Origin of the sequence: Bradyrhizobium sp. 31Argb, from assembly GCF_043638955.1 — a bacterium.
In the GTDB taxonomy this organism is placed as follows: Bacteria; Pseudomonadota; Alphaproteobacteria; order Rhizobiales; family Xanthobacteraceae; genus Bradyrhizobium.
The window spans coordinates 1-56,594 of the sequence record NZ_JBEGDB010000005.1; the positions used below are offsets into that span (position 1 = coordinate 1).

Genomic DNA, 56,594 nt, shown 5'->3' on the forward strand with positions numbered 1-56,594 from the left:
GTTCCCCGAAGCATCGAGATTCTCCTGCCACCCGAAAACTTGCCGATCCTCGAATGGCTCGGTATCAAAACGTCAAATCACTGTGATGAACCAGTAGTCGGACGACAGAATGTCGAGCAGGCCCTCGCGGGCGAGATCGACAGCGGCGATGTTGCCGGAATGCGAGCCGCCGCGCACCACGTTGGGCGCGCCCATCAGGATGTCGATGCCGGCCGCATGCAGGCCGCGCGCGGCCTCCATCGTGGTCGGGAATTCTGCGACCGAGACGCGGTCGCGCACGGCGTCGACCACGTTCTCTTCCGTGGTGTCGTCGTGGCTCGCCAGCGGGATATTGTATTCATGCGCGAGCGCGACGATGGCGCGCATGTTGGTGGCGGCATAGGCTTTCTGGTTGGCGAAGCGCCGGGCGAAGAGCTCGTCGAGCTGGGCGTCGGTCATGCCGCCACCCTTGCCGCGATAGTAGTCGCGCAGCTTCACCTCGTCGCGGAACTGGCGCTGGCCGGGGGTGTGATCCATCAGCGACATCAGGCGTACGTCGGGCCGATCGATCAGCTCCTTCGCCTCGGCCACCACATCGGGCATCGGAATTTCGCAGCGCAGGTGCAGGAAGTGATCGGCACGAAGCAGATTGCCCTCGCGGGCCGCCGAGATCGCCGCCGCCAGAATGCCGGCGCGGCCGTCGACCTCCTCGGCACCATCCTCGCGCCAGACCCGGAGCGAGTCGAGGACCGTGGTGATGCCCGAGGTCGCGAGCTGCGCGTCATAGGAGATGACGGAGGCGACCGGGTCCCAAAACACTTTCGGGCGCGGCACGTAATGGGCTTCGAGATGATCGGTGTGCAGCTCGATCATGCCGGGCATGATGAGATCGCCGCCGGCATCCTCACTGCCATCGGGCGCGCTCCCCTCACCGAATTCGGCAATGCGGCCGGAGGCCAAGGCGACCCAGCCGCGCTCGATGACGCGGTCGGCCAGCACGAGGCGGGCATTGCCGATGATGGTCTCTCTTGCAGTCATCTCACCCCTTCCCTCTCATGCCGCTGCCCTCTCACGCCGCTGCAGCGAATGACGTGACATCCACGATTCGGTCTGCAATCAGATGACGGATCTCATCGTCATGCACGATCGCGACCATCGCGACGCCGCGGCGTTTCTTCTCTCCGATCAGTTCCACCACCACGGCGCGATTGGCCGCATCGAGCGAGGCCGTCGGCTCGTCCAGGAGCAGGATCGGCAGATCGGACACGAAGCCGCGGGCGATGTTGACGCGCTGCTGCTCGCCGCCGGAGAAGGTCGAGGGCGGCAGCGCCCAGAGCCTCTCGGGGATGTTGAGCCGGCGCAGCAGTGCCTTGGCCTTGTCGCGCGCTTCCGCGCGCGGCGTGCCGTTGGCGACCAGCGGCTCGGCGACGACGTCGATGGTCGCCACCCGCGGCACCGCACGCAGGAACTGGCTGACATAGCCGACGCTGGCGCGGCGCACGCTCAGGACCTGCCGCGGCTCGGCGCTGGCGAGATCGATCACCTTGCCCTGGTGGCGGATGTCGATCCGCCCGGTGTCGCAACGGTAGTTGCCGAAGATCATCTTCAGGATCGACGACTTGCCGGCGCCCGATGGCCCGGACAGCACCACGCATTCGCCCGGCTCGACATGGAACGAGACGTTGCTCACGACAGGCAGTTCGGCCCCACCCTGCAGATGCATGGTGAAGGTCTTTGCCGCGTTGGAGATTTCAATCATCGCAGTCATCGGCGCCCTCATGGCGGCAGGATCGAGGAAACGAGCAGTTGGGTATAGGGCTCGCGCGGGTCGTCGAGCACCTGGTCGGTCAGGCCGGTCTCGATGACGCGGCCGCCTTTCATCACCATCACCCGGTGCGACAATAGGCGCGCCACCGCGAGGTCATGCGTGACGACGATGGCGGCGAGGTTGAGCTCGCTGACGAGGTTGCGCATCAGATCGAGCAGGCGGGCCTGCACGGAGACGTCGAGCCCGCCGGTCGGCTCGTCCATGAACACCAGGCGCGGCGCAGTGACGAGGTTGCGCGCGATCTGCAGGCGCTGCCGCATGCCGCCGGAATAGGTTTTCGGCGCATCGTCGATGCGACCGATGTCGATCTCGACGCGTTCGAGCCACGTCGTTGCGGTATCGCGGATGCGGCCATAGTGATTCCAGCCGATCGCCATCAGCCGCTCGCCGACATTGGCGCCGGCGGAGACCGCCATGCGCAGCCCCTGCGCGGGGTCCTGATGCACATAGCCCCAATCGGTGCGGAACAAAAAGCGCCGCTCGGCTTCGCCGAGCGAAGCCAGATCACGCAGCACGCCGTCGCGCATGCGATAGGACACGCGGCCCGCGCTCGGCGCGAGCTGCGCCGACAATAGTTGCAGCAAGGTCGACTTGCCCGAGCCGGATTCGCCGACGATCGCCAGCACCTCGCCGGGATGGAGCGAGAACGACACGTCGCGGCAGGCGGCGAGCCGGCCGTAATTCTTTGACAGGCCGTCCGCGATCAGCAGCGGCTCGTCATCGTCGGGCATGGTCACCGGCTCAGACATGCGCCCTCTCCTTGTGCGGCGCTGCGCTCTGGTGGCCGCGATGGCCTTCGGCCTGGCGCTGCTCGCAATAGTCGGTGTCGGAGCAGACGAACATCCGCCCGCCCTTGTCGTCGGTGACGATCTCGTCGAGGTAGGAGTTCTCCGCGGCGCAGAGCGCGCAAGGCGCATCGAAGCGATACGGCTTGAACGGATGGTCCTCGAAATCGAGCGAGACTACGGTGGTGTAGGGCGGGATCGCGTAGATGCGCTTCTCGCGGCCGGCGCCGAACAATTGCAACGCCGCGCAATTGTCCATCTTCGGATTGTCGAATTTCGGCGTCGGCGACGGGTCCATCACGTAGCGCGCGTTCACCTTCACCGGATAGGCGTAGGCCGTGGCGATATGGCCGAAGCGCGCGATGTCCTCGTAGAGCTTGACATGCATCAAGCCGTATTCAGCGAGCGCATGCATGCGCCGCGTCTCGGTCTCGCGCGGTTCGAGGAAGCGCAGCGGTTCGGGGATCGGCACCTGATAGACCAGCACCTGCCCTTCACGCAGCGGCGCCTCGGGAATGCGATGGCGGGTCTGGATCACGGTTGCGTCCGTCGTCGACGTCGTGGTCGCAACGCTTGCGGTCTTGCCGAAGAATTTGCGGATCGAGATCGCGTTGGTGGTGTCGTCCGAGCCCTGGTCGATCACCTTCAAGACGTCATCGGGGCCGAGGATCGCAGCGGTGACCTGCACGCCGCCGGTGCCCCAGCCATAGGGCATCGGCATCTCGCGGCTTGCGAACGGCACCTGGTAGCCGGGAATCGCGATCGCCTTCAGGATCGCGCGGCGGATCATCCGCTTGGTCTGCTCGTCGAGATAGGCGAAATTATAGGATGGCGCGTTCAATCGGCGGCCTCCTGCAGCGGCTCCGATGTATTGGCCTCAGTGAATTCCTTGCGCAGCCGGCGCAGCAGACCGAGCTCGGACTGGAAGTCGACATAATGCGGCAACTTGAGATGCTCGACGAAGCCGGTCGCCTGCACATTGTCGGAATGCGACATCACGAATTCCTCGTCCTGCGCCGGCGCACTGACCTCCTCGCCAAGTTCGCGCGCGCGAAGCGAGCGATCGACCAGCGCCATCGACATGGTCTTGCGCTCGCTCTGGCCGAAGGCGAGCCCATAACCGCGGGTGAAGCACGGCGCTTCCGTCGCCGAGCCCTTGAACTGGTTGACCATCTGGCACTCGGTGAGTTCGATTCTCCCGAGCGGAACGGCGAAGCCTGCGTCTTCGGCGAAGAATTCGACATCGACCTCGCCGAACCGTATCTCGCCGGCGAAGGGATGGTTGCGGCCATAGCCGCGCTGGGTGGAATAGCCGAGCGCGAGCAGGAAACCTTCGTCGGCGCGGGCGAGATTCTGCAGCCGTAGATCGCGGTCGGCCGGGAAGCTGAGCGGCTCGCGCGTGAGGTCGCCGACCGGCGCGTCCGCCTCTGCTTGCGGTGACGGTTCGATCAGACCGTCATGGGCGAGGATGTCGGTGACGCGCGGTGTCTCAGTGGACGAAGTTTCGCCGGTCGCAGGCGCCTCCGGCACAAAACCCTCGGCAAGCTGCGGGTCGAGAAGGCGGTGGGTGTAGTCGAAGGTGGGCCCGAGGATCTGGCCGCCGGGAATGTCCTTGAACGTCGCGGAGATGCGGCGGCGGATCTGCATGTTGCCGGTATCGACCGGCTCGGTGGCGCCGAAGCGCGGCAGCGTGGCGCGGAAGGCGCGAACCAGGAAGATCGCCTCGATCATGTCGCCGCGCGCCTGCTTGATCGCGAGCGCGGCGAGCTCGCGGTCATAGAGCGAGCCTTCCGCCATGACGCGATCGACGCCGAGCGCAAGCTGTTCGGAGATCTGCGCAAGCGTGAGCTCCGGCACCTCCCCGTCGCCGCGCCGTTCATGCGCGAGCAGGCGATGGGCGTTCTCTATGGCGCGTTCGCCGCCCTTGACCGCAACGTACATCGTCAGTCCTTCCCATGAGCGAGCCGCGTGGTGCGCGGGATCGCGACAATCTCTTCGCCCGCGACCAGCACGACGTCGATGCCGCGCGGGAACAGCGTGGCGTTGACGGCGAGCCGATCGAACAGATCGCGCGGCTCAATGCTCGCGGTCAGCACAGTCGAGCCGTCGATGCCGGGGCCGCGCAGTTCGTAGGCCACGCCGTGCGACAGGCTGCCAATCTGCAGGATCAGCGTGGTCGAGCTATCAGGGTATTCGCTGCTGCCGAGCGCGAAACAATCAAGCGCGGAAAGATTTTTGGGATCGCCGATCAGCGCAAAGCCCGCAATCGCGGGATCGCCGGTGATGGGCGCGCCGGTGTGGAACTTGAGCCATTTGGCGATGTCGGGGGTCGACATCGCGCCATCGAGCCAAATCGGCGTGTCATGATCGAACAGCATCAGCGCGATCGCGGCCGTGCCGTGCATCACGCCGGAAGGCGCGCCGGCCGATGCCGCGATTCGCTGCACCGTTCCCGGACGCGCCATCGCGTTCATTACGGAACGGAACGTCGCCTGCGCCGACAACACCTTGTCGGAGAAGCCCGGCGGCAGTTCGGCAACCGTCGTCATGTCCTTAGCCCTCGCCGCGCACCATGGTGTAGAAATCAACCCGCGTCGCCGCCGTCTCCGCGTCCGCCCGGCTTCGTTTCGCGATCATGGCCGTGCGCAGCGGCGCGATCACTTCCTGTTCGACCGCGTCGGCAAAGTCGTCCGATTGCGCCATGGCGTCGCACAACGCGATCAGCCGCGCCTTCTCGTGGTCGCGCCCGAGCGTGTAGCCGAAGCCGACCTGGCCGGTCGAAAGCAGCACCGCCGAGCGCGAGACGGTCGCCTCGCCGAGATTGAAGTGAGCGCCGTCGCCGCCGATCCGACCGCGCACCATCACGAGGCCGTTCTCCGGCTCGCGCAAAGTTTTGTGATCGGGCAGCGCCATCGCTCTGAGCCGGGCCGAAATTTCGGCGGCGTCCGACTGTGCGAGCACCGCCATTCCCGCTCTGCGCTGCGCCCGCCTGCTGTCTTGCTCGGTTTTCGTCATGTCGCGGAACCTTGCCTGACTGAAGTTGTCTATGATAATAGACAACTTGATAAGCAAACGCCATGACTGTTTCATGACAGAGCCATGATTTTCGACAGGACTGGGTTTCCGATATGAGCCTGCAGGACACCACCTCATCGGGCGTCGCGCTGTGGCGACTGGTCGCCGACGGCATCGAGCGCGGCATCGCCGAAGGCCGCTTTGCCGCCGGCGAGAAGCTGCCGGGCGAAATGGAGATCGCGGAGACCTACCGCGTGAACCGGCACACGGTGCGGCGCGCCCTGGCGGCGCTCGCCGAGCGCGGATTGGTGCGCGCCGAGCGCGGCAGCGGCACTTATGTCGAGGTGCAGAAAATCGCCTATCCGCTGCGCTCGCGCACGCGGTTCTCGGAGATCGTCGGCGCCGGCGGCCGTGAGCCGCGCGGGCAATTGATCGATGCGTCGGAAGACGTGGCGAGCCGGGACCTGGCGCGGGAACTCGGACTGAAGGTCGGCGCGCCATTAGTCCGGATCGAGTCGCTGCGGTTCGCCGACCGCGCACCGATCTGCATCTCCACCTCCTGGCTTTCAGCCGAGCGCTTTCCGGGCGCGGGAGAGGTGTTCGCCAGCGTCCGCTCGATGACGAAGCTGCTCGAACATTTTGGCATCCGCGACTATCGCCGCGCCTCGACGCGGATCACCGCCGGCATCGTCGACGCCACCGACGCGGCGCGGCTCGACCTCGCGCTCGGCCGCCCGATCCTGGTGGTCGACTCGACCGACGTCGATCCGGACGACAAGCCGCTGGTGACAAAGCGCTCGCGCTTCGCCGCCGAGCGCGTGGAGTTTTTGGTGGAGAACGGGTGAGATTTTGTAGGGTGGGCAAAGCGAAGCGTGCCCACCATTCCGAGCGGAGTGCTTGATGGTGGGCACGCTTCGCTTTGCCCACCCTACGGAACCGCGGTTAGGCTCACGCCACCGCGCGCTGGCCGATGATGGCGAAGCGGAGTTTTGTCGATATCCAGTCGATCACGGCGACCGCGACCAGGATCATCAAGATCAGGAACGAGACCTTCTGCCATTCCAGGACGCGGATCTGCTCGGCGAGCTGCAGCCCGATGCCGCCGGCGCCGACGATGCCGATGATGGTGGCCGAACGCGTGTTCGACTCGATGTAATAGAGCACCTGCCCCGCGATCACGGGCAGCACCTGCGGGATCAGGCCGAAGCGGATCTCGTGCAGCGCGCTGCCGCCGGAAGCTCTGATACCCTCGACCTGCTTCTTGTCGGCCTCCTCAATGGCCTCAGAGAACAATTTGCCGAAGGCGCCGAAGTCCGACACCGCGATGGCGAGCACGCCGGCAAACGGGCCGAGGCCGACGACATTAATCCACACCAAGGCCCAGATGAGCTGGTCGACGCCGCGGATCGAATCCAGGAAGCGCCGCACCGGAAAACGGAAGATGGCTGACGGCACGATGTTGCGCGCGGCGAGCAGGCTGACCGGCAGCGCCAGGAACGCGGCGATCGTGGTGCCGAGCAGCGCGATCGACAGCGTCTCGCCGAGCGCGGAGAGATAGGTCGGCGGCGATGAGCCGGGATCGGGCGGGATCATCATCAACGTGATCCAGCTGAGCTCGCGCAGGCCGCTCACCAGCTTGGTCGGCGAGAAGTCGAGATCGAACAGTCCGAAGACGAAGACCGCGAACGCCGCCAGCAGCATCAAGGGCGTGGCGAGGCGCGCCGAGGCCGGGCGCTCGAAAACATCTGGATATTTCGTCCGCAGCGCCAGCGAATCCGGCTTCGGCAATTGGCTCATGCCCGCGCCTCCTTGCCGAACAGTTTTGCGCGCAGCCAGCCGGTGGTGATGTCGATCACGAACACGGTGACGATGATGGTGACCAGGATGGCGCTGACGTCGGAATAGTAGAATTTGCGGATCGCGACCACGAGCTCCTGCCCGATGCCGCCGGCGCCGACAAAGCCCATCACCGACGCCTGGCGCACATTGATCTCGAAGCGCAACAGCGCATAGCTGGCATAGCCCGCTGAAACCTGAGGCAGCACCGCAAAGCGCATGCAGGAGAGCCAGCTCGCGCCGGTCGAGCGGATGCCTTCCACCGGCTTCATGTCGGCATTCTCGACGATCTCGGAGAACAATTTGCCGAGCGCGCCGGTCGAGTGCACGGCGATCGCCAGCACGCCCGCCATCGGCCCGAGGCCGAACGCGATCACGAACACCAACGCGAACACGATGCCGGGCACGGTGCGGGCGAATTCGAGCAGGCGGCGGACGACGAAGCGCAGCCACGGCCCGGGCGAGGTATTCTGCGCGGCGAAGAAGTTCAGCGCGAACGCAAAGACGGCGCCGGTCAGCGTGCCGACATAGCTGATCAAAATGGTCTCGGCGAGCAGCTTCAGCCATTGCTTCCAGCCCCAGAACCATTCGCCGAAATCGGTCCAGACCCGCTGGCCGTTATCGAGCGTGAGGATGCGGTCGAAATAGGAGACGAAGTTGCCGAAATAGGTGAAAAGCGTGCGCAGGTTCACTTCGGCGCCGATGCCAGCGACGACGAGCGCCGCGATAAACACCGCCGCCGCCAGCATCATCTTCAGCCGCTTGCGCGCGACCGCCTTGCGATAGGCCTCGTTCAGCGCCGCGAGCTGCTGAGCGGGAAGGATGGATACGGCGGTGGTCATCGGATCTGCTGCTTGCCCTCAATGGAAACAGGCCGGGTCGCAATCGACCCGGCCTGCGTAGTTCGTGTCAACCGATCAGGACGCCTTCTTCTTGCGCAGGGTGTCGACGAACTTGATCAGCTCGATCGTGCCGTCCCAATCCTTGGTGGTCGCGGGGTGGAAGCCCTTCTTCTGGCCGTCCGAGAGCTTGTCGAACATCACCTTGTCCTTGGCCGGCGCCTCGAAGAAGGCCTTTGCGATCGCGGCCTTCAGATCGTCGGGAAGATCGGTGTTATAGGCATAGGGTCCGTTGATGATCTCGGCCGACTTGTTGATGATGCGGAAATCTTCCTTCTTCATCGGCGAGCCGTCGGCATTCTTCAGCATGCCCTTGTGCAGCATCTGGGCGAGCGTGGAGTCGTCGTCGCTGGTCCACTGGTTGGCGGCGACGTCGACGGTGCCTTGCGAAAGCGCGAGGACCGCGTTCTCGTGGCTGCCGGTGAAGACGACCTTGCTGAAATAGGCTTCGGCGTCCGGAATGCCCTTCTTGTTCAGCTCGAAGCGCGGCACGTTGTTGCCCGAGGTTGAGTTCGGATCGACGAGGCCGAGGTTCTTGCCCTTCACGTCCTCGACGGTCTTGTACGGGCTGGTCGCCTTGACGAAGAACACCGAGTAGTAGCCGGTCGAGCCGTCGGCATTGATGTCGTTTGCGAAGGCGTCGGTCTTGACGCCGGTCAGCCGCGCGCGGGCAAAGGAGGCCGAACCGTAGCTGGCGATCTGGATGTTGCCGGAGCGCTGGCCCTCGATCACCGCAGCATAATCGTTGGCGATGCGCAGCGTGACCTTCACGCCGAGTTCCTTGGAGAGATAGTTGACGAACGGCGTCCAGCGCTCGGTGACGCCGGACGCGTTTTCAGCCGGCACGACCGCGAAGGTCAGCTCCGGATATTTGGCCTTCCAGTCTTGCGCCGACGCGGACGCGGTGAGCGCGAGCGCGGCAGCGCCGGCGAGAACGATGCGACGAGTGATCATGTTTACCCCTGCTGTTATGGTAGCGCTTGGAACATGATCTTTTCGGATCATGCTCTAGAGGCCGACTGCACCTGCAGCGGCTTTCCCTGGATCAAGGTTGCGACGTTCAGGCCGCGGCTGCGGTGCCGAGCGCCGGAGCTGTTGCGGCATCGGGCGCAGGCATTGGCGCCCCGCCGATGACATCATTGGCCTCGAGATCGTAGAGCTCGCGGGCGACGTGATCGGTCAGCATCGACGGCTGACCATCGAACACCACGCGGCCTGCCGCCATGCCGATCAGGCGGTCGCAATAGCTGCGCGCCAGATCGAGCGAATGCAGGTTGCAGAGCACGGTGATGCCGAAATGCTTGTTGATGCGCAGCAGCGCGTCCATCACGATCTTGGTATTGCGCGGATCGAGCGAGGCGATCGGCTCGTCTGCGAGGATGATATCGGGCTCCTGCACCAGCGCGCGGGCGATCGCGACGCGCTGTTGCTGGCCGCCGGAGAGCTGGTCGGCGCGCTGAGCGGCGAACTGCGCGATGTCGAACTGCTCGAGCGCCGACATCGCGAGCGCCCTGTCTTGCTCGGGCCAAAGCTGGGTCAGCGAGCGCCAGGCCGGGATTTCGGCAAGGCGGCCCATCAGCACATTGGTCAGCACGTCGAGCCGGCCGACCAGATTGAACTGCTGAAAGATCATCGCCGAACGCGCGCGCCACTGCCGCAGCGCCTTGCCGCGCAGTGCGGTGACGTCGACACCTTCGAACAGGATGCGGCCTTCGGTCGGATCGGCGAGACGGTTGACCATCCGCAACAATGTCGACTTGCCAGCGCCCGAGCGGCCGATCACGCCGACGAAACTACCGGGCTGAACCGAGAACGAAGCATTGTCCACCGCGGCTTTTGTGCCGAAACGGCACGTCAAACCTTCCACCACCAGCATGCAGTGCTCCGAACCCGTCACGTCGCGTAACGGCTAACGCCGCTGAATTACAGTTGTGTGACAAACGCGCTGCAGTGCGGCGATCCTCCACACCGTCGGCAATGTCACCCATCTGTCACGCTAATGTTATGAAGCGCATCGAAGACGTGCCCTCCCCGCAACCGTTCGAGAGGCGAAGATGGCCGGCAAGATGCTTTCCGTTGTACCGACCATTGATCCCACCGCATCGGTGCGGGACAGCCAGCTTGGCGCCTATACCGAGGTCGGAGCGCGAACCATCCTGCTCGGAGTCACGATGAGCGACTATTCGTATGTCGTGAACGACGCGCAGCTCACTTACACCACGATTGGTAAATTCTGCTCGATCGCGGCGATGACACGGATCAATCCCGGCAATCATCCGATGCATCGTGCGTCGCAGGCGCATTTCACCTATCGCGCCAGCGCATACTTCCCGGGCGAACATGACGAGGCCGAATTCTTCGAATGGCGCCGAGAGCACCGCGTGCATATCGGCCATGACGTCTGGATCGGACATGGCGCGATCATCCTGCCCGGACGCTCGATCGGAACCGGCGCGGTGGTCGCGGCTGGCGCGATCGTGACCAAGGATGTTCCCGCCTATACCATCGTCGCCGGCAATCCGGCGCGGCCGCTCCACAAGCGCTTTCCCGACGACATCACCAGCCGCCTTGCGGCGCTCGCCTGGTGGGACTGGGATCACGAAATGTTGCGCCAAGCGCTGCCGGATTTCCGCAAGCTGGTTGTCGAGGACTTCCTCGCAAAGTATGAAGCGTTGAACACGCCAACAGCCCGCCGGAGTGCCATCTCGTGACCGACATTATTATCGAACGCGGCAAGGCGCTCGTTGACGGCGAACTTGTCGAAACGCGGCTGCGGACCGCGGGCCTGGACATCGCAGCCCTCGGCGGAGATGGAGACGGTCGCGATGCGCTCGGCATCGACGCGCGTGATCTCTTGGTGCTGCCCGGCATCGTCGACCTGCATGGCGACGCTTTCGAGCGGCAGATGATGCCGCGCGCCGGCGTCGATTTCCCGATCGACGTGGCGCTCGCCGACAGCGACCGGCAGGCGATCTCAAACGGAATCACGACGGTGTTCCACGCCACGACCTGGTCGTGGGAGCCGGGTCTGCGCAGCGCCGACAATGCGCGCAGACTGCTGGAGGCGATCGAGCAGATGCGCCCGCACCTTGCAGCCGACACGCGCTTCCATCTGCGCCACGAGACCTACAATCTCGACGCCGAAGCAGAGATCATCGGCTGGCTCGCGGAGGGCCGCGTCGACCTGTTCGCGTTCAACGACCACATGGATGGGACGATCGGGGACCTGGCAAGGCCGCGGAAGCGCAACCGGATGGTGGAGCGCACCGGACTTTCGGCCGAGGACTTCGACCAGTTGGTCACACGCGTGGTGTCGCGCGCGCACGAGGTGCCGGCCTCAGTCTCCCGCCTCGCGGGCGCGGCGCGTTCGGCCAATGTCCGCATGCTCTCGCATGACGACAACAGCCCCGAGATGCGCAAAGGCTTTCGCGACCAGGGCGTCGGCATCGCCGAATTCCCTGTCAACGAAGAGACCGCGCGCGAGGCGGCGGCCGCCGGCGATCACATCGTGTACGGCGCGCCGAATGTCGTGCGCGGCGGCAGCCATACCGGCTGGACCAAAGCGTCCGACATGATCGCCAAGGGTCTCTGCTCGGTACTGGCCTCGGACTATTACTATCCGGCGCAATTGCTGGCGGCCTTCCGCCTTGCCGCGGATGGCATTCTGCCGCTGGAAAAGGCGTGGGACCTGATCTCGGCAGCGCCGGCGCGCGCCGCCGGGCTCGACGACCGCGGCGTGCTCGCCGAAGGTCGCCGCGCCGACATGATCATCGTCGACGACAAGGTTCCGCTGCGGCCTCGCATTGTCGCGGTGATATCAGCGGGACGTCTCGTGCATCTGGCCGACGCCAGCCGGCTCACCTATTCAACAGCACCGCGCAAAGCGGTTGCTGCCGCTTGACGCTCCCAGGTCTTACGACGATGGCCAACTTTCCGCGTTACGCCCTCTACTATGCGCCGGCACCAGCCAGTGCGCTCGATCGTTTCGGCGCCAAGATGCTCGGCTACGATGCCTATCATGGCAGCGACCTGCCTTTTCCCGAGGGCTTGCCGCCGGACTGGCGCGAGGTCACGCAGGACCCTCGCAAATACGGCTTTCATGCCACGCTGAAAGCGCCGATTGCGCTGGCGGAAGGAAAGACCGAAGCCGATTTGATTGGCGCATGCGAGGCTTTCGCCGATACGCCGCGGCCAATTCCCGTGATCGAATCCATCATCGATTCGATCAGCGGCTTCATCGCGATGATCCCGGCAAAGCCGTCGGCGGAGTTGCAGCAGCTCGCGGCCGACGTGACGCGCGACTTCGACTCATTCCGCGCGCCGCTGACGCCTCAGGATCGCGCAAGGCGAAATCCCGAGCGATTGACGCCGCGGCAGGTCGAATATCTCGACCGCTGGGGCTACCCTTACGTGATGGAAGAATTCCGCTTCCACATGACGCTCACCGGACGGTTGGAAGCCGAGCGCCGTGAAGTCGTGGTACCGATGCTGCGAGAGCGCTTTGCCTCTGTGCGGCTCGCAACGCTCGCGATCGACCGGCTCGCGTTGTTTCGCCAGGACGATGCCGCATCGCGCTTCCGCATCATCGCACATTGGCCGCTTACGCCGTCGTCCCGGGCTTGACCCGTAGCCCGGGTGGGGCGGAACGCGTAACCCGGGGTCTCTGCCTCAGCGTCTACCAGCGGTCCCGGGTTGCGCTGCGCTTCACCCGGGCTACGACTTACTCGTCCGTTTCTTCCGGTCTTGTGCGGGCAATGATTTCGGCGGCGCCCTTGTCGAGCAACTCCAGTCCGACGGCGCGGCCGAGTTCGCGGGGGTGGTCGGCGGGGCCGGTGCGCGATGCCTCGATGAAGCGGTCGCCGGTTTCATCCAGCACCGAGGCGCGCAAAATCAACTCGCCGCCGGCAAGCGTCGCATGGCCGGCGATCGGCGAATTGCAGTGGCCGTTCAGGATCCACAGCACCTCGCGCTCGGCTTCGGCAGCAAGGCGCGATGACCCATTCTCGATCTTGGCAAGACGGGCGCGCGTCGCAAAATCGTTCGCCGCGCATTCGACGGCGACGATGCCCTGCCCGACTGCCGGCAGCATCTCGTCGACCGGGAAGTCATAGGCGATGCGCTCTGCACGCCCGATGCGCTCGAGCCCCGAGCGCGCCATCACCAGCGCATCCGCCGGGCCGACCTCGCCGCCATCGGGCAGGCGCTGCTTGTCGCCACGATCGAGCTTGGCAATGCGGGTGTCGGCGGCGCCGCGAAAATGGATCACGCTTGCTTCAGGAAACAGCCTGCGCAAGTAAGCCGCGCGGCGCACCGCGTTGGTGCCGATCTTGAAACCCTTGCCGCGGCTTGCACGAAAGCTTTCCAGCGAAAGACCGGGACGCAGCACCAGGCAGTCGGTTGCGGCGTCGCGCGGCAGGGTGGCGCCGATCACGAGGCCCGGCGTTTCCTCATTGCCGGGCACATCCTTCAGCGAATGCATCGCGGCCTGCAGCTCGCCCGCGCGCATCGCCTCGCGGATCTCGGCGACGAAAGCGCCGCCCTTGCCGCCATGGCGCAGCAACTTGCTGGTCTGGTCCTGATCGCCGCGGGTTTCGAACCTGACAATCTCGACGGTCAAGTCGGAAGCCGACGCACGCAATAGGCGCGCGACCTCCTCGGTCTGCGCCATCGCCATGGCCGTCTTGCGCGTGCCGATGCGTAAGGTCTGTCCCGCCACGATGTCTCCGTTCGAGCCGCCGATAAAGCCGAGGGATTAGAGCAAAAGCCCAATCAAAACAACGCTTTTCGCCGCGTTTTCCGGGAAGGAATGGGCCGGTGAAGGAAGCGCGTCAATCCAGGTCGCTCACGACCTGAACGCCGGCCGCCGCCATTGCCGCATGCGCAGCCGCAAGCGAGCCGGAAAGATCGATCGCCCGGCAGCCGGATTCCACGACCACGGTTTCGAAGCCGAGGCGGCGCGCATCCAGCGCGGAATAATGGACGCAATAGTCGGTGGCGAGCCCGGCCATGAAGATCCGCTTCAGTCCGCGCTCGCGCAAATAGCCGGCAAGGCCGGTCGGCGTGGTGCGGTCGTTCTCGTGGAAGGCGGAATAGGAATCGATTGCGGAGCGAAAGCCTTTTCGGATCACAAGCTCCGCTTTGTCGGTCGAAAGCTGCGGGTGGAACGCGGCGCCCGCCGTGCCCTGCACGCAATGCTCCGGCCACAGCGTCTGCGGACCGTAGGGCATGGTGATGGTTTCGAACGGCGCGGAGCCCTGGTGTGAGGTCGCAAAGGAGCTGTGGCCTCGCGGATGCCAATCCTGTGTCAGCACCACATGATCGAACCGCCCAGCGAGCCGGTTGACGACAGGCACCACCGCATCGCCGTCGGCTACGGCCAGCGCGCCGCCGGGGCAGAAATCATTCTGCACGTCGATGATGAGGAGCAGGTCGTCGGGGTGAATTCGCATGGGCAGCTCGGCTCTATCTGTTGGCCTAGCTTAGCTGAAAAGTCGCGGCCCCGCAGCAGACAACCGCGCCCGTCAGGTCCCGATGCGCAGCGAGGCGCGCTGCTTGCGCAGGCAGGCGATCACGGACAGCGCGGTGATGCGGCCGGTGCGCGGGTTTTCCGACGGGACGTTCTCGATCGTCATCGAGAAGCGCGCCGAATCGGAGTCCACCTCGATGCGGTGGGTGTTGCGCGTCACGGCCGGGTCGGCCCAGATTTCCACCCGGGTGCGGTCGGGGCCGATACCGGCAAGCGACAGCGCCACGGCGACGTTCAGGTTGGCCGGAAAGCCCTTCGCCGCCTCGCGCGCGGTTCCTTCGAAAATCCGCAGCGGCTCGGCGAGCCCTTCAACGCTGATGTCGTTCTCGACCAGATAAGGCGCGCCGACGAGCCCCAGCGGCGGCTTCCGCGTCACCAGCCGGACCGAATGGATGGTGCCCTCCGCCGCGGCAGTCACGGCGTCGAGCCCGATCAGGGCGCCGGTCGGCACCACGATCTGGCCGCCGTTCTTCCGCGCAAGCGCGATCAGGTCTTCGTTCTGGAGCAGTGCGCCGACGCTGAGCACGACCGCGGTCTTGCCGCGCTCGACCACCGGCGCCACGATCGAACGCACCAGCCTGCTCGGCGCGCATTCGACCACGATGTCGGCGGCATCGGCGAGTTCCTCGATCGGCAGGACCTTTGGCGGAGTTGTCAGGTCATTGAGCCAGGCCTGGTGCTTGGCGACGTTCTGCGCGGAGACCGCGCTGAGCGCCAATCCCTCGATGCCGCGATCCAGTTCCTTCACCACGCTCGCGCCGATCGCACCGAGGCCTGCCACGGCCACGCGTGCCCCGGGTCGCGTGCTGTTCGAGTCCACCATCCGACTGCTCCAAGGACAGATGGCTGTCCTGTCCCGCACTGGCGGCCGGGTGTCAATTGCCGATTGGATGGATCAGGCAATCACCGGCCATCGTCAGGCGAGCTTGGGATAGGTTGCCTTGTCGAAGAAGCTTGCGCCGGCAACATATTTGCGGCCCGGCGACATGTCAGGCTTTTCTTCGCCCTCGCCGCCGCACTCGAAGGTCAGTTCGAGCTGCACGCCGCTGGGGTCATAGACGAACAACTGCCAGAGCGTGGTGCCGGGCACGATGAATTCGCGCCAGTCGAGCCCCGCCGCCTTGAAGCGCGAGACGAAGGAGCGATAGCCGGAGCAGGACAGCGAGACATGGTCGATCGCCGCCGTTCCCGCCGGCGCCTTGCCTTCGGGGCCGAGCGCGGGACCGCCGGCATAGATGTGCATGATCGCGAGCCCGCCGGGCTGCGGGCAACCGAGCCAGGCGCCGGGATAGCCGAAATCGGGACGTGCGAATTCGCGAAGCCCGATGATCTCGGTGTAGAATTTCCGCGTTGCCGCCAAATTCTCGGTCTTGATGGCGATGTGATAGAGCCCGTGCACGGTTGCGATCGGCAGCGTCGGTTCGGCTCTGGTCATGACGTTGATCTCCTCAAATCCTTGGCCGCTCATTCCACGGCGTGATGACGTTTCTTCACCTCGCCCCGCTTGCGGGGAGAGGTCGAAATTCAAGCGCAGCTTGAATTTCGGGTGAGGGGGAGCCTCCACAAATACAGCTCTCACCGTGTTCGCGGAGGAAGCCCCTCACCCCGCCCCTCTCCCCGCAAGAGCGGGGAGAGGGAGAAGTCCGACGTCGCAATAGAGCGACTTCAACTTGTTCAGGAACGGCGCTTCGTTCTTGTGCAGGGTTCCAGCGACGGGATCGGCGCCTGCCAGCATCGTGTCGGTGGCGGCAAGCGAGAACTCCATCACGAAACGCATGCGGTCCTTGCGCAGGGCTTCGAACTCGGTGAGCCAGCTTGCGACATCACGGCTTCCGGCGTTGTAGCGCTGCGTGATCAGCGCGGCCGCATTGGCGGCATCCTCCAGCGCCTGGGTCGCGCCCTGCCCCAATGTCGGCACCATGCCGTGGGCGGAATCGCCGAGATAGAGCACGCTGCAATCGGCGGCACGGTAGAGCACTTCGTGCTCCTGCATCCGCGCCCAATGGGTGTCGGCGACGTTGTTGCAGACGGTGTCGATCAGCCAGCGCGCCTGGTCGCTAAGCGGCGCGGCGCGCGGCGTGTAGGCGGCGCGCAGGACCTCGGGCGTCTTCTGGCTTTCGGAGATCTGCGCCTCGGGATCGATCGGGAAAGTGCCGGCGACATAGATGTGGTCCGGCGGCACGCGGAACGACAACAGACGGTTCGGTCCATTGAACCATTGTTCGTAGTCGTCGATCAGGCCGCGCGAAGTGTCCGGCACCAGCACGCGGAAGATGGCCACTCCCGTCGGCATGATGCGCGGCTCGCCGGAGATCACGCGGCGCACCTCGGAGTAGCGGCCATCGCCGGCAATCAAGAGATCGATGTTGTCGAGCCGATGCGTTGTGCCATCCTGCGTCCAACTGACAAAAGTCTTGCGTGGATCGACGCTGTCACGGCCGACCTCGACGATCTCGCAGCCATAGGAGACCGTGTCCCCTGCGGCCTCGCGCAGCACGCGGTAAAGCTCCGACCAGCGGATGCGCCAGCCCGGTCCGTCCGCGACCTCCTGCAGCGGCAGGTCGAACAGCACGGTGCCGTCGGTGAGCGAGATCCGCCAATTTTTCCAGAGAAAGCCCGCCGCGGTGATGCGCTCGGCCAGTTCCGGATCGATCAGCTTCATCGCTTTGACGGCGTTCGGCCCGACATTGAGCCCGGTGCCGGCTTCGGAATGATCGTCGCGCGAGACCCGCTCGAGGCAGGTTACCTCCACGCCGTCCAATGGCGCGAGCCTGCGCGCCATCACGCATCCCGCGACGCCTGCGCCGATGATGACAATGCGCATCAGGCCAAACCTTCCTCTTGCGAAGCGATGACGGCAATCAGGCCGCCGCCATCAGGGCCCTGATGCTCGGCGCCGCCGGAGACGAAGATCCTGCCGTCGCCGATCACGCCGGCAACGAGGCCGGCGACCGCGCCGCGGATGTGGCGCTGGGCGTTGATATCGGTGTCGTCGAGCATGGTGTGCCTGTTGCCGCGAATTCTTCCGCGCCGGTCGGGCTCGCATTTGACCAGCACGGTCGCGATCCGCGCGGCGTCGGTAGCCGAGACTTGCGGATTGGCCGCGATGCCGAGATCGGCGAGCACATCGACGACCGCACCGATGTCGAGCGCGTCCGCCATCGGACGGTGCGAAATCTGCAGCGGGCCAGTCCAGCGCGGGCTGTTGCCGAGCACGACGACCTCGTTGCTTTCCACTTCAACGCCGGAGGAAATGCTGGCGCGCGGTGACTGGATCGAGAAGTCGCTGAGCAGCGACGCGTCGGTGAAGGCGGATAGCGCCAGTTCGTCGAGCGCAACGGCCACGCCGAATGCGCCGGCGGCACGGGCAAAAGCCATCGACTTGTTAGGATCGTTGGTGAGCGGGGTCTTGCCGGCCGCGAGCGCGGCGGCAGCGCGGGCGACCGTCACGCAGGGGCACTTCACCTGCACGAAGTGGACGTCCTGCAATCGCTCGATCCCGGCATTGGCAATCGCGGTGCGCACGGCGTTGGCGACGCTATCGACATGGGCGCGGCGGCCGACTTCCTCCGCCGGGACCGGATCGCTGAACGCGGTGCCGATCGCGAGCGACGATCCAGCCTCTGGCGCCGGTTCGGTCTCGCTGATGCAGAACACGCTGTAATGCGGGCTCATCACGCCTTCGGTGCCGCCCGAGAGCACGCAGGGGATTTCACGGATCAACTGCGCCGCCGGCTTGTCCAGATACTTCGACAGCAGCAGCATCAAGGTCTGGGTGAAGTAGCCGCGGGTGAAATCGTTGACGCCGCCATTGCCCTCGGTCTTGCCGATGATCGCGACGATATCGGCGGCGCGGACCGTGCCGCCGGCGATCAGGCGATCGAGCTCGGACAGATCGCCGGGATGCGCCATCGAAAGCCGGAAAATCCGCGCCGTCCTCATGGCTCGCTCGCCTTGATCAGCTCAAAAATCCGACTCGGGCTCAAGGGAATCTCCAGAAGTTCAACGTTCTTTTCCTTGAGCTGCAGCGCGTCCTCGATCGCCTGCGCGAACAGCGGGCCAACGGGAATCGCGCCCGCTTCGCCGGCACCCTTGATGCCCATCGGGTTGAGCGGCGACGGCGTTACGGTGTGGCCGAGCTTCATGCGCGGCACCTCAAGCGCGGTCGGCAACAGATAGTCGGCGAGCGAGGCGTTCAGGAGCTGGCCCTGGTCGTCGAACACCAGCTTTTCGTAGAAGGCGTTGCCGATGCCCTGCGCGACGCCGCCATGGATCTGCCCTTCAAGGATCGGCGGGTTGATCACCGTGCCGCAATCGTGGACGACGACGTATTTGAGAATCTTGAGGTCGAACGTATCAGGGTCAACCTCGACGATCATGGCATGCACGCCATTGGCGGTCGCGCCGCTCGGCGGCCCGAAATATTGCGTCGATTCCAATCCCGGTTCGGTGCCTGGCTTCACCGCGCCGCGCATCGGATTGGCACGCCGCGCGAGTTCGCCGAGGCTCAAGAATTTTTCGGGAATGCCGACGATCGAGATCTTGCCGTCGGCAAGCACCAGATCCTCTTCGGCGCATTCGAAGGCGTCGCTGGCGAGCTTCAGCGCCTTCTGCCGTACCGCGCGGGAGGCTTCGTTGACTGCATTGCCCGCCACCACCGCGCCGCGGCTCGCAAACGTGCCGGCACCCCAATAGAACTGGTCGGTGTCGCCGGTGACGATGTCGACATCGGTGACGTCGACGCCGAGCTGATCGGCGACGATCTGGGCAAAGCTCGTGAAATGCCCCTGCCCCTGCGTGCCGATGCCGGTCGCGACGCTGACCTTGCCGTTGGCCTGCACCTGCACTCTCGCGCCCTCATAGGGTCCGATGCCGGTGCCTTCGACATAGCAGGCGATGCCGATGCCGACGTGACGGCCCTGCGCGCGCAGCTTCTCTTGCTCCTGCTTGAACTCGGCATAGCCGATCACCTGCAGCGCCTGGTCGAGCACCGGCTCGTAATTGCCGCTGTCATATTCGAGCTGGGAAAAGTCCTGGTAGATAATCCCGTTCTTGTACGGGAACGCATCGGCCGGGATGAGGTTGCGCCGCCGGATCTCGGCGGGATCAATGTTCAGCTCATGCGCGGCGAGATCGAGCAATCGCTCCATCACGAACACGCCATGCTGCCGACCGGCGCCGCGATAGGGCGTCACGATCGGCAGATTGGTGAAAACGGCGGTGAAGGTGGAGTCGTAGGACGGCACCACGTAGGGACCAAGCAGAGTGCATTGGCTGTTGATCGGCACTGTCAATCCGTAAGGATCATAGGCGCCGCCGTCGTGCAGGAACACGTCCTTGACGCCGAGGATGCGGCCGTCGCGCGTAACCGCGATCTCGGCATCGTGGATCTGACCACGCTCATGCGTGGTGGCAAAGAAATGCTCCAGCCGATCCTCGATCCATTTCACCGGACGGTTGAGCCGCATCGAGATCCAGGGCAGCGCCACCTCTTCCGGGTAGAACATCATGATCTTCGGCCCGAAGCCGCCGCCGACGAAGGGCGCGATCACCCGCACCTGCCGCTCGCCGAGGCCGAGCACGGCGGCGAGACCGTTGCGCACGAACACCGGCGCCTGGGTCGTGTCCCAGATCGTCATGTGCTGGCTGCGCGCCTCCCAATGCGCGACGACGCCGCGCGTCTCGATGGTCGAGGCGATGCCGTGCTCGTAGGCAAGGCGGCGCTTGATGACCAGATGCGCCTTGGCGGCGGCGGCGCGATAGTCGCCCTTGCTCTGATGCACATGCGCGGAGACGTTGGAGCCGAGGTCGTCATGCACCAGGACCGAGCCGGGGCGCAGCGCGGTTTCAAGATCGATCACCGCCGGCAGCGGCTCAAGATCGACCTCAATATCGTCGAGCGCATCCTCGGCGATGTAGCGGCTTTCGGCCACGACGACGGCCAAGGGCTCGCCGACATGCCGGACCTTATCCTTGGCGAGCGGCACTTGCGTGCGCTGGTTGAAGACGCTTCCCGGGATCGGCGGCGGTGGCACCAACAATGGACCGGGCTGCCAGTAGGCGCCGTAATCGTCGGCAGTGTAGATCGCCACAACGCCCGGGCGCTGCAGCGCCCGGGAAACATCGATGCGCTTGATGCGCGCGTGCGCGGCATGGCTGCGCAGGAACGCCACATGCAGCATGTCCGGCAGCTCGACATCGTCGACAAATAGCGCCTGCCCGGTGAGGAGCTTGCGATCTTCATTGCGCTTGACGGGGGCGCCGAAGAACCGTGTCGTCATGGCGCGGCCGCTCGCATCGCCTGCGCCGCGGCCATCATGGCATCGACGATGTGCTGATAGCCGGTGCAACGGCAAAGATTGCCTGACAGCGCCTCGCGCACCTGCTCTTCCGACGGTGACGGGTTCTGCTTCAGGAACGCCGTCATGGTCATCAGGATGCCCGGCGTGCAATAGCCGCATTGCAGGCCGTGATGCTCGTGCATCGCCTTCTGCACCGGGCGGAGTTCGCCGCTGTCAGAGGCGAGGCCTTCGATGGTCGAAAGCTCGTGTCCATTGGCCTGCACTGCCAGCATAAGGCAGGAGCGGATCGGCGCGCCATCGAGCAAGATCGTGCAGGCGCCGCAGACGCCATGCTCGCAGCCGACATGGGTGCCTGCCAGCAACAGATCGTGGCGCAGGAAATCGCTCAGCAGCATCCGCGACTCGACGCTGCGCCGATAAGCGGTTCCGTTGACGGAGACGCTGATCTCGTGGCGGTCAGGCTGCATTTGCCGCCCGCTGAAAGGCCGTACGGATCGCGCGCTGCGCCAGCACACCGGCGAGATGCCGCTGATAGTCGGCGCTGGCGTGGACATTGCCGGCAGGCTCGATCGCTGCCTGAATGGCAGCAGCGGCAGCCTTGATCGGCCCATCGGCGCAGGCCTGACCGATCAGGGGCGCGGCAACCTCGCTGGCATCGACCGGTGTCTCGCCGACGCCGCACAACGCGAGCCGGACCTTGCTGCAGCGGCCTTCCGTGTCCAGCGTTACAATGGTAGCCAAACCGGCGATGGCAAAATCGCCGCGACGCCGCGCCACTTCCATGAAGCAGGCGCCGCTGCGCGGCGGCAGCGCGGGAAACTCGACATCGACCAGCATCTCGTCGGCGGCGAGGTCGGTGGTGAGCGATCCCTGGAAGAATTCGGATGCTGCAAGCATCCGCTCGCCGCCGGCCGATTTCAGCCGCATCTGCGCCTCCATCGCGACCGCGAGTGCGGGAAGCTCGGAAGCTGGATCGGCATGCGAGAGGTTGCCGCCGATGGTGCCGCGGTTGCGGATCTGCGGATGCGCGATGTGTGGCAGCGCGTCGGCGAATAGCGGACAGGAGCTGAGGAACTCGCTATCCCGCTCGAGCGCGCAATAGCGCGTTAGCGCGCCGACACGAATGGTTGAACCGTGAGCGATGCCGGCCAGCTCATCCAGACCATTGATATCGATCACGACCGCCGGCCGCGCCAGGCGAAAATTCATCGCTGGGACCAGGCTCTGGCCGCCGGCCAGGAATCTCGCCTCGTCGCCATGTTCGGCCTTGAGCGAGAGCGCGTGATCCAGCGATGAAGCGGCGATGTATTTGAAGGGAGCAGGCTTCATAAAGGCTCGTTCGACGAACGCATCCGCATCGGCTCGAAACAGGAGATAAGACTATCTGTAATCTAACAATGCCAGTCAAAACTCGGCGAGCCCAAAGGCGCCCAGAACTGCATGTAAATGCAGCTAATCCCTGCTCATTCTTCTCACCCGTGCATAAACATTGGGCGGCACAGAAAGTTGATGTGCAGAGCGATTATGCGTCCTCCTTGTGGAGTCAGCATTCGTGACGCTGTATCCGCGTCATTGCGAGCGTAAGCGAAGCAATCCATTTCACCGCTTGTGGAGGCATGGATTGCTTCGCTCCGCTCGCAATGACGGGTGGCACCGGTCACGTTCCGCCGGCGAGCATCTTCACCAGCCGATAAAGATATTCCTCGCCTTCGTAGAATGATTTCACGAGAATCCGTTCATCCTTGCCGTGGGCGCGGATGTCGGTGATATCGGCAGCAAGGCCGGAATGACCGTAGGTCGGGATGCCCGCGTTGCGCAGATAGCTGCCGTCGGTGGCCCCGGTGCTCATGGTCGGGATCACCGCCGCCGTCGGCCAGAATTCGTGCGACAGTTTATCGATCGCGCCCATGATCTCCTCGTGCAGGGCTGACGGCGCGCTCAACACGGCCTGGCCCATTTGCGTGACCTTGATCTGATCGTCGTCGAGCACACGCTCCAGCGTCGCCTTGACACCGTCGACCGGTTCGCCCGGCATGATGCGGCAGTTCACCTTGGCGGTCGCAAGCTGCGGCAGCGCGTTCACGGCATGGCCAGCCTCGAGCATCGTCGCGACGCAGGTGGTGCGGAGCTGGGCGTTATAGGCAGGATTGGCCGCAAGCCGGACAAACGACATCGCGGCCGGGTCGGGCTTGTCGGAGAGCACCGCGCGGATGTCGGAAGCCGTCTGCTCACTCTCGAACTGTGCCGTGCGCTCGAAATAGGCCCGGGTGGTCTCGTTCAAATTGATCGGGAAACTGAACTTCGACAGTCGAACCAGCCCTTCGGCGAGGCGATAGATCGCATTGTCCTTGACTGGCACCGAACTGTGGCCGCCCCTGTTCTTGACCTCGAGCAGGTAGCTCAGTGAGACCTTTTCGGAGGTCTGCACGCTGTTACGGATCGGCTTGCCGTCCTTCAGACCGACACCGCCGCCTTCGTTGAGCGCGAATTCGGCATCGATCAGGTCATGCTTGTTCTTCAACAGCCATTGGATGCCGAGGCCGTTGCTATCAAGGATCTCCTCATCCGTCTCCAGCGCCAGGATGATGTCGCGGTCGGGCTTGTAACCCTCCTTCTTGTACCGGATGAGGTTGGTGACGAAGGCCGCAGCCATGTATTTGTCGTCACCGCTGCCGCGGGCATAGAAATAGCCGTCCTGCTCGGTCAGCTTGAACGGATCGAACGACCAGTCCTCGCGATTGGCCGGGACCACGTCGATATGGGCGAGCAGGAGGATCGGCTTGCGCGCGCCGCTGCCGCGCAGCCGTGCCACCAGATTGCCCTTGCGCGGCGCCGGCGAGAAGACCTGCACGTCGCCGTCCGCGAAGCCGGCAGCCCGCAACCGGGCCGCCATCGCCTCCGCCGCCTTGGCGGTGTCGCCGGTCGCGGTGACGGTGTTGATCTCGATCAGCTCCTGGTAGACGTCGCGCGCGAACTGCCGATCCGGGCTCAGCCCTTCCGCGGCGACTGTGGGGGCTCCCAGCAGAGCCGCAGCGAGCACGGTCGACAGCAGGATTGAAAGCCTTGGTCTGACGTTTCCAACCATCTTGGGTCTCCGATTCCACCCGCCCCAGTTGCGAGACATTCAGACAGGGACGCAGAGGTTTTGCAAGATGGCAAAGCCTGGTGCCGGCGACGGCTTATCCGGAGCCGACTGTCAAGCATTCCACCGCTCCTTCGCTACAAATTGATGAAGCGGCTCGATGCAGCAACAGGCATTCGCTGTATCGCGTGACGGATTTGCAAATCACTCCTGCGAAACACGTCCTTAGAGAGATTCAATTCCAGCGCTGTTCTTTCCGTTCGCGGCGGCTGCTAAAGGCACCGCGCTAATCTCGCGTCCTGGAAGTGAATCGAAGTGAACGTCAGTGCTGTTGGCCGTCTCGTCGGAGACAATCGAAACCGAGCCGGCGGCAGCCGCGCGCATTTTTTCATCGGCACCGTCGCCTTGCTGGCTGGTTGCTCCTCTTCGATCACGATCGCGCGGGCGCAATCGAGCATGACCTTGCCATCCGTGACGGTCGAATCGCCGGCGCAGAAGCGCAAGCCGGCGCGCCCGGCGGTCCCTTCCACGCGGCGGACTCAAGCAGCGACGGCGCCGCAACGAAATCGAAATGTTACGCCTGCGGAGCCTACGCCATCGGAGCGCGCTGCCGCGGCGGCGGCGGCGCTGTATCCAGCCAAGCTGGGCTATCGCGCGATGCCCAGTTCGACCACGCTGCGCACCGGCGCTTCGCCGCTCGACACCTCGCAAGTCGTCAACGTCGTGCCCGAGCAGGTGCTGAAGGATCAATTGCCGCGCAATATCGACGACGCCCTCGTCAATGTCAGCGGCATCACCCAGACCAATACGCTCGCGGGCACCCAGGACGCCGTCATCAGGCGCGGATTCGGCGATAATCGCGATGGTTCGATCATGCGCAACGGCATGCCGCTGGTCCAGGGCCGCAGCTTCAACCCCGCCGTCGAAAGCGTCGAGGTGCTGAAAGGACCTGCATCACTTCTGTACGGCATCATGGATCCCGGCGGCATCGTCAACACGATCAGCAAGCGCCCGGAACTCTATCAGCACGGATCGATCACCGTGCTCGGCTCGACCTACGGCAACAGCAAGAACGGCGCCGATGCGACCTTCGATATCACCGGCCCGATCGGCCAAGGCGGTCTCGCCTATCGCTTCATCGGCTATGGCGTCAACGAGGACTACTGGCGCAATTTCGGGCGTCACCGCGAAACGCTGCTTGCGCCGTCGCTGGCGTGGTACGGCGACACGACCACGGTCCAACTCAGCTACGAGCATCGCGATTTCATCTACCCGTTCGATCGCGGCACGGCATTCGATCCCATCACCAAGGCGCCACTGCCTATTCCGGCAACGCGCCGGCTCGACGAGCCCTTCAACAATATGTGGGGGACATCCGACCTGGTGCAGGGCTCGGTCGAGCAGCGGCTGAACGAGGACTGGAAGCTCTACGCCGGCTACAGCTATAACACCGAGACGTTCAGCGCCAACCAGCTCCGCATCACCGGCGTCAATGCCTTGACCGGCATCGAGACGCGCAGCAATGACGGCACGCAGGGTTCGCTCAGCAATGTGAGCTACGGAACGTCCTACCTGCAGGGCGGCTTCTGGATCGGCGGCATGCGCAACGATGTGCTGTTCGGCGGCGACGGCCAGTATCGCACGATCTATCGCAAGAACCTGATCCGGCAGGCGACTCCCTCGTTCAATTTCTATGATCCGGTCTATGGGCTGGTCTTCCCGGGCACGACGGTCTCCCCTGGCGACAGCGACCAGACCGACAAGCTTGGCCAATACTCCCTGTTCTTCCAGGACACGCTGCATGTGACGGATCGGGTCGCGGTGGTCGCCGGCGTGCGCTACATGGATTTCGACCAACTGGCGGGGCGCGGACGCCCGTTCAAGACCAACACTGATCTGTCCGGAGACAAGGTGCTCCCGCTCGGCGGCGCCATCCTCAAGCTCACCGACGAGCTGTCCCTTTACGCAAGCTACACGCAATCGCTGAAGCCGACCTCGACCATCGCGCCGCTCACCGGCGGCGTGGTGATCGGCTCCAATATCGCGCCCGAAGAGGGCGTCTCGTGGGAGACCGGCGCCAAGTTCGATTTCAACCACCGGCTCTCGGGAACCGTGGCGTTCTACGATATCGAGAAGAAGAACGTGCTGGTATCGCAGCTCAACAGCGCCACGGGAATCGTCGAATTTCGCACCGCCGGCAAGGTCCGCTCGCGCGGCATCGAGATCGACGTCACCGGAAGGCTGACCGACAATTGGAGCATGATCGGGAGCTATGGCTACACCGACGCGCGGGTGATCGAAGATCCGACGCTGGCCGGCATGGCGCTGCAGAATGTCGCCCTGAACACGGCCTCGCTTTACCTGGTCTACGATTTCGGCACCGCCCTTCCGGGCCGGCTCCGGCTGGGCGGTGGAGCGCATTATGTCGGCGACCGGCCGGGCGATGCGGCGAACACCTTCGTCCTGCCGTCCTATGTCGTCGCGGACGTTTTCGCGAGCTATGAGACCAAATACGACAACCTGCCGGTCATCTACCAACTGAACGTCAAGAACCTGTTCGACACCGTCTACTATCCCTCGGCCGTGAGCAATCTGGCCGTCGCTCTTGGCGACGCACGGCGCGTCTCGCTCTCGGCGACGGTGAAGTTCTAGGCATGAGCATGCCGCGGATAGCCACCGGGTTGCTGGTCGCGCTGGCCTCCGTCTTCGTTGCCGGCATGGCGGCAAGCCGCGCCGATGAGATTACCCTTTACTCGACCAGAGAGATAAATCTGATCGAGCCGGTGATATCGGCTTTCACGAAAAACAGCGGCATCAAGGTCAATCCTGTCTTTGTTGAAGACAGCCTGGTCAAGCGCCTGACATCGGAAGGTAACGCGTCGCCAGCGGACGTGCTGATCACGATCGGACTGGACAAGACCACCCAGCTCTCAAACCAGGGTTTGACGCAGGCCTCGGCATCGCCGCTCCTTGAGCGAGCCGCGCCGCCGAACCTGCGTGGCCGGTCTTCGCAATGGATCACCCTCTCCATCCGGCCACGCGTCGTGATGGCGCGCGGGGACAGCCCGCTCGCTGCAATCGACTATGAGGACCTCGCCGATCCGAAATGGCGCGGCAAACTATGCATGCGCTCGCCACTGCACCAGAACAACATTGCGCTGATCGCTGCCTACCTCGTTCATCACGGAGAAGGACCGACAGAGGCCTGGCTCAGGGGTCTGAAAGACAACCTCGTCCACAAACCGGCCGGCAAGGACAATGATGTGATCCGCGAGATCGCGCAGGGAACGTGCGAGATCGGCATTGCCAATACCGTGGCACTGGCGCAATTGCGGGACGGACGGGAAGGCGGCGACTGGCGCGAATGGGCCCGAACCGTCAAGGCCGTCCCGACGACGTTCAAGGGCGGCGGCAGCCATGTCAACCTGACGGGCGCTGCCATTGCGAAGCATGCGGCCCACACGGCCGCCGCGCTGAAATTCATCGAGTTCCTTGTGACGCCGGCGGCACAACGAATCTATGCCGCAGCCGAACTGGAATATCCCGTGCTCGCCTCGGCAGACCGCGATCCGATCCTCGCGGAAATCGGATCGTTCAGAGCCGATGCGGTGCTGATCGATCAGATCGCCGCGCATCAGCAGACTGCGGTTGCCCTGGTCAAGAAAGTCGGCTTCGACGAGTGAGCGCCCTCGCCGAAAGCGCAGCGACCGCCGGATCGGAAGGCGAAAACAAAATTGTCATATACTCCGCGAAGATGACATTATTCTTCGCGGCAAGTGTTGTGGAGCGTGCTCAATGGCGCGTCGGCACACAACATAGAACTATTACAAACTGTGCAAGCCTCGCTTGGGTGGCGGGACGAATATCTTTTCGGTATCGTTCCGATAACGCTGTTGAGTGGGCGGTGATCACCAGGCCTCGCCGATTTCGACGCTGATCCCGCGACCTGTTCCTTCCAATTTATGAGCAAATACCCGATCAAGGCCGCCCTGTTGCAGGTCCACTCCGTCATTGGCCTTGCGCTGTCGCTGGTGCTGGCCGTGGTCGGGATAACAGGCGCGATCATGAGTTTCGAGGACGAAATCCAGGCCAGCCTGAATGCTGACATCATGCGGGTCGAGGCTCGCGCGGTTCCGACGCTGACGCCGGACCAGTTGATCGCGCGACTGCAGGCCAATCCCGACTTTGGCAAAGTGGCGTCCGTGACGATGGCCAGTGACCCGTCCGCAGCGGTGCGGATCCGGTTTGCCCGCAGCGCCGACGGCTCCCGGCCTTCCTCGATCTATGTCGATCCCTATGATGGGCGCGCGCTCGGCTCGCCGCGCGGCGAGGAGTTTTTCGCCACCGTCCGCAAGCTGCATCGCTGGCTGCTGTTGCCCGGCGATGCCAAGGGCTATGGCCGGCCGATCACCGGCGTGGCTGCCATCGGCCTGATCGCAATGCTGATCTCCGGAATCGTGCTGCGATGGCCTCATCGCGCCCGCAGCGTGAAGATGTGGCTGAAGCCGAATCTGACGTTGCGCGGTCGCGGCTTCCATAGGTCGCTCCACGCCGTCGCTGGAACCTGGGTGCTGCCGATCTACCTCGTGATGGTGCTCACCGGCCTGTGGTATTCGTTCGACTGGTACAAGAACGGCGCCACCTGGCTGCTGTCGCGTCCTTCAACGGCTGCCGCACCGATGAAGACGAAGCCGGCGCGAGACGTCAGCGCATCCGAGACCAAGCCGCTTACGCTCGATCGCGTATGGTCGACATTCCTGCACGAACAAGGCAGCCGCTACGCGACGGCCCTATTGGCGCCGCCTGATGCGGGCACCGTCGTGCGGGTCCGGTCCTGGGCGCGCGACGCGTCGCATCCGGGCGCGCGCGACGAGTTCCGCATCGATGCCGTCACCGGCCGGCTGGTGTCGTCAGAAATCTACGCGGACAAGCCCGTCGGCGAGCGGATGCTGTCGAGCGTGCTCGATATTCACCGCGGCAGCATCTTTGGCTGGCCGGGCAAGCTGCTGTTCATGGTCGCAGCAGCCCTGATGCCGCTCTTGGTGGTCACCGGCTTTCTGCTGTACCTTTCGCGGCGAAGACATCGGCGCCTCTCGCGGCCGCCGCTCGGGAGCCTTGTTCCGGGCGAGTGAATCGCACAGCCGTGAATTATTTCGCGTCCTTTGCCGCGACCACCTCGATCTCGACCAGGAAGCCGGGATTGGCAAGCGAGGCGACGCCGACCACCGAGCGCGCCGGCAGATTCGGCTGGCTGCCGCCGAAGAACTGGGTATAGCCTTCCATGAACGCCTTGAAATCCATCGGCGCGTTCGGGCTGTGCACCAGAAACACCTGCATCTTGATGACGTCGCCCATGCCGAGGCCGAGCCCTTCAAGGATGCCCTTGATCCGGTTGAGCACGCCGACGGTCTGAGTCTTGGTGTCGCCATAGGCCTCGCGGCTCGATCGGCGTCCTTATTGATCACCGGCGGCACCTGACCGCTGACATAATAGATCGTGGCGTTGCCGGTGACCTGCACCGATTGCGCGATCGGAAAATTCGAATTCGGAATTGGATGCCTGACGATCTCGGCCTGCGCGGGCACGCAAGCCATCGCCGAGAGCATGACAATCAACGGCATCGTGAGAAATTTCATGTGCTCCCCCATTTAACAGTGCTTCAGCGGCGCGCTTCTGCGACTTCCCTGGCCGTCACCGCGTCCGTGTAGCTGTTGTCGAAATGCGTTCTGAGATAATTCACGACCGCGGCGACTTGACCATCGGTCATCATGTCGCGAAGGCCGGCATGCCGCGCCGGCCGTTGACGACGAGATGAACGGCATAGCTAGAGGTCGCAAGATTCCGGTTGGCGATCAGCGAAGGATAGGCCCCGGCGCCGGCAGCGCCCGAGGCATCGGGCATGTGGCAGCCCTGGCAGACATTGGCGAACAGTTCCTCGCCGGTCATTTCGACGAAGCGGTAGCCCGAACTGAACGTGGGGCGCGTGGCGGTGTTGTCCTGCGCGAAGTCCGCGGCCGCAGGGAGGAACGCGAGCAGTACGGCGCCTGCCCCTGGCGCAACGAAATGGGCTCTCATCGGCCTCATGTTTTCATCACCCGCTCGTGCAGTCGCGCGATGGCGTCGAGCGAAGACAGGATCGCCCCCTCCTGCCAGGACGGCAGATCGGATGCGTGTTCGCCGGCCAGCACGATCCGCCCGTCGATCTGGCACAGATTCTTGTAGTGTTTCGCCCTGCCCTCGTCGGTCCATTCACCGCTGCAGCCGAGGGTGAAGGGCACGCGGTGCCAGGCGACCGCAACGCCGTTCTCGAACTCCTGCTTGTATTGCGGATGGATCATGGAACCGAATTCGACGGCGCTTGCGATCCGTTCCGCCGGCGTCATCGCGGTGAACTCATAGGCATTCGCACCCTCGAACAGATAGGCGCCGAGCAGCACGCCGCGGCCGGCGCGATTGAAGCCTGCATTGGGGTAGGCGATCTGCCGGATCGGCAGGTCGGTATAGCTGATGCCGCCATAGATCGCCTCGTCCTCCTCCCAGAAGCGGCGCTTGAACTGCAGGCCGATCTTGACCGCGCCGGCATAGGCAACGGCGTCGATCGCGGCCTCCATGCGGCTACCGACGTCGATCGGGATCTGGCTCAGGATCGACAGCGGGATCGTGCAGATGCACCAATCCGCTTTTGCGTGCAGCACCGTCGAGGGACTTGTCGTGTCGACATAGCTCACCGTGACGCCGCGGTCGTTCTGCTGGATCTGCGTCACCTTGGCGTTATAGCGAATGAGGTCGCCGACCTCCTTGGCAAAGGCCTTGCCGATCATGTCCATGCCGCCGACCGGCTGGAACATCGTGGTCTGGAAATTGTAGCGCGCAAAACTCTGCAAGTAGCGCCAGACCCGTGATCGCAAGAGCTCCGACAAGGTGACGGGATCGCTCGGCAACGGCGCGGAACTTAAGCCCCCGCCGGGCTCGCGCGCATAGCCGCGGAACTCGGCCGAGACGAGATTGGCATTGTATCTGTAGTCGGAATCGAGCGCGCCCCAGGAGCGCAGCGCCTGCAGCAGGATTTCCTGGTCTTCCTTGGACACCGCTTCGTCGAGCTTGCCCTGCTGAGTCACTTTCGCGAGCAGTTCGGAAACCTGGCCCTGGAAATCCGCCTTGATCGCGCGGATCTTCTGCGGTGTACCTCCGAACGCACGCGAGGCGTGCAGATAGGCGTTGTGGTTCAACTGAATGAAGGATTCGAGCGCAACCCCGAGCCGCCTGCAATAGTCAAGCAATGCACGATGGTGGTAGGGAATCCGCCACGGGCCTGGGTTGATGTAGAGACCGTGATCGAATTCGCAGGTCTGCTTGTAGCCGCCGAGTTCGACGAACGTGTCGCCGCCGCGCAGCGTCCAGTTGCGGCCGCCTGCCCTGTTGTTGAACTCGAGGATCTGGACCTTGTAGCCCGCCTTGCGCAGCTCCAGCGCCGCCGTCATGCCGGCAAGTCCCGCGCCGAGGATCAGGACGGATGCGCCCTTCGGGTCGCCCTCGAGCCTCACCGGCCCCTTGTAGTTCGACTCCGAGGCAAAGCCGAGGCTGGTCATCGCGTGATACATCGCCGCGCTGCCGGCCATCGCGCCGATCAACGAGAAAAGATCACGCCGCCTGATGACTGCCGCTTCGCTTTGCATTGACGTCCCAGCCGGAGCAAGATCTGGAGCAGCAAAGGAAACGATTGGCTCATCACCTGTCAAGGAAGCGGCTTGGTTGAACGCGCGCCAACACGCGCTTTTGATGCGTGCTGGATGTGATGATGCTGCGAGATCGAGAGGCGAATTCCGCTGCACCTCGCCCCGAGTGCGGGGAGAGGTCGAAATTCAAGCTCCGCTTGAATTTCGGGTGAGGGGGAGCCTCCGCGAACCCATCTGCCACTGTGTTCGCGGATAGAGCCCCTCATCCCGACCTTCTCCCCGTAAGAACGGGGAGAAGGAGAAGAACTCAGATCACCTTTTCGATGTGAACGCAGCGGCAATCCATCTCGTAGTCGAGACCGACCACCGGCGGGCGGTTGAAATGCCAGGTCAGGCCATTCCTGAACACGCCGCGGCGGCCGAGCTCGCTTTCCAGGATCGAATAGACGTCCTGCACGGTGTAAAGCTGCACGCCGGTCGTTTGTTTCCAGGTGCCGCCGAACGCGCTCATGCGACGTTCCATCTCATCCAGCACCCATTTTGCCTTGGCAAGCATACCCGCCGGGCTGACGTCGCCGGGACTGATGATGTGATCCCGATAGTTCGCCTTGCCTTCGGCCGACTCGCCGCTGCCGGCGATCACGAAAGACGGCGCCGCCTGCGGCGCCGGCACCGCGTAGGAGAAAGCGTGGAAGCAGGGCTCGGCCGGCGGACCGATCTTCGGACAGACATTGCTGCGCGCCACCGGATTGACGCCGTCCTTCATTATGCCCCATTCGATCAGGGTCTTGATGTAGATGTCGTTGAAGGCGCGAAAGCCCTCTTCGGTGAACGGCGCGGGCGAGCGCAATTCGCAGGCGCCGAACGCCGTCAGCGGACGGCCGGCATTGTTGAGGATTTCGGCAATCCGCGCAAAGCCTGCCTTCAGCGGCACCGGATCGGCAAAACGGACGCGTTCGATGGTGAAACCCGGCAACGCGCCGATACCGCAGGAATACTGGCTGACGCCCGGCATGAAGCGATAACCGCCGTCTTGAACCTCGATGGTCGTAATCATGATACCTCTTTGCAACGTAAAGGGGTTAGGAAAGCCCGGGTTCGGTCATTCGTGGAGAACGCCGAGATAGGCATCGCGGACGATCGGATCGGCGAGCAGTTCGCTTCCCGAGCCACTCCGCACGATACGGCCCATGTCCATGACAAAGGCGCGGTGGCAGAGATCGAGCGCGATGGTGACGTCCTGCTCCACCAGCAGGATCGACGTGCCGCCAGCGTTGAGTTCGCGCAGCGCCGCCACGAGCTGCTCGACCAGCAAGGGCGAAAGTCCGAGCGAGAGCTCGTCGATCATCAACAGCAGCGGCGCGCTCATCAGGCCGCGGCCGATCGCGCACATCTGCTGCTCGCCGCCTGACAGGGTCGCCGCCGCTTGCCGCCGCCGCTCGCGCAGCTTCGGGAACGTGGCATAGACCTGCTCGAGGTCGCGATTGATCTCGGCGCGACCAGCGTCGCGCAAATATGCGCCCATCAGGAGGTTCTCCTCGACGCTCATGGCGCCGAACAGCCGCCGTCCCTCCGGCACATGCACGATGCCGTGCGCGAGGATCCCGGCGGCGGTGTCGCCGGTGAGATCGCGGCCTTCCGAGAAATAATTGCCCGCGGTGGTCGGGATCAGGCCCGACAGCGCCCGCATCAGCGTGGTCTTGCCAGCACCATTGGAGCCGATCAATGCGGTGATCTCGCCGTGGCGGACGTCGAGATCGATGCCCCACAGCACCTGGATCTCGCCATAGCCGGCGCACAGCCCCTTCAGTTCGAGGATCAGGGAGTTAGCCACGGGCGACATTCCGTTTGGCATATTGCTGGCCGAGATAGGCCTCGACCACCGCGGGATTCTCGATCACCTCGCGCGGCGCGCCATCGGCGATCAGCGCGCCGTTGTGCAGTACCGCGATGCGGGTGCAGACATTGAGCACGACCTTCATCAGATGCTCGATCATCACGATGGTGATGCCGCTGGCGGCAAGCTCATGGATCAGCTCGGTCGCGCGCTCGACCTCGGCACTGTTGAGGCCGGCATTGACCTCGTCGAGGAACAGCAATTTTGGTTTCATCGCGAGGGCCTTCGCAAGCTCCAGCCGCTTGCGCATCGCGAGCGTCAACGTAGCGGCAGGGTGATTGGCCTGCAGCTCGAGACCGACATAGACCAGATGAGCCATTGCCTGCTCGCGCGCCATCTTCAGGCTTTGGCCCGGCTGCGAGAACAGCGCGGCTGCGGCGACATTGTCCAGCGCGGTAAATTCGGCAAAGGGCTGAACGATCTGGAAGGTACGTGACAGGCCGAGCCGCGCCGCCTGATAGGTCTTAATGCGTGTGATGTCCTTGCCATCGAAAGTGATCTTGCCGGAATTGGCCGGCGTGACGCCGCAGATGGTGTTGACCAGCGTGGTCTTGCCGGCGCCGTTTGGTCCTATGAGGCCGAGCACCTCGCCCGTGTTGACGGTGAGCGTGACATCGCGCAGGGCCTGCAGGCCGCTGAAATGCCGGGATACGTTTTCGAGGCGAAGGATCTCAGACATGCTTGACCCGTCGCCAGAGGTTGGCCGGCCGCAACGAGATCAGGCCATGCGGCAGGAACAGGAGCAAGAGGACGATGATCAGCCCGAGCACGCCGGTGTGGATTTGAATGTAGTTGCGCCAGACCACCTCCTCGAGCCCGAGATAAAGGAACGCACCGCAGGCAACGCCGAGCGGCGAGCCGAGCCCGCCCATCAGCGCCATCACGATCGGCTTCACCGAATAGAGAATATCGAAGACATCGGACGGGTCGATATAGTGCACCCAGGCGGCATAGATGCCACCGGCCGCGCTGACGAAACAGGCCGACAGGCCGAAGGCGATGCTCTTATAGAGAGTGGTGTTGAGGCCGACCATGCTGGAGGCGGTCTCGTTCTGGCGGATGCAGGCGAGCCCGAAGCCGAGCTTCGAGCCGGCGACGGCCATCACCATCAGCACGGTGAGCAGCAGCAGGATCCACATCGCGTAGAAGAAGAACATCGCTTCGGCGAGCACGCCGGAGCCGGAACCCAGGGGGATGTTGAGTCCCATGCCGCCACCGGTGAGATCGGTGGCATTGTTGACGAGTTCGCGCAGCACCTCGACCAGCGAGAGGCTTGCGATCGCAAAGTAATGTCCGCGCAGGCGCAGGAGAGCCGCGCCCAGTACAGCCGCGATCAGCAAGGCGGTGACCGCCGCGATGACGACGCAGAGCCAGAGCGGCAATCCCTTGTTGAGCAGCACGCCCGCGGTGTAGGCGCCGAAGCCGAAGAAGGCCGCGGTCGCAAACGAGGGATAGCCGGCGAAGCCGCCGACCACATTCCACGACAGCGCCATGATCGCATACATGCAGGCGATGGTGCCGAGCCGCAGCGCATAGGCGCCGCCGAACAGCGGCAGCGATGCAACGACCGCGAGCAGGACAAGCAGCGCGATATTCGGCTTCGTCATTCGAAACCCTTCCGGCCAAGCAGCCCCTGCGGGCGCAGGATCAGGAAGACGATGAGCAGGATGAAGGACAGCGTCGTCGCGTGCGCCGGGCCGAAGAAGGTCGAGCCGATCCCTTCGACCAGCGCCAGCAGCAGGCCGCCCGCGAGCGCGCCCGAGACGCTCCCGAGACCGCCGAGCACGCAGACCACGAAGGCCTTTCCGAGATAGCCCGACGAGGCAATGGCGAGATCGGGAAGATCAGCGCCATCAGCACGCCGGCGCAGCCGGCAAGCGCAGCGCCGAGGCCGAACGCGATCGCGTAGATCGACTTGACGTCGACGCCCATCAGCACGGCCGCGTCGCGGTCCAGCCGCACCGCGACGATGGCGCGCCCGACGCGCGAGCGCCGCAGCAGGAGATAGAGCAATCCGGTCAGGGCCAGCGCGGAAACCGTCGCGATGAGACGGTCGACCGGCACCACCACGTCGAAGATCGAGACCGATCCCAGCGACGGCGTCAGCGTCAGCTTGCGGTAATCGGCCTTGAAGAAATAGATCATCGCGTTGTTCAGGATCAGGTCGAGTCCGAACGTCATCGTCAGCGTCACCAGGACGGGCGCCGTGATCACGCGGTTGAGCAATAGTCGCTGCAGGAGGTAGCCGAGCACGAAGAACAGCGGCGCGGCGACCGCGATCGAATACCAGGGCGAGATGTGCAGCGCGTTGTAGAGCCCGAAGGCGAGATAGGCGCCGAGCACGATGAAGGAGCCGTGGATCAGGTTGATGACGTTGAGCACGCCCCAGACCAGCGAGAAGCCGATCGCGATGCAGGCATAGAGGCAGCCGAGGACCACCGCGTTCACCAGGATCTGGGCTGCGTGCATGTGTGATGCCTAGCCGCGCTTATTGCCGTGCGTCATTGCGAGGAGCGCAGCGACGAAGCAATCCATTCTTTCTGGCGGCCTCGCTCTGCTCGCAATGACGGTTGGTCATCAGTTGACGCCAACCTTGAGATCGCCCTGTTTGATCGCTTCCGGGAACAACACCACGGGCTTGGCGCCCTGGATCTGGAAGACCGGCGGATCGAGCGAGTTGATCTGGCCGTTGGCACCGAACCTGACGGGGCCGAAGAAGGTCACCACGTCGAGCTTGGCGAGCTCATCGCGCACCTTGTCGCGATCGAGCGAGCCGGCCTTTTCGATCGCCATCTGGAACAGCGCGCCGCAGGCCGCGGAAGCCTGGCCGTAGTCCGGCTCGCTCTTGTACTTGGCCTTGAACAGCTTCACGAAATTCTCGGTCGAGCCGAAGATGTCCTTGCCCTCATACCGCTCGGCCGGATGCCACCAGGAGGCGCTGGTGATGTTCTCGGCGGTCTTGCCGCCGGACTCGATGAATTCCTGATAGGCCGGACCGGCGATCATCGTGACAATCGGCGCCTTCATCTCCTGGTCGACCATCTGCTTGCGGATCAGGAGCAGGTCGTTGATGTAGCCGGTGACGAATATCCATTGCGGCGCGAGCGACTTGATTTGCGACAGCGTCGCCGAGTGATCGAGTGTGCCGATCGCATATTTCTCGAAATAGACGAGGTCAAAGCCGTTGGCCTTGGCCGACTTCTCCATTTCCTGCGCGATCGCGAGCGGGAACAAATCGTTGCGCGCGAGGATCGCGATCTTCTTCACCTCGGGCACCTTGGCCTTGATGATCTGGGTCAGCGGCGTCGTCAGCGTGTCGTTCGGCGTGAAGGTGCCGAACAGATATTTGTAGCCCTGGTCATAGACCTGGACGGAGGACGCGGTCGCCGCCAGCGTCGGCACCTTGTACTTCTCGGACACGGTGCTCGCCGCCTTGGCCGCGCCGGAACCGAAGGCGCCGAACATGAAGTTGACGTTGTCCTGGCTGATCATCTGCTCGGTCGCCTGCACCGCGCGCGGCGTGTTCGACTGATAGTCGGCGTAGACAATCTCGACCTTGTATTTCTTGCCGCCGACGGAAATGCCGCCGGCCTTGTTCGCCTCCTCGGCCCAGAGGTCATAACCCTGCTGCTGCTTGATCGCTTCGGGCGCGAGCGGGCCGGTGATCGGCAGCGGCGCGCCGAAACGGATGACGTCCTCGGCCGACGCGTTAGAAGTCTGCGCGCTGCAGAGAACCGCTGCCGCCCATAGCGGGGCTGCAAGACGCGCGTAACGAGCGACCCAAGACTTATTCATGGAATACTTCTCCATGGCGGCCAGAGACTGAAACATAAAAATCATGGCAAATCCCGCATTCGAATAAAAGCATTGAAATTAGAGGTCTGAGGTCGAATAATTCGACCCCTGGTCAGCGCCTGCCGCCTTGTTGGGCAGGCCGCGAGGGGAGGACGAAAGCCGCATGATCGAGTCAGCCGCCATCCGATATTTCCGCGAGGTCACCGAATGCGGCTCGATCAAGCAGGCGGCGGCTTCGCTGCGGATCGCGCCGAGCGCGATCAGCCGGCAGATGCAGGCGATCGAGGAGGAGCTTTCGGCAAAACTGTTCGAGCGCGGCCCGCGCGGGATGCAGCTCACCGGCGCCGGTAACCTGCTCTACCGCTACGCGGTCGAGAACCGCAATCAGCTCGACGGCATCCGCGTCAAGGTGCAGGAGTTCGATAGTTCGCGGCGTGGGCAGGTCAGGATCGCCACCGTTGAGGGCATGCTGATGAGCTTTCTGTCGAATTTCGCCGTCGACCTTGCCGGCGACTATCCGGGCATCTCGATCTCGATGACGATGGTGGGCTCGCGCGACGTGGCCGAGAGAGTCGGCCACAACGATGTCGACCTCGGCTTCGTGTTCGGCCGCGCGCCGCGCAGCGATCTGATCGAGCTCGGGCGGATGCGGCAGTCGCTGTGCCTGATCGTCTCGCCGCGCCACCCGCTGGCGAACAAGGCGAGCTGCACGGTGAAGGAACTCGCAGGGCTACGCGTCGTGGTCCCCGATCCGTCCTTCGGCATCCGCCAGGAAGTCGATCGTGCCTGCGCGCAAGCGAAGGTCAGGCTCGAGGTCTGCACCGAGACCAACTCGCTCGCCTTCGCACAAAGGCTTGCCGCCCGCACCGATCTCGCCACCTTCCTGCCGCGCGTCGCCGCAGTGTCGGCGCTGGAGGCCGGCCTGCTCGTCGCCGTGCCGCTACGCGACAAGCGGCTGGAAGCAACGCAGGTCACCATGGTCCGGCTGGCGAGCCGAAACCTGTCGCCGTCCTGCCGGCTGGTGGCCGACCTCCTGATCGGCCGGATGCGGGAAGAGCAGGACTGAGGTCAGCTCGATTGCGTCCGGGACAGGTGCTGCGCTCCCTCTCCCGCTTGCGGGGGAGGGCCAGGGTGGGGGTTTCTCCGCGATTCACACTGTCCGATCGTGTGGAGAGAGCCCCACCCGACGCTGACGCCATAGCCGAAGCTCCGCTTCGGCGTTCTGAGGAACGGCCGCCAAAGGCGGCCTATGCCTCCCCCGCAAGCGGGAGAGGTGAAGCGGACTCGTGGCCAGTCCAACCAAATGGCACTACGCTCTAGGTCAGCTCGCTTCGCGCAATTTGAAGCGCTGGATCTTGCCGGTCTGCGTTTTCGGCAGCGCGTCGACGAAGCTGATGGCGCGAGGATATTTGTACGGCGCGATCTTGGCCTTGACGTGATCCTGCAAGAGCTTGACCTGCAGATCGTCACAGCGGCAGCCCTGCTTCAGCACGACATAGGCCGAAACGATCTGCCCGCGCTCCTCATCGGCCTGCCCCACCACCGCACACTCCGCGATGTCGGGATGTGTCAATAGCGCGGCTTCGACCTCGGGACCCGCGATGTTGTAGCCGGAAGAAATGATCATGTCGTCGGCGCGGGCGACGAAAGAGAGCCGGCCATTCTCGTCGCGTACGAACGCGTCGCCGGTCAGGTTCCAGCCATCGCGCACATATTTGGTTTGGCGCGGGTCCGCGAGATAGCGACACCCGGTCGGGCCACGCACCGCGAGCTGGCCGACCTTGCCGGGCGGCAACTCGTTCATGTCGTCATCGACGATCTTTGCCTCATAGCCTGAGACCGGATGTCCGGTCGTGCCCGCTACGGCATCGCCGATCCGGTTGGTGATGAAGATGTGCAGGATCTCCGTGCTGCCGATGCCGTCGAGGATCGGCTTGCCGGTCTTCCTGGTCCAGCTTTCGAATACTGGCGCCGGCAGTGTCTCGCCGGCAGAAACTGCGATGCGCAGCGAGCACAGGTCGGCGCCGTTGTCCATCGCGGCCATCATCGCGCGGTACGCCGTCGGCGCAGTGAAACAGATTGTCGCCTTGTAGGTCTCGATGATCTCGACCATCTGGTTCGGAGCTGCATTTTCCAGGAGCGTCGCAGTAGCGCCGAACCGCAACGGAAAGATCGCGAGCCCGCCCAGGCCGAAGGTGAAGGCCAGCGGTGGTGACCCGACGAAGACGTCGTCCTCGGTGACATCAAGCACTTCCTTCGCATAACCATCCGCAATGATCAGGAGATCGCGGTGGAAATGCATCGTCGCCTTCGGCTCGCCGGTCGTGCCCGATGTGAATCCCAACAGCGCGACGTCGTCGCGGCCGGTCTTGACCGCCTCGAACCGCACCGGCTTGCTCAACGCGACGCGATCGAGCTCGGCGTCGTGGTTCTGCGTGCCGTCGAAATTGACGACCTGCCTGAGGAATTTGCTGATCTTCGCGCAGGCGACGAGCTCATCGGCGATACGGCTGTCGGTCAGCGCCAGCGAGATTTCGGCCTTGTCGACGATCTTCTCCAGTTCGCCGGCGCGCAACATCGGCATGGTGTTGACGACGACGGCGCCAGCCTTGGTCGCGGCGAGCCAGACGGCAACGAAGGCCGGATTGTTGCCGGAACGGATCAGCACACGGTTGCCGGCTTTGACGCCATAGTTCTCGACCAGCGCATGCGCAAGGCGATTGGACCAGTCGGTCAATTCCTTGTAGGTGCGCTGGCGACCGTTGCCGATCAGCGCAATGCGGTCGCCAAACCCCTTCTCGACCATGCGGTCGGTCAGTTCGACCGCGGCGTTGAGATATTCTGGATATTGAAATTCAGGCCGGTCGAGCAGCAGGTCCGGCCACTGATGGAACGGCGGAAGATTGTCGCGTGTGAACGTATCGACATGGGCGGAAGGGCCCAGCTTCGGTGCAAGAACTGCCATATCCATCGCCCCTCGCTTTCCAGCAAGAATGCTCACGATCACACATCGAGGACGCCCGGCAGCGTATCCGGCAACAATTTTATACTTAAAACAATTCCGCGCAAGGGCCGATTTTGCGCTTCGCCGGAACGTGAGGAGAATTCAGCCCTGCGCCAATTCGCGCAGGCGCGTAACCATCGCCGAGTCCGGATCGGCCAGCGGCGCGATCGCGGTGAAATGATTGGCAGCGGCGACGACACCGAAGCGGGTGGCAACGCCGGCCGCGCCCCATTGCTCGACGATGGTGCGGCTTTGCCAATGATATTCGGCGCTTTCGGTTTCGCCGACCACCGCATCCAGCGCTGTTCCGGCTGGCGGCCGCCAGAACAGCGGACTTGCGGCCTCGGCTGCCGCAGCATCCAGACGCAACGCCTTGTTGATCGAGGTTTCGACCAGCGGCGCGAGCTCGAACAGGCCCGAGATCGAATAGGCCGATATGACCGGCCGCTTCGGCAACGACCTATCGAACGCCATCCAATCGGTCGCGAGCATGCAGGCGGCGAGATGCCCGCCCGCAGAATGACCGCTCATCACCAGCAGTCGTCCGAGGCGCGCCAATTCGCGCGACGCATCGCGCATCTGGCCGATGATATCGGCAATGGTGGCGGCAGGACAGAGATCGTAGCTCGGCACAGCGACCGTGACCCCGTGGGTATTGAGCCCGCGCGCGCAATGGCTGAAGAAGGAGCCGTCGAGCGCCTGCCAATAGCCGCCGTGGATGAAGACGACGATCGGCCCCTCGCCGCTTTCAAACAAATCAATAGTGTGGCGATTGCCGGGGCCGTAGGCGATGCGGCGCGGCGCATGCTGCGCGCGATAAGCGGCGGCGTCCCTGGCCCAGCCCTCGATCAGCGCCGGATGTTCCGGCACCCGCGCGCGATTGTTGTATTCGACCTCGTAGTCGACGGCACTCATGACGTCCGCGCCTTGGCCGATCGCTGCGCCGATGCTTTTGTCTTGGCGAGCAGCCGCATCAATTCACTGATATCCTTGCGCGAGAGGTCGGCGAAGATATCGGCGATCCAGGTCTCGTGCTCGGCCGCCATCTTGCGGAACTCGGCACGGCCGAGCTTTGTCAGCCGGATGAACTGCACACGCCGATCTGTCTCCGAGGTGCGGCGGTCGAGATGACCCGATTCCACCAACCGCTCGACCAGGCCGGTCACATTGCCGTTCGATACCATCATGCGCTTGGAAAGGTCGGATAGCGTCATGCCGTCAGGCACCTTGTCGAGCTGGGCCATCAGGTCGAAGCGCGGCAGCGTGACGTCGAAGCGCTCGCGAAGGCGGCTGCGCACCTCGCCCTCGATCAGGGTGGTGCAGGTCAGAAGCCGAAGCCAGAGCCGGAGCTCCGTGCCATGATCTTCCGGCAGTTCGACCGCTTTTGTCTCGGAATCAAGCATCATGGGCAGTCACGCCTTTCGCGGCGCCAATCGCAGCCGATCGTTTTGACCTTCAAACAATTCGCGGCATATCGCAAGCCGAATGAGCGATGCTCCATGATATCGCGGGATCTCTTTAAGCTTCAAGCAATTTGGCGCGGCGCTTGCATACAGACCGCGGGCGGCTGAACGGTCCGCGGGCGGCCCAGACCCGGCGAGGCATTCGCTTGCGGCGCTTGCCGTCGTCAGAATAAGCTGTGGCGCGAGATTTTGATCTTTGTTGGCGCGGGGAGAGACCATGAAACGGGCATTGAAGTTGGCAGGATTGGCGGCGCTGTTCGCCCTTGCTGCCGGACCTGCCCTGGCGCAGGAGAAGATCAAGATCGGCGTCATCGTGACGACGTCGGGCCCGGCCGCCGCGCTCGGCCAACAGGTGCGCGACGGCTTTGCGCTGGCGATCAAGGATCTCGGCGGCAAGATGGCGGGCCGCGAGGTCGAGGTCGTCAATGTCGACGATGAGCTCAAGCCGGATGGCGCGGTGACCAAGGTGCGCGGGCTCCTGGAACGCGACAAGGTCGACTTCGTGGTCGGACCGATCTTCTCCAACATCCTGCAGGCGATCCACCGCCCCGTGACCGAGAACAAGACGTTCCTGATCTCGCCCAACGCCGGCCCCTCGAGCTACGCCGGCAAGGAATGCAACCCGTTCTTCTACGTCACCTCCTATCAGAACGACCAAGTGCACGAGATCCTCGGCAAGGTCGCGCAGGATCGTGGCTACAAGCGCGTCTATCTCCTGGTGCCGAACTACCAGGCCGGACGCGACTCGGTGGCCGGCTTCAAGCTCGACTACAAAGGCGAGATCGTCGACGAATCCTATACGCCACTTAACACGCTCGACTTTCAGCCCGAATTGACAAAAATCTCCTCGCTGAAGCCGGATGCGCTGTTCACCTTCATGCCGGGTGGCATGGGCGTCAATCTGGTGAAGCAGTACAAGCAGGCCGGCGCCACCGTGCCCGTGCTGTCAGCCTTCACGGTCGATGAATCGACGTTGCCGGCGCAGCAGGACGCGGCGGTCGGCATGTTCGGCGGCGCCAACTGGGCGCCCAACCTCGACAATCCCCAGAACAAGAAGTTCGTCGCTGCCTATGAAGCCGCCTACAAGAGCGTGCCCGGCACCTACGCCATGCAGGCTTACGACGCGGCGCTGCTGATCGACAGCGCGGTGAAGGCGGTGAACGGCGATCTCTCCAACAAGGAGGCGGTCGCGGCGGCGCTCAAGAAGGCGGACTTCGTCTCGCTTCGCGGCGGCTTCAAGTTCAACACCAACGGCTATCCGATCCAGGACTTCTATCTGACCCAGGTCGCGAAACGTCCTGATGGAAAGTTCCAGACCGAGATCGTACAGAAAGTGTTTGAAAATTGCGGCGACCGTTACGCCAAGGATTGCTCAGCCAAGTGAACGGGCAAGTAAGCGAGGGAGTGGAACAATGAACGACGAGATCGCGGGCATCACGCGCGCCAACGAGGGCATGCAAGGCATCACCTGGAACATCCTCGGCCAGACCTATGTGCCGAAGAACCGCACCGAGCACTCGTTCTCCTGGCATGCGACGTTTCCGCCCGGCACTTTCGTGCCGCCGCACATTCATCCCGACCAGGACGAATATCTTTACATCCTCGAGGGTAAGCTCGACTTCATGCTCGACGGTGCCGATGAATCGGCAACGCCTGGCGACCTCGTGCGCCTGCCCATGGGCAAGCCGCACGGCATCTTCAACAAGTCGCAGCAGGCCGCGAAGACGCTGTTCTGGGTGTCGCCGACGCGCCGGCTCTATGATCTGTTCTGGGCGATCCACAATATGCGGGAGCAGAACCCGGACGATGTGGTGAAACTCGCCGCTGAGCACAACATCCACTTCCTGCCGCCGCCCCCGGCGTAGCACGTAGCCCGGATGGAGCGCAGCGTAATCCGGGGTTGATCGCCCCAATCGACGGTGTCCCGGATTGCGCTGCGCTCCATCCGGGCTACGCTGCAAGAGCGGGATGAGAGGTCTGGGGCCTCATGGTTCGAGACGCGCGGCAAGCCGCGCTCCTCACCATGAGGGTCTAAGATCTCGCCTCGCTCGCAGACCTCATCCTGAGGAGGCCGCGCAGCGGCCGTCTCGAAGGATGAAGCCCCCGACGCCCGTTACGATTGCCGCGCCACCACGCGTGCGGCAAAGCCCGCCTTGGCGGCGTAGCCGCGCACGATCGCTTCGCGCGCCTCATAGCTCAGAATAGACTCGATGTCCGTAAACCCCTGCGGCGCGATCTGCTCGACCGCATCGATCACGCCCTCGGGCCCGCCGCGACGGTTGGAGGCGACGATGTCGGCGGTCATCGGCAGGCGCTGCCGTTCGTAGGCGACCAGCGCCTGACGCGGATGTTCCGAACGTGCCAGCGCATCGGCGAGGCACCGCGCATCCAGAATGGCCTGCGAGGCGCCGTTGGAGCCGACCGGATACATCGGATGCGCGGCATCGCCGAGCAAGGTGACGCGCCCGCTGGTCCAATAGGGCAAGGGATCGCGGTCGCAGCACGGATATTCCCAGAATTCCGGCGTGGCGCCGACCAGCGCTGCAAAGTCGACCTGCGGGATCAAGAAGCCTGCCACATGCGGCATCAGCTCTTCGCGCCTGCCGAGGTTCGACCAGCCCTCGCGGCGCGGCGGCGGTGACGCGCCGTCGCCGATCCGCACCATCACCGCCCAATTGGTGAGACGGCTGGCCGGGCTCGAGCCTTCCGCGATCGGATAGATCACGGCCTTGGCGTTCAGGCCGCCGGCGATGATCATCGAGCGGCCCGTCAGGAACGCGGGCCAGTCGGCGGCGCCGCGCCACAGCATCAGGCCGTTCCAGCAGGGTGGCCCCTCGTTCGGAATCAGCGTCTCGCGCACTTTCGAGTGGATGCCGTCGGCGCCGATCAGGATATCGCCGCGCGCCGTGTGCACATGCTGGCCTGCACGATCGAAGAAGTAGGCCGCGACGCCGCCTTCATCCTGCGTGAACGCGCCGAGCCGGCAACCGGTGTGGATCGCCTCGCTGCCGAGCCGCTCAACCACCGCCTGATAGATGACGCCCTGCAGGCGGCCGCGATGAACGGAGAATTGCGGCACCTCATGGCCGGCGTCCAGCCCGCGCTTCTCGTGCCAGACCTGCTGGCCATGGCGCGTCAGGTAGAACAGCTCGTAGGTGCGGATCGCAACCTTGTCGAGCGCGTCAAGCAGGCCAAGCCCGGCGAGTTCGCGGATCGCATGCGGCAGGGTGTTGATGCCGACGCCGAGCTCGCGGATCGTTTCCGCCTGCTCGAACAATTCGCAGGAAATGCCGCGAGCCCGCAGCATCAGCGCCGTCGTGAGCCCGCCAATCCCGCCGCCGACGATAATCGCCTTCATCGCCCTACTCCGCTCGAAACCCGGACGTTGTGAGAGGTTGGCAGGGTCGCACGGCGTCAGAGCCGCTCGCAAGACGCTTTATGGTCTCAGCATCCACTCCGGCCGCGACTTAGGTTAACGCTCTCACCACCTCAATCCGGAACCACCGCGATGGCCTGGATCTCGACCCTGGCGCGATCCTCGATCAGGCCGGAGACCTGCACCGCCGTCATCGCCGGGAAGCGGCGGCCCATGATGTCGCGGTAGACCGCGCCGATCTCTTTCAACCGCGAGGAGTATTCGCGGCGGTCGAGCAGGAACCAGGTCATCGACACGATATGCTCCGGCGTTGCGCCGCCGCTGGCGGCGACCGCGACGACGTTCCGCAGGGTCTGGGCGATCTGCTCCACGAGATCGTCGGTCTCGAACACGCATTGCGCGTTCCAGCCGATCTGGCCGGCGACAAAGATCATCTTGCCGCGCGCGGCAACGCCATTGGCATAGCCGACCGGCTGGGCCCAGCCGTTCGGTTGCAGGAGTTCGATCATGTGCTTGTTCCCGTCACGGGTTCAATTCCCCTCGAAGACCGGTTTCTTCTTGGCGGCGAAAGCCTCGAAGGCGCGGCGGAAATCACCGGTCGCCATGCAGACCGCCTGCGCCTGCGCTTCCGACTCCACCATCTCGTCGATGCCCATCGCCCATTCCTGGTTGAACATCGTCTTGGTCATGCCATGCGCGAACCATGGGCCGTCGGCGAGCGAACGGGCGAGTTCATGAGCCGCGGCCGACAGCTCCGCCGATGGCACCAGGCGGTTGTGAAAGCCCCAGGCAAATCCCTCTTCCGCGCTCATGGCCCGACCGGTGTAAAGCAACTCAGCGGCGCGCCCCTGCCCGATCACCCGCGGCAACAGTCCGCACGCGCCCATGTCGGCGCCAGCGAGTCCCACGCGCGTGAACAGGAACGCGGTCTTGGCCTGCGGCGTCGCCAGCCGCAGATCGGACGCGAGCGCCAGCATCGCGCCGGCGCCGGCGCAGATACCGTCGATCGCCGCGACAATCTGCTGGGGGCATTTGCGCATCGCCTTCACGACATCGCCGGTCATGCGCGTGAACGCAATCAGGTCGGGCATCGCCATCCGCGTCAGCGGCTCGATGATCTCGAACACATCACCGCCGGAGCAGAAATTGCCGCCCTCGCCGGTCAGCACGATGGCGCGGACGTCGGAGGCGTAGGCAAGATCGCGGAAGAGATCGCGCAGCTCCTCGTAGGACTGGAACGTCAGCGGGTTCTTCTTGTCCGGCCGGTTCAGCGTGATGGTGGCGACGCGGGCATCGTCATCGGTGGACCATTTGAAATGGCGCGCCGGATAATTCTTGAACGGTCGCAGCTTTGCTTTCATCTCAGACATGATGTTGTTTCCTTGGGCGTTTCCTTGGGCGTTTCCCTTATCCCGTGAAGACCTCGCCGCCGGCAATCGCGATGGCCTGTCCGTTGATGGACGATGCGCTTGAGGAGGCGAGCCAAAGAATGGTGTCCGCAACCTCCTCAGGCGTCACGAGCCGCTGCATCGGATTAGCCTTTGCCAGGGCTGCGCGCGCTTCCGCTTCGCTCCGGCCGGTCTTGGCGACGATGTTGGCGGCCGCCTCGGCCACTAGCGGAGTATCCGTGTAGCCCGGACAGACCGCATTCACGGTGACGCCGCGGCGCGCATATTCGAGCGCCAGCGCGCGCGACAGCCCGACGACGCCGTGCTTGGCGGCGACATAGGCCGAGACGTAAGCGTAGCCGGTCAGGCCCGCCGTGGACGCAACATTGATGACGCGCCCGCGTCCGCGTTGCGCCATGCCGGGCAGCACCGCATGCGTCACCAGGAAGACGCTGGAGAGGTTGCTCGCCAGCATGTCCGACCACAGCGCGGCATCCGTCTTCTCGAACGGCGCGCTCAGCGCCTTCCCTGCATTGTTGACGAGGATGTCGATCGGGCCGGCCTCAGCCTCGATCCGCTTGATGCCTTCGGTGACCGCGATTTCGTCGGTCACATCGACAGGCAGCACCGCGCCTGCACGCGCCCCAATGGACGCCGCCGTCTCGGCAAGCGCATCCGGCCTCCTGCCTGCAACACTCACGCGTACGCCGACTTCGGCCAGCGCTCGTGCGGCCGCGGCGCCGATGCCGGAGCCGCCACCGGTGATGAGCGCATGCGCATTGGGCCAGAAATGCCGGGTCATGCTTTCGCTCCCGCTGCCGCGCGTTCCAGATTGGCCTCATATTGCGGCTTGCCGGAGAGATATTGCTTCGGCCAGGCAATCGACTTCACGCCGATCTTGGCGGCCTCGTGCAGCGTCCAGGCAGCATCGGCGAGATGCGGGCGAGCGATCGCGCAGAGATCGGCGCGGCCGGCGGCGATGATGGAATTGGCGTGATCGGCCTCGGAAATCGCGCCGACCGCAATGGTCGCAATGCCGACCTCGTTGCGGATCTTGTCGGCAAACGGCGTCTGATAGAGCCGCCCATAGACCGGATGATCATCGGCCCAGACCTGGCCCGAGGAGCAATCGATCAGATCGGCGCCGGCTTCCTTGAACAGCTTCGCGAACTCAAGCGCATCATCGGGCGTGTTGCCGCCCTCCGCCCAGTCATGACACGACAGCCGCACCGAGATCGGCTTGTCCTGCGGCCACACTTGCCGGATCGCGCGAAACACTTCCAGCGGATAGCGCGCACGGTTCTCAATGCTGCCGCCATATTGATCAGGTCGGCGGTTGGTGAGCGGCGAGAGGAAGCTCGACAATAGATAGCCGTGGGCACAATGCAGTTCGAGGATGTCGAAGCCGGCCTGTACCCCGCGCCGAGCCGCGGCGACGAACTGCTCGCGCACCTCATCCAGTTCGGCGCGCGTCATCGGCTCGGGCATCTGGCCGTCGGGCAGATAGGGAACGGCGGAGGCCGACACCAGCGGCCAGTTTCCTTCTGGAAGTCGCTCATCCATTCCCTCCCAGGCTACGCGCGTAGACCCCTTGCGGCCGGCATGGCCGAGCTGGATGCCGATCCTGGCTGCGCTGTTGCCGTGGACGAAATCGACGATGCGCTTGTAGGCTTTCGCCTGCTCGTCGTTCCACAGCCCGCAGCAGCCCGGCGTGATCCGCGCCTCTGGTGACACGCAGGTCATCTCGGAGAAGATCAGCCCGGCGCCGCCGAGCGCGCGGGCGCCGAAATGCACGAGGTGGAAATCGTTCGGCACGCCCTCTTCTGCCGAATACATCGCCATCGGCGAGCAGATGATGCGGTTGGGCAACGACAAGCCGCGGATGCGGAACGGCGTGAGCATCGGCGGCGCCACGCGATCGTTGGAATCCGGCAGCCCGGTGCGTTCGGCGAACCAGCGCTCATAGCCTTCGAGCCATGTCTTGTCGCGAAGACGCAAATTTTCGTGGCTGATGCGCTGCGAACGCGTCAGCAGCGAATACATGAACTGCTCGGGCTCCAGCGTGTCGGCATAGCGCGCGCCGACCACCTCGAACCATTCCATAGCATTGCGCGCGGCGTTCTGGATCCGAGCCACATCGACGCGGCGAAGCTCCTCGTAGGCCGCGAGCACCGACGGGATCTTGTCCGGCGTCGCGCCGAGCTGCTTGAACTGGTTGGTCAGCTCGATCGCATCCTCGAGCGCGAGCTTGGTCCCCGATCCGATCGCAAAATGCGCGGTATGCGCGGCATCGCCCATCACCACGACATGGCTGTTGCCGTTGAACGCGGTCCATTTGCCGCAGATCAATCGCGGGAAGGAAAGCCAAGCCGAGCCGCGCAGATGGCGCGAATTGGAGACCAGCGAATGGCCCTCGAGAACTTCTGCGAAGACCTTCTCACAGAAGGCAATGGAGCCGGCCTGGTCGAGCTTGTCGAGGCCATGCGCCAGGAATGCTTCTTCCGTGGTCTCGACGATGAACGTCGCCGCCCCATCCTCGAATTTGTAGATATGCGCCTGGAACCAGCCGTGCTCGGTCTTGCGAAAATCGAAGGTAAAGGCGTCAAAGCGCTTGTTGGTGCCGAGCCAGATATAGCGGTTCGGCCGCATCAGGATGTCGGGCTGGAAGCTGTCGGCATAGCGCGTGCGGATCTTCGAGTTCACGCCGTCGGCTGCGACGATCAAATCGGCATCCGGAAATTCGAGATCGGAATCGACCTCGCGCTCAAAGACAAGTTCGACGCCGAGTTCCTCGGCGCGCGCCTGCAGGATGTTGAGCAGGCGCTTGCGGCCGATGCCGACAAAGCCATGGCCGGTGGTGCGCATCCGGCGGCCTTTGATCAGGACCTCGATATCGTCCCAGTGGTTGAAAGCCTCCTCGATCGCATCCGCCGTGACGGGATCCCATTTGCGCATGTTGTCCATGGTCGCGTCGGAGAACACGACGCCGAAACCGAAGGTGTCGTAGGGGCGGTTGCGCTCGACCACCGAAATCCGGTGCGCCGGATCGAGCATCTTCATCAGGATGCCGAAATAGAGCCCGGCCGGCCCGCCCCCGATGCAGACGATGCGCATGGCTGTCTCCTCACCTTCGGCCGTCGGGGCATCTCCGCGGACAGCTCCCGGACCGACATGGGAATATTTTATGCTTAAAATAATTTTGTCAAGCGAGCCCCGGCCCGGTCGGGCAAAAAAGCGGTCTCGCCGCGCTCTTAGGCGCGGCAACCGGTTAGACAGATCGGATCGATTGACGGCGGTTCTCCCTCCCCCGTTCTTTACGGGGCCGGGACGAGCAAAGCTCGCCCTGAGAGGGTTGGGGTGAGGGCTCTATCCGCGAATACGGCGGCAACCGGACTCGTGGAGACTCCCCCTCACCCGAAATTCAAGCTGCGCTCGAATTTCGACCTCTCCCCGCAAGCGGGGCGAGCTGAACGGAGCTCGGGGGTCTCTAATACGCCAGCGGCTTCGGCCGGCCGACGCCGCAATAATGAAAACCGTTCCGCGTCACATCCTCGGGCGAATAGATGTTGCGGAGGTCGACGATCACGGGCGTTGCCATGATCGTCGCCATCTTCTTCAGGTCGAGCGCGCGGAACTGCTCCCATTCCGTCACGATCACGATCGCATGGCTTCCCCGCGCGCAATCATAGGCGTCGCGGCAGAAGGTGACATTCTCGAACACCTTCTTGGCCTGCTCCATCCCGACCGGATCGAACGCGCGGATCGCCGCGCCCATGTCCTGCAGCGCCGTGATCAGCGGGATCGATGGCGCGTCGCGCATGTCGTCGGTGTTCGGCTTGAAGGTGACGCCGAGCACGGCGATGGTCTTGCCGCGGATGTTGCCGCCGAAGGCATTCGACACCTTGCGCGCCATTGCGCGCTTGCGCTGGTCGTTCACCGCCACCACCGTTTCGACGATCCGCAGCGGAGCCTCGTTGTCCTGGCCTGTCTTGATCAGCGCCAGCGTGTCCTTGGGAAAGCAGGAGCCGCCGAAGCCCGGACCGGCATGCAGGAATTTCGAGCCGATGCGGTTGTCGAGCCCGATACCGCGGGCGACCTCCTGGACATTGGCGCCGACCTTCTCGGCAAGATCGGCGATCTCGTTGATGAAGGTGATCTTGGTCGCGAGGAACGAGTTGGCGGCATATTTCGTCAGTTCCGCGGTGCGGCGGCTGGTATAGAGGATCGGCGAGGTGTTGAGATGCAGTGGACGATAGACTTCCGCCATCACCTCCTTCGCAAATGCATCCTCGGTGCCGATGACGATGCGGTCGGGGTGCTTGAAATCCTGGATCGCGGCCCCTTCCCGCAGGAATTCGGGATTGGAGACGACGGCGAATTTCGCGTCCTTCTTCTCCTCGCGGATGATGCGCTCGACCTCGTCGCCGGTGCCGACCGGGACGGTCGACTTCGTCACCACGACCGCGGATTCCGGCAAGGCCGCGGCGATCTCGCGCGTCGCGGCATAGACATGGGAAAGATCGGCGTGGCCATCGCCGCGGCGGGACGGAGTGCCGACCGCGATGAAGATGACTTCGGAACGGCTGACCGCCCCCTTCAAGTCGGTCACAAAGGCCAGGCGGCCCTGCGCGATGTTTCTCGCCACCAACTCGGAAAGCCCGGGCTCGTGGATCGGTATCTCGCCCTTGTTGAGCGCTGCGATCTTCTTTTCATCCTTGTCGACGCAAACGACGTAGTGCCCGAAGTCGGCGAAACATGCCCCCGACACCAGTCCGACATAACCGGCGCCGACCATCGTGATATGCATGACTTATCCTGTCTGACCAAATGATCGCAGCGGTCGCACTGGTCATCATTTGACCAGCATCGACTCGCCGTCGAGATGCTGCGGGAAGAAGAAGAAATTGTTGATGTAGAACAGCCCTTCCTTGCGGCCACCATCCGCCTCGAGCGCCGCCGCATCCTGCAGCTCCTCGACATCGAATTTTTCGACGTCGACCACATCGTCTTCCTTCAGGAAGAAACCACGGTAGGACCGTTGCCGGAAGAAATCGAACACCGATTCCGTCGCGGCCGGCCGATGGCGGTCCTCCGCCTCAACCAGGAACACCGGCTGGCAGCGCTCCAGGAGCTCGACGGCGCCGTTGAGGACGTTGAGCTCGTGTCCTTCCACGTCGATCTTCACGAAGGCGACCTCCTGATGCATCACCGAATCCAACCGCGCCATCGGCACATGGGCGGCCACAATCGGATCGGCCGACGCCATCACCCGCCGCTCAAGCGAGGCAAGGCCGTGGACCAGGCCCGTGTCGCCGCGCGGAATGAAGAGTTCCGCGTCGCCTTCGTGGTCCGACAGGGCGATCTCGTGCACGCTGACGTTTGAAGCAGACGTCCGCCGCAGCAGGCGCGCCATATCGTGCGAAGGCTCGAAGGCGTGAACTTCGCGGGAAAGCCGCGCCAGCTTTCGCGTGTAGAGCCCGCAATTGGCGCCGATGTCGACCGTGACAGCATCTTCCGGGATGATCTTGTCGAGATGGTGATGACGAGATCCTCGACGCCGAGGGCGGCAACCAGCGGGCCGTCTCCCCGCACGTAGCAGCCGGAGCTGTCTTCGGCCACCGCGTCGCCGATCACGACATTGCCGGAGGAGTCCTTCTCGCCCATCGTCCACAGCGCCGACCAGCTTCCGACGTCGCTCCAGTCAAAACTGGCCGGCACCACCATGGCCTTGTCGGTCTTTTCCATCACCGCGTAGTCGACGGAGATAGATGGGCAGGACTCGAATGCCTTTTCTTCCAACCGCAGGAAATCGAGATCGCGCGTCGCGCCGGCCAGCGCCGCGCGGCAGGCTTCCAAAATCGCGGGCTCGTGCCGCGCCAATTCATCGATTAAAGCTCGTGCGGGCAGCAGGAAGATCCCGCTGTTCCACAGATGATCATTGCCGGCCAACAAGCGCTCCGCGGTCGCAACGTCGGGCTTCTCGACGAAGCCTGCGACTTTGCGGATTTCGGGAAGATCGGCGATCCCGCCGCCCATGCGGATGTAGCCATATCCGGTCGCAGGCCCGGTCGGCTTGAGGCCGAACAGGACAAACTGTCCGCGGCGCGCTGCCGGAAGCCCGCTCGCGATCGCGGCGCGGAACGCCGCGTGATCGCGAACCCAGTGGTCGACCGGCGTCACCAGGATCACCGCGCCAGGATCGACCTCGCTGGCGAGAAGCGCCGCGATCGCCACCGCCGGCGCGGTATTTCGTCCGAACGGCTCCAGCACCATGGTGGGATTGGCGATGCCGGCCGCGCGCAGTTGCTCGCCAATGGCAAAGCGATGCTCGGCATTGGCAATCACCATCGGATCAGCAAACAGCGACGGCTCCGTCACGCGGTTCGCCGTCTGCTGCAGCAAGGTCTTCTCGCCGAGCAGCGCGAGCAGTTGCTTCGGCTGGTTCTCGCGCGACAGCGGCCAGAGCCGCGAGCCGGTTCCGCCCGACAAAAGAACTGGGACTATGCGGCCGCGTGGCTGCAGCATTCTATCGCTCCCCTTGATGTGATGGTTATATGTCGGCGGGCTAGAAGCCGCTGCCGGACAGGAATTCGCGGCGGACGGTGCGCACGATGATCATGACGTCCATGCGCAAGGACCAGCGCTCGATATAGTCGAGGTCGTAATCGATCCGCGAGATTGCGCGGCCGGCCTCAACCGTGCTTCCGCGGCACCCGCTCACCTGCGCGAGGCCGGTGATGCCAGGCCGAGCGCTGTGGCGCTGGAAGTAATACGGCACGAGGTCCTCATAAGGCAGCTCGGCGGCCAGCATGCCCGGGACATGCGGGCGCGGGCCGACCAGCGACATGTCGCCCCTGATGACATTGATCAATTGCGGGATTTCGTCGAGGCTCGTCTTGCGCAGGATCTTGCCGATCGAGGTGACGCGGGAGTCGCCCTGCACGGTCTGCTTCACGCCGCGCACGTCACCGGCATCGGTCCGCATCGAGCGGAACTTGTAGATCTTGAAGCGCCGGTTTCGATAACCGTACCGGTATTGGTGAAACAACACCGGCCCTCGCGACGTCAGCTTGATGCCGATGGCGATCGCGATCAAGAGCGGCGCGAAGAACAAAAGCGCTGCGCTTGCAACCACGATATCGAAGATGCGCTTTGCGATGGAGGAGCCCGGCTCGGTGCGAACCGAGCCGCGCGGGCGCTTTGCCCGATAGGGGCTATATGAATTGCTGCCGGCATATTCGACCGGCCGCATCGAGATGATGCTCCGCTTGTTGCGGAGCGACCTGATACTGTCCTGGTCGAAGTTGGCTGTGACGATGGCGGCCATTTGCTCTCGCTCTCTCTGTTGAACCCAAAGAGGTCACAAGCGCGACGACGCAGAGCGCCACTGCCCATCTCTCGGGCACCTTCGCAATTGCGAATTTTCCTGCGTAGCAGAGACGCGTCTCGATCGCGCGGCGGTATAACTCTACGAACTCTTTGGGCGAAATGGGGCAGCAAAACGAAAATGTTGCGCGCGGTTTTGCATCGCGGCATCGTGAGGTTTGTGCGATGCAAAGAATCCGTTTTGTTCGGAAGTGCTTAGATTGAACTGCACGCGAAATGCGCTGCGTGTTTTTCGATGCAGCCATGCATTAACGCAAACCTGGAACCGCGCGCGAATCGGATTCGATTCAGGAATCGACCGTGCACCCGCTACATCAAGCGCTTAATCTGTGCGATCATTTTTGAAGGATTTTTTTCACTGCATACTAAACGGCTAGTCGTACTCTGCCCGATGCGATCGTTTCAATTGGTGGTTTTGTCGATGATTGCGAGACGTCAACACGGGGAAACGGCCTTAACCAAGAAGCCGCTCGTCTCGGAAAAATTGTCCAGGGAGGCGCCAATGATCGCAGCGCGTTTGGATCGCCCTGAAACAAAACGACTCGATCCTGCGGGGCGTAAATTGAGGAACCGTATCATCCTGGCGAACATGCTTGCCTGGATCGTGATCATTCTGCTCATCCGAATGATCTTCTTCTAGACCTTATATACTTAGAGAAGTCGGGAACAGGTGCCGACGCCGTCGCCGCCGATTGACGTTATGACGGTTCCATGATCGAAGCAATCGATGATGCGGCCGCCAGTTGCATATCCGCACTATGTTGCACCTTCGGCTCCCGCAGACACGCGCATCTACGCGGTCGGCGACATTCACGGACGCGCCGACCTGCTCGCCGACACCATTGCGCGTATCGACGACGACATAAGCCGGCGGCCGATCCGCTACGTGCTCGAGATCTATCTCGGCGACTATATCGACCGCGGCCCCGATTCCAAGACCGTGCTCGATCTGTTGGCAGTTCGCCTCGTCAGGAATCACGCAGTTTGCCTGCGTGGTAATCATGAAGAGCTATTGCAGCACTTCCTTGACGACCCGGCGGTGTTCGCGCAGTGGCGGCGGCTCGGCTGCATGCAGACGCTCGCCTCCTATGGCGTGTTTCCGCGCGACATGCCCGTCTCCGAAGTCAACCTGCAGCGCCGTTTTCTCAACGTCTTCCCACGTACGCATGCACTGTTCATGCAATGCCTGCGCGACAGCTTTATCTGTGGTGACTTCTTGTTTGCCCATGCCGGGGTGCGCCCCAGCGTTCCGATCGAGCAGCAGCATCCGGAGGATCTGCTTTGGATCCGCCAGGAGTTTCTCAATTCGGATGAAGATCACGGCAAATATGTCGTGCACGGCCACACCCCGGTTCCCCATCCCGACATCAGGCACAATCGCATCAATATCGACACCGGCGCGTGGAGAAGCGGGACCCTGACCTGCATCGCCATCGAAGGAACAGCGATTCTGGTCCTGTGACAGACGCAGGCGCCATTAACGCTGCGCGATCATGGAACCGCATGGAACTGTCGCGGAACCACCACCCACATTCTTTCGCCTTGTTTGCTCACTTATGCTCCGCGCCGTTACTGACGGACTTTCGTGGGGATGCAGTCATGCAGCAACAATCAATCCGTGTCGCCCGCGTGGCGCCACGCAATATTCTATTTGCGTTTGCTTTGGCGAGTATCGCGGGTTTCGCAACTTTCGCATCGGCTCAAACGCAAACCGGCTCGCATGCGTTCTCGACGGGGACCTACGTGCTCGGTCCGAACGACAGAGTGCGTGTGAAGGTGTATGGGGAGCCCGACATCACGGGAGAGTATGAAATCGACGCGAGCGGTCAGGTCTCGATTCCACTTGCAGGACGCATGAGGGCGTCCGGCATGACGACCAAGCAGTTGGAACGCGCGATCACATCCGCGCTATCGAAGGACATCGTGCGTGATCCGAAAGTGAACGTCGAGATCGTCGCGTATAGACCTTATTACCTTCTCGGCGAGGTCAAGAAGGCCGGCGAGTATCCGTACCGCCTTGGTCTGACCGTGATGGATGCGGTCGCCAGCGCCGGCGGATTCACCTATCGCGCCAACGAGGGCAAGGTCTATTTGCGTCGATCGGGCAGCACAGCGGAAGAGATCTACCCGCTTGATGCGCCGATCCTGGTGTTTCCTGGTGACAACATCCGGGTTCCCGAGCGCTACTTCTGAGTGGCTCGTTCGACGGAGCGGTCTCGCTCGCAAATCACGCGCGTAAAACATTTACGTCATGCGCGCTGCCATAGTGTCGTCGATTTGCGGTGAGTATTATTTTGCAATGCAGAAAACTTTTTCCCGCGACGCACGTTAATGCGCGGGGAGATGTTCTCTGATCG

General features: G+C 63.7%; 52 protein-coding genes and 3 pseudogenes. 13 read left to right on the forward strand and 42 right to left on the reverse strand.

What is annotated here, in order from left to right; all coding sequences use genetic code 11:
* Positions 1–93: 93 nt before the first annotated feature.
* From AAFX91_RS01650 to phnG, 7 genes and pseudogenes are all read right to left on the reverse strand, one after another.
* Positions 94–1,017 (reverse strand): annotated as a pseudogene (locus AAFX91_RS01650) (alpha-D-ribose 1-methylphosphonate 5-triphosphate diphosphatase); the annotation flags it as partial.
* A gap of 31 nt (positions 1,018–1,048) precedes the next feature.
* A complete protein-coding gene (gene phnL / locus AAFX91_RS01655; RefSeq protein WP_394565360.1) occupies positions 1,049–1,747 on the reverse strand; it encodes a phosphonate C-P lyase system protein PhnL in 699 nt (232 codons plus the stop codon).
* A gap of 8 nt (positions 1,748–1,755) precedes the next feature.
* Positions 1,756–2,556, reverse strand: a complete 801-nt coding sequence (gene phnK, locus AAFX91_RS01660) for a phosphonate C-P lyase system protein PhnK (protein ID WP_130579912.1) — start codon at positions 2,554–2,556, stop codon at positions 1,756–1,758.
* Positions 2,549–3,433, reverse strand: coding sequence for an alpha-D-ribose 1-methylphosphonate 5-phosphate C-P-lyase PhnJ (locus AAFX91_RS01665; RefSeq protein WP_394565361.1), 885 nt, complete (start codon positions 3,431–3,433; stop codon positions 2,549–2,551). The genes phnK and AAFX91_RS01665 overlap by 8 nt, the downstream gene beginning before the upstream one ends.
* A complete protein-coding gene (locus tag AAFX91_RS01670; protein WP_394565362.1) occupies positions 3,430–4,533 on the reverse strand; it encodes a carbon-phosphorus lyase complex subunit PhnI in 1,104 nt (367 codons plus the stop codon). Before AAFX91_RS01670 ends, AAFX91_RS01665 begins: the two co-directional genes overlap by 4 nt.
* A gap of 2 nt (positions 4,534–4,535) precedes the next feature.
* Positions 4,536–5,141 (reverse strand): phosphonate C-P lyase system protein PhnH, encoded by a 606-nt coding sequence (gene phnH / locus AAFX91_RS01675; RefSeq protein WP_394565363.1) that lies wholly within the window; start codon positions 5,139–5,141, stop codon positions 4,536–4,538.
* 4 nt (positions 5,142–5,145) lie between these two features.
* Positions 5,146–5,607 (reverse strand): phosphonate C-P lyase system protein PhnG, encoded by a 462-nt coding sequence (phnG, locus tag AAFX91_RS01680; protein ID WP_130579926.1) that lies wholly within the window; start codon positions 5,605–5,607, stop codon positions 5,146–5,148.
* A 113-nt stretch (positions 5,608–5,720) separates the two neighbouring features.
* Between phnG and phnF the strand changes: the two genes are divergently transcribed.
* A complete protein-coding gene (gene phnF, locus AAFX91_RS01685) occupies positions 5,721–6,452 on the forward strand; it encodes a phosphonate metabolism transcriptional regulator PhnF (protein WP_282529242.1) in 732 nt (243 codons plus the stop codon).
* 103 nt (positions 6,453–6,555) lie between these two features.
* On the opposite strand, the gene phnE (AAFX91_RS01690) is transcribed toward phnF, so the two are convergent.
* The 4 genes from phnE (AAFX91_RS01690) to phnC form a co-directional block, all read right to left on the reverse strand.
* Positions 6,556–7,404, reverse strand: coding sequence for a phosphonate ABC transporter, permease protein PhnE (gene phnE, locus AAFX91_RS01690; protein WP_394565364.1), 849 nt, complete (start codon positions 7,402–7,404; stop codon positions 6,556–6,558).
* On the reverse strand, positions 7,401–8,285 hold the full coding sequence (phnE, locus tag AAFX91_RS01695; RefSeq protein ID WP_394565365.1) for a phosphonate ABC transporter, permease protein PhnE: 885 nt from the start codon (positions 8,283–8,285) through the stop codon (positions 7,401–7,403). Before phnE (AAFX91_RS01695) ends, phnE (AAFX91_RS01690) begins: the two co-directional genes overlap by 4 nt.
* Positions 8,286–8,360: 75 nt before the next feature.
* A complete protein-coding gene (gene phnD / locus AAFX91_RS01700) occupies positions 8,361–9,296 on the reverse strand; it encodes a phosphonate ABC transporter substrate-binding protein (RefSeq protein ID WP_394565366.1) in 936 nt (311 codons plus the stop codon).
* 106 nt (positions 9,297–9,402) lie between these two features.
* Positions 9,403–10,218 (reverse strand): phosphonate ABC transporter ATP-binding protein, encoded by an 816-nt coding sequence (gene phnC, locus AAFX91_RS01705; protein ID WP_130580473.1) that lies wholly within the window; start codon positions 10,216–10,218, stop codon positions 9,403–9,405.
* Positions 10,219–10,396: 178 nt separating this feature from the next.
* Between phnC and AAFX91_RS01710 the strand changes: the two genes are divergently transcribed.
* Genes AAFX91_RS01710 through AAFX91_RS01720 form a run of 3 tightly spaced genes read left to right on the forward strand, consistent with a single transcriptional unit; the run spans position 10,397 to position 12,965 of the window.
* The gene (locus AAFX91_RS01710) at positions 10,397–11,053 is read left to right on the forward strand and encodes a DapH/DapD/GlmU-related protein (RefSeq protein ID WP_130580474.1); all 657 of its coding nucleotides are present in this window, start codon (positions 10,397–10,399) and stop codon (positions 11,051–11,053) included.
* Positions 11,050–12,243 carry an alpha-D-ribose 1-methylphosphonate 5-triphosphate diphosphatase gene (locus AAFX91_RS01715; RefSeq protein WP_282529238.1) on the forward strand — a complete coding sequence of 398 codons (1,194 nt, stop codon included), beginning with the start codon at positions 11,050–11,052 and terminating at the stop codon, positions 12,241–12,243. Before AAFX91_RS01710 ends, AAFX91_RS01715 begins: the two co-directional genes overlap by 4 nt.
* 20 nt (positions 12,244–12,263) lie before the next feature.
* Entirely contained in the window at positions 12,264–12,965 is a 702-nt protein-coding gene (locus AAFX91_RS01720; protein WP_130580476.1) for a DUF1045 domain-containing protein, read from the forward strand.
* A gap of 97 nt (positions 12,966–13,062) precedes the next feature.
* On the opposite strand, the gene hemC is transcribed toward AAFX91_RS01720, so the two are convergent.
* The 10 genes from hemC to AAFX91_RS01770 all read right to left on the reverse strand — a co-directional run bounded on the left by hemC (position 13,063) and on the right by AAFX91_RS01770 (position 24,255).
* Entirely contained in the window at positions 13,063–14,058 is a 996-nt protein-coding gene (gene hemC, locus AAFX91_RS01725; RefSeq protein ID WP_282529236.1) for a hydroxymethylbilane synthase, read from the reverse strand.
* A gap of 112 nt (positions 14,059–14,170) precedes the next feature.
* On the reverse strand, positions 14,171–14,791 hold the full coding sequence (gene pncA, locus AAFX91_RS01730; RefSeq protein WP_394565367.1) for a bifunctional nicotinamidase/pyrazinamidase: 621 nt from the start codon (positions 14,789–14,791) through the stop codon (positions 14,171–14,173).
* A 72-nt stretch (positions 14,792–14,863) separates the two neighbouring features.
* Entirely contained in the window at positions 14,864–15,691 is an 828-nt protein-coding gene (locus tag AAFX91_RS01735) for an aspartate dehydrogenase (RefSeq protein ID WP_394565368.1), read from the reverse strand.
* Positions 15,692–15,784: 93 nt separating this feature from the next.
* Entirely contained in the window at positions 15,785–16,303 is a 519-nt protein-coding gene (locus AAFX91_RS01740) for a VOC family protein (protein ID WP_130580480.1), read from the reverse strand.
* Between the two features lie 165 nt (positions 16,304–16,468).
* Positions 16,469–17,692, reverse strand: coding sequence for an FAD-dependent monooxygenase (locus AAFX91_RS01745; protein ID WP_394565369.1), 1,224 nt, complete (start codon positions 17,690–17,692; stop codon positions 16,469–16,471).
* Positions 17,692–18,810, reverse strand: coding sequence for a ring-opening amidohydrolase (locus AAFX91_RS01750; protein ID WP_394565370.1), 1,119 nt, complete (start codon positions 18,808–18,810; stop codon positions 17,692–17,694). Before AAFX91_RS01750 ends, AAFX91_RS01745 begins: the two co-directional genes overlap by 1 nt.
* Complete coding sequence (locus tag AAFX91_RS01755; protein ID WP_394565371.1) at positions 18,807–21,149, reverse strand: molybdopterin cofactor-binding domain-containing protein; 2,343 nt, start codon at positions 21,147–21,149, stop codon at positions 18,807–18,809. The genes AAFX91_RS01750 and AAFX91_RS01755 overlap by 4 nt, the downstream gene beginning before the upstream one ends.
* Positions 21,146–21,637 carry a (2Fe-2S)-binding protein gene (locus AAFX91_RS01760; protein ID WP_130580484.1) on the reverse strand — a complete coding sequence of 164 codons (492 nt, stop codon included), beginning with the start codon at positions 21,635–21,637 and terminating at the stop codon, positions 21,146–21,148. The genes AAFX91_RS01755 and AAFX91_RS01760 overlap by 4 nt, the downstream gene beginning before the upstream one ends.
* Positions 21,627–22,499, reverse strand: a complete 873-nt coding sequence (locus tag AAFX91_RS01765) for a xanthine dehydrogenase family protein subunit M (protein WP_130580485.1) — start codon at positions 22,497–22,499, stop codon at positions 21,627–21,629. Before AAFX91_RS01765 ends, AAFX91_RS01760 begins: the two co-directional genes overlap by 11 nt.
* A 328-nt stretch (positions 22,500–22,827) precedes the next feature.
* The gene (locus tag AAFX91_RS01770; protein WP_130580486.1) at positions 22,828–24,255 is read right to left on the reverse strand and encodes a M20/M25/M40 family metallo-hydrolase; all 1,428 of its coding nucleotides are present in this window, start codon (positions 24,253–24,255) and stop codon (positions 22,828–22,830) included.
* Between the two features lie 453 nt (positions 24,256–24,708).
* Here AAFX91_RS01770 and AAFX91_RS01775 point away from each other — a divergent pair, with 453 nt between their 5' ends.
* From AAFX91_RS01775 to AAFX91_RS01785, 3 genes are all read left to right on the forward strand, one after another.
* On the forward strand, positions 24,709–26,904 hold the full coding sequence (locus tag AAFX91_RS01775; protein WP_282529226.1) for a TonB-dependent siderophore receptor: 2,196 nt from the start codon (positions 24,709–24,711) through the stop codon (positions 26,902–26,904).
* A 2-nt stretch (positions 26,905–26,906) separates the two neighbouring features.
* Complete coding sequence (locus tag AAFX91_RS01780) at positions 26,907–27,935, forward strand: extracellular solute-binding protein (protein ID WP_130580488.1); 1,029 nt, start codon at positions 26,907–26,909, stop codon at positions 27,933–27,935.
* A gap of 279 nt (positions 27,936–28,214) precedes the next feature.
* Entirely contained in the window at positions 28,215–29,384 is a 1,170-nt protein-coding gene (locus tag AAFX91_RS01785; protein WP_394565372.1) for a PepSY-associated TM helix domain-containing protein, read from the forward strand.
* Positions 29,385–29,400: 16 nt separating this feature from the next.
* Here AAFX91_RS01785 and AAFX91_RS01790 read toward each other — a convergent pair whose 3' ends face one another.
* The 9 genes and pseudogenes from AAFX91_RS01790 to AAFX91_RS01830 form a co-directional block, all read right to left on the reverse strand.
* A complete protein-coding gene (locus tag AAFX91_RS01790; RefSeq protein ID WP_394565373.1) occupies positions 29,401–29,652 on the reverse strand; it encodes a Rid family hydrolase in 252 nt (83 codons plus the stop codon).
* Positions 29,653–30,018: 366 nt separating this feature from the next.
* Positions 30,019–30,336: a c-type cytochrome gene (locus AAFX91_RS01795; protein ID WP_394565374.1), complete on the reverse strand. Its 318-nt coding sequence runs from the start codon at positions 30,334–30,336 to the stop codon at positions 30,019–30,021.
* Positions 30,333–31,928 carry an NAD(P)/FAD-dependent oxidoreductase gene (locus AAFX91_RS01800; protein ID WP_394565375.1) on the reverse strand — a complete coding sequence of 532 codons (1,596 nt, stop codon included), beginning with the start codon at positions 31,926–31,928 and terminating at the stop codon, positions 30,333–30,335. Before AAFX91_RS01800 ends, AAFX91_RS01795 begins: the two co-directional genes overlap by 4 nt.
* Positions 31,929–32,235: 307 nt before the next feature.
* Entirely contained in the window at positions 32,236–32,985 is a 750-nt protein-coding gene (locus AAFX91_RS01805; protein ID WP_130580061.1) for a hypothetical protein, read from the reverse strand.
* A 45-nt stretch (positions 32,986–33,030) separates the two neighbouring features.
* Positions 33,031–33,762 (reverse strand): ABC transporter ATP-binding protein, encoded by a 732-nt coding sequence (locus AAFX91_RS01810; protein WP_394565376.1) that lies wholly within the window; start codon positions 33,760–33,762, stop codon positions 33,031–33,033.
* Entirely contained in the window at positions 33,755–34,504 is a 750-nt protein-coding gene (locus AAFX91_RS01815; protein WP_394565377.1) for an ABC transporter ATP-binding protein, read from the reverse strand. Before AAFX91_RS01815 ends, AAFX91_RS01810 begins: the two co-directional genes overlap by 8 nt.
* Positions 34,497–35,432, reverse strand: coding sequence for a branched-chain amino acid ABC transporter permease (locus tag AAFX91_RS01820; protein WP_394565378.1), 936 nt, complete (start codon positions 35,430–35,432; stop codon positions 34,497–34,499). Before AAFX91_RS01820 ends, AAFX91_RS01815 begins: the two co-directional genes overlap by 8 nt.
* Positions 35,429–36,294, reverse strand: a pseudogene (locus tag AAFX91_RS01825) (branched-chain amino acid ABC transporter permease). Before AAFX91_RS01825 ends, AAFX91_RS01820 begins: the two are co-directional and overlap by 4 nt.
* A gap of 108 nt (positions 36,295–36,402) precedes the next feature.
* The gene (locus tag AAFX91_RS01830; protein ID WP_394565379.1) at positions 36,403–37,620 is read right to left on the reverse strand and encodes an amino acid ABC transporter substrate-binding protein; all 1,218 of its coding nucleotides are present in this window, start codon (positions 37,618–37,620) and stop codon (positions 36,403–36,405) included.
* A 163-nt stretch (positions 37,621–37,783) separates the two neighbouring features.
* On the opposite strand from AAFX91_RS01830, the gene AAFX91_RS01835 reads away from it, so the two are divergent.
* Complete coding sequence (locus AAFX91_RS01835) at positions 37,784–38,686, forward strand: LysR family transcriptional regulator (protein WP_130580067.1); 903 nt, start codon at positions 37,784–37,786, stop codon at positions 38,684–38,686.
* A 255-nt stretch (positions 38,687–38,941) separates the two neighbouring features.
* Here the strand turns inward: AAFX91_RS01835 and AAFX91_RS01840 are convergent, their stop codons facing one another.
* The 3 genes from AAFX91_RS01840 to AAFX91_RS01850 all read right to left on the reverse strand — a co-directional run bounded on the left by AAFX91_RS01840 (position 38,942) and on the right by AAFX91_RS01850 (position 42,030).
* The gene (locus AAFX91_RS01840; protein WP_394565380.1) at positions 38,942–40,585 is read right to left on the reverse strand and encodes a benzoate-CoA ligase family protein; all 1,644 of its coding nucleotides are present in this window, start codon (positions 40,583–40,585) and stop codon (positions 38,942–38,944) included.
* A gap of 141 nt (positions 40,586–40,726) precedes the next feature.
* Positions 40,727–41,539, reverse strand: coding sequence for an alpha/beta hydrolase (locus tag AAFX91_RS01845; RefSeq protein ID WP_394565381.1), 813 nt, complete (start codon positions 41,537–41,539; stop codon positions 40,727–40,729).
* Positions 41,536–42,030: a MarR family winged helix-turn-helix transcriptional regulator gene (locus tag AAFX91_RS01850; protein WP_394565382.1), complete on the reverse strand. Its 495-nt coding sequence runs from the start codon at positions 42,028–42,030 to the stop codon at positions 41,536–41,538. Before AAFX91_RS01850 ends, AAFX91_RS01845 begins: the two co-directional genes overlap by 4 nt.
* Positions 42,031–42,304: 274 nt before the next feature.
* On the opposite strand from AAFX91_RS01850, the gene AAFX91_RS01855 reads away from it, so the two are divergent.
* A complete protein-coding gene (locus tag AAFX91_RS01855) occupies positions 42,305–43,471 on the forward strand; it encodes an ABC transporter substrate-binding protein (RefSeq protein WP_394565383.1) in 1,167 nt (388 codons plus the stop codon).
* Between the two features lie 28 nt (positions 43,472–43,499).
* Positions 43,500–43,952: a cupin domain-containing protein gene (locus tag AAFX91_RS01860; RefSeq protein ID WP_282529214.1), complete on the forward strand. Its 453-nt coding sequence runs from the start codon at positions 43,500–43,502 to the stop codon at positions 43,950–43,952.
* Positions 43,953–44,200: 248 nt separating this feature from the next.
* On the opposite strand, the gene AAFX91_RS01865 is transcribed toward AAFX91_RS01860, so the two are convergent.
* From AAFX91_RS01865 to AAFX91_RS01905, 9 genes and pseudogenes are all read right to left on the reverse strand, one after another.
* Positions 44,201–45,445 (reverse strand): flavin-dependent oxidoreductase, encoded by a 1,245-nt coding sequence (locus AAFX91_RS01865; RefSeq protein WP_394565384.1) that lies wholly within the window; start codon positions 45,443–45,445, stop codon positions 44,201–44,203.
* 131 nt (positions 45,446–45,576) lie between these two features.
* Entirely contained in the window at positions 45,577–45,972 is a 396-nt protein-coding gene (locus tag AAFX91_RS01870) for a RidA family protein (RefSeq protein ID WP_282529212.1), read from the reverse strand.
* 21 nt (positions 45,973–45,993) lie between these two features.
* Positions 45,994–46,833, reverse strand: a complete 840-nt coding sequence (locus AAFX91_RS01875; protein ID WP_394565385.1) for an enoyl-CoA hydratase family protein — start codon at positions 46,831–46,833, stop codon at positions 45,994–45,996.
* Between the two features lie 37 nt (positions 46,834–46,870).
* Positions 46,871–47,653 (reverse strand): SDR family NAD(P)-dependent oxidoreductase, encoded by a 783-nt coding sequence (locus AAFX91_RS01880; protein WP_394565386.1) that lies wholly within the window; start codon positions 47,651–47,653, stop codon positions 46,871–46,873.
* Complete coding sequence (locus AAFX91_RS01885; RefSeq protein ID WP_394565387.1) at positions 47,650–49,965, reverse strand: bifunctional salicylyl-CoA 5-hydroxylase/oxidoreductase; 2,316 nt, start codon at positions 49,963–49,965, stop codon at positions 47,650–47,652. Before AAFX91_RS01885 ends, AAFX91_RS01880 begins: the two co-directional genes overlap by 4 nt.
* Positions 49,966–50,338: 373 nt before the next feature.
* Complete coding sequence (locus tag AAFX91_RS01890; RefSeq protein WP_394565388.1) at positions 50,339–51,658, reverse strand: UDP-glucose dehydrogenase family protein; 1,320 nt, start codon at positions 51,656–51,658, stop codon at positions 50,339–50,341.
* Positions 51,659–51,703: 45 nt separating this feature from the next.
* Positions 51,704–52,522 carry an FkbM family methyltransferase gene (locus tag AAFX91_RS01895; protein WP_394565402.1) on the reverse strand — a complete coding sequence of 273 codons (819 nt, stop codon included), beginning with the start codon at positions 52,520–52,522 and terminating at the stop codon, positions 51,704–51,706.
* Positions 52,444–53,376 (reverse strand): annotated as a pseudogene (locus tag AAFX91_RS01900) (mannose-1-phosphate guanylyltransferase/mannose-6-phosphate isomerase); the annotation flags it as partial. The pseudogene AAFX91_RS01900 and the gene AAFX91_RS01895, both read right to left, overlap by 79 nt.
* Positions 53,377–53,416: 40 nt before the next feature.
* A complete protein-coding gene (locus AAFX91_RS01905) occupies positions 53,417–54,178 on the reverse strand; it encodes a sugar transferase (RefSeq protein ID WP_130580079.1) in 762 nt (253 codons plus the stop codon).
* A 561-nt stretch (positions 54,179–54,739) separates the two neighbouring features.
* Between AAFX91_RS01905 and AAFX91_RS01910 the strand changes: the two genes are divergently transcribed.
* The 3 genes from AAFX91_RS01910 to AAFX91_RS01920 all read left to right on the forward strand — a co-directional run bounded on the left by AAFX91_RS01910 (position 54,740) and on the right by AAFX91_RS01920 (position 56,430).
* The gene (locus AAFX91_RS01910) at positions 54,740–54,877 is read left to right on the forward strand and encodes a hypothetical protein (protein ID WP_165421215.1); all 138 of its coding nucleotides are present in this window, start codon (positions 54,740–54,742) and stop codon (positions 54,875–54,877) included.
* Between the two features lie 90 nt (positions 54,878–54,967).
* Positions 54,968–55,699: a metallophosphoesterase family protein gene (locus AAFX91_RS01915; protein WP_282529255.1), complete on the forward strand. Its 732-nt coding sequence runs from the start codon at positions 54,968–54,970 to the stop codon at positions 55,697–55,699.
* Between the two features lie 41 nt (positions 55,700–55,740).
* Positions 55,741–56,430 (forward strand): polysaccharide biosynthesis/export family protein, encoded by a 690-nt coding sequence (locus AAFX91_RS01920; protein WP_394565389.1) that lies wholly within the window; start codon positions 55,741–55,743, stop codon positions 56,428–56,430.
* Positions 56,431–56,594 lie beyond the last annotated feature (164 nt).

Bases quoted from the DNA above. Each gene is read 5' to 3' on its own strand.
- phnL (WP_394565360.1), bottom strand. From the start codon at position 1,747: ATGACTGCGATGATTGAAATCTCCAACGCGGCAAAGACCTTCACCATG.
- phnK (WP_130579912.1), bottom strand. From the start codon at position 2,556: ATGTCTGAGCCGGTGACCATGCCCGACGATGACGAGCCGCTGCTGATC.
- AAFX91_RS01670 (WP_394565362.1), bottom strand. From the start codon at position 4,533: ATGTACGTTGCGGTCAAGGGCGGCGAACGCGCCATAGAGAACGCCCAT.
- phnH (WP_394565363.1), bottom strand. From the start codon at position 5,141: ATGACGACGGTTGCCGAACTGCCGCCGGGCTTCTCCGACAAGGTGTTG.
- phnG (WP_130579926.1), bottom strand. From the start codon at position 5,607: ATGACGAAAACCGAGCAAGACAGCAGGCGGGCGCAGCGCAGAGCGGGA.
- phnF (WP_282529242.1), top strand. From the start codon at position 5,721: ATGAGCCTGCAGGACACCACCTCATCGGGCGTCGCGCTGTGGCGACTG.
- phnE (WP_394565364.1), bottom strand. From the start codon at position 7,404: ATGAGCCAATTGCCGAAGCCGGATTCGCTGGCGCTGCGGACGAAATAT.
- phnE (WP_394565365.1), bottom strand. From the start codon at position 8,285: ATGACCACCGCCGTATCCATCCTTCCCGCTCAGCAGCTCGCGGCGCTG.
- phnD (WP_394565366.1), bottom strand. From the start codon at position 9,296: ATGATCACTCGTCGCATCGTTCTCGCCGGCGCTGCCGCGCTCGCGCTC.
- phnC (WP_130580473.1), bottom strand. From the start codon at position 10,218: ATGCTGGTGGTGGAAGGTTTGACGTGCCGTTTCGGCACAAAAGCCGCG.
- AAFX91_RS01710 (WP_130580474.1), top strand. From the start codon at position 10,397: ATGGCCGGCAAGATGCTTTCCGTTGTACCGACCATTGATCCCACCGCA.
- AAFX91_RS01720 (WP_130580476.1), top strand. From the start codon at position 12,264: ATGGCCAACTTTCCGCGTTACGCCCTCTACTATGCGCCGGCACCAGCC.
- pncA (WP_394565367.1), bottom strand. From the start codon at position 14,791: ATGCGAATTCACCCCGACGACCTGCTCCTCATCATCGACGTGCAGAAT.
- AAFX91_RS01735 (WP_394565368.1), bottom strand. From the start codon at position 15,691: ATGGTGGACTCGAACAGCACGCGACCCGGGGCACGCGTGGCCGTGGCA.
- AAFX91_RS01740 (WP_130580480.1), bottom strand. From the start codon at position 16,303: ATGACCAGAGCCGAACCGACGCTGCCGATCGCAACCGTGCACGGGCTC.
- AAFX91_RS01745 (WP_394565369.1), bottom strand. From the start codon at position 17,692: ATGCGCATTGTCATCATCGGCGCAGGCGTCGCGGGATGCGTGATGGCG.
- AAFX91_RS01750 (WP_394565370.1), bottom strand. From the start codon at position 18,810: ATGAGGACGGCGCGGATTTTCCGGCTTTCGATGGCGCATCCCGGCGAT.
- AAFX91_RS01755 (WP_394565371.1), bottom strand. From the start codon at position 21,149: ATGACGACACGGTTCTTCGGCGCCCCCGTCAAGCGCAATGAAGATCGC.
- AAFX91_RS01760 (WP_130580484.1), bottom strand. From the start codon at position 21,637: ATGCAGCCTGACCGCCACGAGATCAGCGTCTCCGTCAACGGAACCGCT.
- AAFX91_RS01765 (WP_130580485.1), bottom strand. From the start codon at position 22,499: ATGAAGCCTGCTCCCTTCAAATACATCGCCGCTTCATCGCTGGATCAC.
- AAFX91_RS01770 (WP_130580486.1), bottom strand. From the start codon at position 24,255: ATGGTTGGAAACGTCAGACCAAGGCTTTCAATCCTGCTGTCGACCGTG.
- AAFX91_RS01775 (WP_282529226.1), top strand. From the start codon at position 24,709: ATGACCTTGCCATCCGTGACGGTCGAATCGCCGGCGCAGAAGCGCAAG.
- AAFX91_RS01780 (WP_130580488.1), top strand. From the start codon at position 26,907: ATGAGCATGCCGCGGATAGCCACCGGGTTGCTGGTCGCGCTGGCCTCC.
- AAFX91_RS01785 (WP_394565372.1), top strand. From the start codon at position 28,215: ATGAGCAAATACCCGATCAAGGCCGCCCTGTTGCAGGTCCACTCCGTC.
- AAFX91_RS01795 (WP_394565374.1), bottom strand. From the start codon at position 30,336: ATGAGGCCGATGAGAGCCCATTTCGTTGCGCCAGGGGCAGGCGCCGTA.
- AAFX91_RS01800 (WP_394565375.1), bottom strand. From the start codon at position 31,928: ATGCAAAGCGAAGCGGCAGTCATCAGGCGGCGTGATCTTTTCTCGTTG.
- AAFX91_RS01805 (WP_130580061.1), bottom strand. From the start codon at position 32,985: ATGATTACGACCATCGAGGTTCAAGACGGCGGTTATCGCTTCATGCCG.
- AAFX91_RS01815 (WP_394565377.1), bottom strand. From the start codon at position 34,504: ATGTCTGAGATCCTTCGCCTCGAAAACGTATCCCGGCATTTCAGCGGC.
- AAFX91_RS01820 (WP_394565378.1), bottom strand. From the start codon at position 35,432: ATGACGAAGCCGAATATCGCGCTGCTTGTCCTGCTCGCGGTCGTTGCA.
- AAFX91_RS01830 (WP_394565379.1), bottom strand. From the start codon at position 37,620: ATGAATAAGTCTTGGGTCGCTCGTTACGCGCGTCTTGCAGCCCCGCTA.
- AAFX91_RS01835 (WP_130580067.1), top strand. From the start codon at position 37,784: ATGATCGAGTCAGCCGCCATCCGATATTTCCGCGAGGTCACCGAATGC.
- AAFX91_RS01840 (WP_394565380.1), bottom strand. From the start codon at position 40,585: ATGGCAGTTCTTGCACCGAAGCTGGGCCCTTCCGCCCATGTCGATACG.
- AAFX91_RS01845 (WP_394565381.1), bottom strand. From the start codon at position 41,539: ATGAGTGCCGTCGACTACGAGGTCGAATACAACAATCGCGCGCGGGTG.
- AAFX91_RS01850 (WP_394565382.1), bottom strand. From the start codon at position 42,030: ATGATGCTTGATTCCGAGACAAAAGCGGTCGAACTGCCGGAAGATCAT.
- AAFX91_RS01855 (WP_394565383.1), top strand. From the start codon at position 42,305: ATGAAACGGGCATTGAAGTTGGCAGGATTGGCGGCGCTGTTCGCCCTT.
- AAFX91_RS01860 (WP_282529214.1), top strand. From the start codon at position 43,500: ATGAACGACGAGATCGCGGGCATCACGCGCGCCAACGAGGGCATGCAA.
- AAFX91_RS01865 (WP_394565384.1), bottom strand. From the start codon at position 45,445: ATGAAGGCGATTATCGTCGGCGGCGGGATTGGCGGGCTCACGACGGCG.
- AAFX91_RS01870 (WP_282529212.1), bottom strand. From the start codon at position 45,972: ATGATCGAACTCCTGCAACCGAACGGCTGGGCCCAGCCGGTCGGCTAT.
- AAFX91_RS01875 (WP_394565385.1), bottom strand. From the start codon at position 46,833: ATGTCTGAGATGAAAGCAAAGCTGCGACCGTTCAAGAATTATCCGGCG.
- AAFX91_RS01880 (WP_394565386.1), bottom strand. From the start codon at position 47,653: ATGACCCGGCATTTCTGGCCCAATGCGCATGCGCTCATCACCGGTGGC.
- AAFX91_RS01885 (WP_394565387.1), bottom strand. From the start codon at position 49,965: ATGCGCATCGTCTGCATCGGGGGCGGGCCGGCCGGGCTCTATTTCGGC.
- AAFX91_RS01890 (WP_394565388.1), bottom strand. From the start codon at position 51,658: ATGCATATCACGATGGTCGGCGCCGGTTATGTCGGACTGGTGTCGGGG.
- AAFX91_RS01905 (WP_130580079.1), bottom strand. From the start codon at position 54,178: ATGGCCGCCATCGTCACAGCCAACTTCGACCAGGACAGTATCAGGTCG.
- AAFX91_RS01910 (WP_165421215.1), top strand. From the start codon at position 54,740: ATGATCGCAGCGCGTTTGGATCGCCCTGAAACAAAACGACTCGATCCT.
- AAFX91_RS01915 (WP_282529255.1), top strand. From the start codon at position 54,968: ATGCGGCCGCCAGTTGCATATCCGCACTATGTTGCACCTTCGGCTCCC.
- AAFX91_RS01920 (WP_394565389.1), top strand. From the start codon at position 55,741: ATGGAACTGTCGCGGAACCACCACCCACATTCTTTCGCCTTGTTTGCT.